Origin of the sequence: Nitrosomonas mobilis, from assembly GCF_900103035.1 — a bacterium.
Lineage (GTDB): Bacteria > Pseudomonadota > Gammaproteobacteria > Burkholderiales > Nitrosomonadaceae > Nitrosomonas > Nitrosomonas mobilis.
The window spans coordinates 1-57671 of the sequence record NZ_FMWO01000048.1 but is presented as its reverse complement, the minus strand read 5'-3'; the positions used below and the strand labels follow the sequence as shown (position 1 = coordinate 57671).

The 57671-nt window shown below is 47.8% G+C and carries 50 protein-coding genes and 1 pseudogene (1 of these 51 running past the window's edge); 15 read left to right on the top strand and 36 right to left on the bottom strand.

The features are described 5' to 3' along the window. The 9 genes from NSMM_RS06960 to map all read right to left on the bottom strand — a co-directional run. Positions 1-490: the start of an FAD-linked oxidase C-terminal domain-containing protein gene (locus NSMM_RS06960; RefSeq protein ID WP_090285991.1), read on the bottom strand. The gene continues 965 nt to the left of window position 1, outside the view; only the first 490 of its 1455 coding nucleotides appear in the window; its start codon is at positions 488-490; the stop codon falls past the left edge of the window. Further along, positions 477-1409 (bottom strand): NAD(P)-dependent oxidoreductase, encoded by a 933-nt coding sequence (locus NSMM_RS06955; protein ID WP_090285990.1) that lies wholly within the window; start codon positions 1407-1409, stop codon positions 477-479. Before NSMM_RS06955 ends, NSMM_RS06960 begins: the two co-directional genes overlap by 14 nt. 311 nt (positions 1410-1720) lie before the next feature. After that, complete coding sequence (locus NSMM_RS06950) at positions 1721-2551, bottom strand: ATP-grasp domain-containing protein (protein WP_090285988.1); 831 nt, start codon at positions 2549-2551, stop codon at positions 1721-1723. Next, complete coding sequence (locus NSMM_RS06945; protein WP_090285986.1) at positions 2532-2783, bottom strand: hypothetical protein; 252 nt, start codon at positions 2781-2783, stop codon at positions 2532-2534. The genes NSMM_RS06950 and NSMM_RS06945 overlap by 20 nt, the downstream gene beginning before the upstream one ends. Before the next feature lie 35 nt (positions 2784-2818). Beyond that, positions 2819-3190: a hypothetical protein gene (locus NSMM_RS06940; RefSeq protein WP_176753885.1), complete on the bottom strand. Its 372-nt coding sequence runs from the start codon at positions 3188-3190 to the stop codon at positions 2819-2821. 195 nt (positions 3191-3385) lie between these two features. Further along, positions 3386-4633: a radical SAM family heme chaperone HemW gene (gene hemW / locus NSMM_RS06935; protein WP_090285982.1), complete on the bottom strand. Its 1248-nt coding sequence runs from the start codon at positions 4631-4633 to the stop codon at positions 3386-3388. A 54-nt stretch (positions 4634-4687) separates the two neighbouring features. Continuing rightward, positions 4688-5308, bottom strand: coding sequence for an RdgB/HAM1 family non-canonical purine NTP pyrophosphatase (gene rdgB, locus NSMM_RS06930; protein ID WP_090285980.1), 621 nt, complete (start codon positions 5306-5308; stop codon positions 4688-4690). Next, on the bottom strand, positions 5305-6039 hold the full coding sequence (gene rph / locus NSMM_RS06925) for a ribonuclease PH (RefSeq protein ID WP_090285978.1): 735 nt from the start codon (positions 6037-6039) through the stop codon (positions 5305-5307). Before rph ends, rdgB begins: the two co-directional genes overlap by 4 nt. A 29-nt stretch (positions 6040-6068) precedes the next feature. Beyond that, on the bottom strand, positions 6069-6878 hold the full coding sequence (gene map / locus NSMM_RS06920; RefSeq protein ID WP_090285977.1) for a type I methionyl aminopeptidase: 810 nt from the start codon (positions 6876-6878) through the stop codon (positions 6069-6071). A gap of 375 nt (positions 6879-7253) precedes the next feature. Here map and NSMM_RS06915 point away from each other — a divergent pair, with 375 nt between their 5' ends. Next, positions 7254-7898 carry a c-type cytochrome gene (locus NSMM_RS06915; protein WP_245654716.1) on the top strand — a complete coding sequence of 215 codons (645 nt, stop codon included), beginning with the start codon at positions 7254-7256 and terminating at the stop codon, positions 7896-7898. A gap of 207 nt (positions 7899-8105) precedes the next feature. Here NSMM_RS06915 and NSMM_RS06910 read toward each other — a convergent pair whose 3' ends face one another. Next, the gene (locus NSMM_RS06910; RefSeq protein WP_090285975.1) at positions 8106-11528 is read right to left on the bottom strand and encodes a UvrD-helicase domain-containing protein; all 3423 of its coding nucleotides are present in this window, start codon (positions 11526-11528) and stop codon (positions 8106-8108) included. 191 nt (positions 11529-11719) lie between these two features. Beyond that, positions 11720-12220 (bottom strand): low molecular weight protein-tyrosine-phosphatase, encoded by a 501-nt coding sequence (locus NSMM_RS06900; protein WP_090285971.1) that lies wholly within the window; start codon positions 12218-12220, stop codon positions 11720-11722. 62 nt (positions 12221-12282) lie between these two features. Between NSMM_RS06900 and NSMM_RS06895 the strand changes: the two genes are divergently transcribed. Next, the gene (locus NSMM_RS06895) at positions 12283-14049 is read left to right on the top strand and encodes an ABC transporter transmembrane domain-containing protein (RefSeq protein WP_090285969.1); all 1767 of its coding nucleotides are present in this window, start codon (positions 12283-12285) and stop codon (positions 14047-14049) included. A gap of 461 nt (positions 14050-14510) precedes the next feature. On the opposite strand, the gene NSMM_RS15595 is transcribed toward NSMM_RS06895, so the two are convergent. After that, positions 14511-14657 (bottom strand): hypothetical protein, encoded by a 147-nt coding sequence (locus NSMM_RS15595; protein WP_176753884.1) that lies wholly within the window; start codon positions 14655-14657, stop codon positions 14511-14513. Between the two features lie 139 nt (positions 14658-14796). Here NSMM_RS15595 and rpe point away from each other — a divergent pair, with 139 nt between their 5' ends. Genes rpe through trpE form a run of 3 tightly spaced genes read left to right on the top strand, consistent with a single transcriptional unit; the run spans position 14797 to position 17758 of the window. Beyond that, positions 14797-15480: a ribulose-phosphate 3-epimerase gene (gene rpe / locus NSMM_RS06890; RefSeq protein WP_090285967.1), complete on the top strand. Its 684-nt coding sequence runs from the start codon at positions 14797-14799 to the stop codon at positions 15478-15480. Positions 15481-15499: 19 nt separating this feature from the next. Then, positions 15500-16216 (top strand): phosphoglycolate phosphatase, encoded by a 717-nt coding sequence (locus NSMM_RS06885; RefSeq protein WP_090285965.1) that lies wholly within the window; start codon positions 15500-15502, stop codon positions 16214-16216. A 57-nt stretch (positions 16217-16273) separates the two neighbouring features. Continuing rightward, positions 16274-17758, top strand: a complete 1485-nt coding sequence (trpE, locus tag NSMM_RS06880) for an anthranilate synthase component I (RefSeq protein WP_090285964.1) — start codon at positions 16274-16276, stop codon at positions 17756-17758. A 68-nt stretch (positions 17759-17826) separates the two neighbouring features. Here the strand turns inward: trpE and NSMM_RS06875 are convergent, their stop codons facing one another. From NSMM_RS06875 to NSMM_RS06840, 8 genes are all read right to left on the bottom strand, one after another. Beyond that, a complete protein-coding gene (locus NSMM_RS06875; RefSeq protein WP_143001884.1) occupies positions 17827-18618 on the bottom strand; it encodes a hypothetical protein in 792 nt (263 codons plus the stop codon). A gap of 221 nt (positions 18619-18839) precedes the next feature. Further along, positions 18840-22532 (bottom strand): PIG-L family deacetylase, encoded by a 3693-nt coding sequence (locus tag NSMM_RS06870; protein WP_176753883.1) that lies wholly within the window; start codon positions 22530-22532, stop codon positions 18840-18842. A 245-nt stretch (positions 22533-22777) separates the two neighbouring features. Beyond that, on the bottom strand, positions 22778-24616 hold the full coding sequence (locus tag NSMM_RS06865) for a bifunctional class I SAM-dependent methyltransferase/GNAT family N-acetyltransferase (protein WP_090285958.1): 1839 nt from the start codon (positions 24614-24616) through the stop codon (positions 22778-22780). Then, positions 24603-25850: an ABC transporter ATP-binding protein gene (locus NSMM_RS06860; protein WP_090285957.1), complete on the bottom strand. Its 1248-nt coding sequence runs from the start codon at positions 25848-25850 to the stop codon at positions 24603-24605. The genes NSMM_RS06865 and NSMM_RS06860 overlap by 14 nt, the downstream gene beginning before the upstream one ends. A 105-nt stretch (positions 25851-25955) precedes the next feature. Further along, positions 25956-26882, bottom strand: a complete 927-nt coding sequence (locus tag NSMM_RS06855) for a glycosyltransferase family 2 protein (protein ID WP_090285955.1) — start codon at positions 26880-26882, stop codon at positions 25956-25958. A gap of 324 nt (positions 26883-27206) precedes the next feature. After that, positions 27207-27881: a hypothetical protein gene (locus tag NSMM_RS06850; RefSeq protein ID WP_090285953.1), complete on the bottom strand. Its 675-nt coding sequence runs from the start codon at positions 27879-27881 to the stop codon at positions 27207-27209. Between the two features lie 24 nt (positions 27882-27905). Beyond that, a complete protein-coding gene (locus NSMM_RS06845) occupies positions 27906-30047 on the bottom strand; it encodes a RelA/SpoT family protein (RefSeq protein ID WP_090285951.1) in 2142 nt (713 codons plus the stop codon). Between the two features lie 123 nt (positions 30048-30170). Beyond that, positions 30171-31841, bottom strand: a complete 1671-nt coding sequence (locus NSMM_RS06840) for a glutamine--tRNA ligase/YqeY domain fusion protein (RefSeq protein WP_090285950.1) — start codon at positions 31839-31841, stop codon at positions 30171-30173. 138 nt (positions 31842-31979) lie between these two features. On the opposite strand from NSMM_RS06840, the gene lysS reads away from it, so the two are divergent. Beyond that, positions 31980-33488, top strand: a complete 1509-nt coding sequence (lysS, locus tag NSMM_RS06835; protein ID WP_090286308.1) for a lysine--tRNA ligase — start codon at positions 31980-31982, stop codon at positions 33486-33488. 136 nt (positions 33489-33624) lie between these two features. Here lysS and mpl read toward each other — a convergent pair whose 3' ends face one another. After that, complete coding sequence (gene mpl, locus NSMM_RS06830; RefSeq protein WP_090285948.1) at positions 33625-35001, bottom strand: UDP-N-acetylmuramate:L-alanyl-gamma-D-glutamyl-meso-diaminopimelate ligase; 1377 nt, start codon at positions 34999-35001, stop codon at positions 33625-33627. Positions 35002-35174: 173 nt separating this feature from the next. Between mpl and gpmA the strand changes: the two genes are divergently transcribed. The 5 genes and pseudogenes from gpmA to NSMM_RS17030 all read left to right on the top strand — a co-directional run. Continuing rightward, positions 35175-35918 (top strand): 2,3-diphosphoglycerate-dependent phosphoglycerate mutase, encoded by a 744-nt coding sequence (gene gpmA / locus NSMM_RS06825; protein WP_090285946.1) that lies wholly within the window; start codon positions 35175-35177, stop codon positions 35916-35918. Positions 35919-35977: 59 nt separating this feature from the next. Continuing rightward, the gene (locus NSMM_RS06820) at positions 35978-37210 is read left to right on the top strand and encodes a murein hydrolase activator EnvC family protein (protein WP_143001883.1); all 1233 of its coding nucleotides are present in this window, start codon (positions 35978-35980) and stop codon (positions 37208-37210) included. 59 nt (positions 37211-37269) lie between these two features. Further along, on the top strand, positions 37270-38688 hold the full coding sequence (locus tag NSMM_RS06815; RefSeq protein WP_090285943.1) for a S41 family peptidase: 1419 nt from the start codon (positions 37270-37272) through the stop codon (positions 38686-38688). Positions 38689-38722: 34 nt separating this feature from the next. After that, positions 38723-39469: a HesA/MoeB/ThiF family protein gene (locus NSMM_RS06810; RefSeq protein WP_090285941.1), complete on the top strand. Its 747-nt coding sequence runs from the start codon at positions 38723-38725 to the stop codon at positions 39467-39469. Positions 39470-39526: 57 nt separating this feature from the next. Then, a pseudogene (locus NSMM_RS17030) lies at positions 39527-39818 on the top strand (IS3 family transposase); the annotation flags it as partial. Between the two features lie 57 nt (positions 39819-39875). Here the strand turns inward: NSMM_RS17030 and NSMM_RS06805 are convergent. The 15 genes from NSMM_RS06805 to NSMM_RS06735 all read right to left on the bottom strand — a co-directional run bounded on the left by NSMM_RS06805 (position 39876) and on the right by NSMM_RS06735 (position 54141). Then, on the bottom strand, positions 39876-40586 hold the full coding sequence (locus NSMM_RS06805) for a hypothetical protein (protein ID WP_090285940.1): 711 nt from the start codon (positions 40584-40586) through the stop codon (positions 39876-39878). A gap of 376 nt (positions 40587-40962) precedes the next feature. Further along, on the bottom strand, positions 40963-41913 hold the full coding sequence (gene lipA / locus NSMM_RS06800; RefSeq protein WP_090285938.1) for a lipoyl synthase: 951 nt from the start codon (positions 41911-41913) through the stop codon (positions 40963-40965). Next, positions 41903-42592, bottom strand: a complete 690-nt coding sequence (gene lipB, locus NSMM_RS06795) for a lipoyl(octanoyl) transferase LipB (RefSeq protein WP_425412356.1) — start codon at positions 42590-42592, stop codon at positions 41903-41905. The genes lipA and lipB overlap by 11 nt, the downstream gene beginning before the upstream one ends. 11 nt (positions 42593-42603) lie before the next feature. Beyond that, entirely contained in the window at positions 42604-42870 is a 267-nt protein-coding gene (locus NSMM_RS06790; RefSeq protein WP_090285935.1) for an HP0495 family protein, read from the bottom strand. 26 nt (positions 42871-42896) lie between these two features. Continuing rightward, on the bottom strand, positions 42897-43745 hold the full coding sequence (locus tag NSMM_RS06785) for a D-amino acid aminotransferase (RefSeq protein ID WP_090285933.1): 849 nt from the start codon (positions 43743-43745) through the stop codon (positions 42897-42899). Between the two features lie 15 nt (positions 43746-43760). Beyond that, positions 43761-44846: a D-alanyl-D-alanine carboxypeptidase family protein gene (locus NSMM_RS06780; RefSeq protein ID WP_090286306.1), complete on the bottom strand. Its 1086-nt coding sequence runs from the start codon at positions 44844-44846 to the stop codon at positions 43761-43763. Positions 44847-45205: 359 nt separating this feature from the next. Then, a complete protein-coding gene (locus NSMM_RS06775; protein ID WP_090285931.1) occupies positions 45206-46432 on the bottom strand; it encodes a CAP domain-containing protein in 1227 nt (408 codons plus the stop codon). 81 nt (positions 46433-46513) lie between these two features. Next, on the bottom strand, positions 46514-47752 hold the full coding sequence (locus NSMM_RS06770) for an FAD:protein FMN transferase (protein WP_176753882.1): 1239 nt from the start codon (positions 47750-47752) through the stop codon (positions 46514-46516). Positions 47753-47754: 2 nt separating this feature from the next. Then, on the bottom strand, positions 47755-48975 hold the full coding sequence (nqrF, locus tag NSMM_RS06765; RefSeq protein WP_090285927.1) for an NADH:ubiquinone reductase (Na(+)-transporting) subunit F: 1221 nt from the start codon (positions 48973-48975) through the stop codon (positions 47755-47757). A 32-nt stretch (positions 48976-49007) separates the two neighbouring features. After that, entirely contained in the window at positions 49008-49616 is a 609-nt protein-coding gene (gene nqrE, locus NSMM_RS06760) for an NADH:ubiquinone reductase (Na(+)-transporting) subunit E (protein WP_090285925.1), read from the bottom strand. Continuing rightward, the gene (locus tag NSMM_RS06755; RefSeq protein WP_090285923.1) at positions 49613-50281 is read right to left on the bottom strand and encodes an NADH:ubiquinone reductase (Na(+)-transporting) subunit D; all 669 of its coding nucleotides are present in this window, start codon (positions 50279-50281) and stop codon (positions 49613-49615) included. The genes nqrE and NSMM_RS06755 overlap by 4 nt, the downstream gene beginning before the upstream one ends. Next, a complete protein-coding gene (locus tag NSMM_RS06750) occupies positions 50268-51092 on the bottom strand; it encodes a Na(+)-translocating NADH-quinone reductase subunit C (RefSeq protein WP_245654715.1) in 825 nt (274 codons plus the stop codon). The genes NSMM_RS06755 and NSMM_RS06750 overlap by 14 nt, the downstream gene beginning before the upstream one ends. After that, positions 51085-52281: an NADH:ubiquinone reductase (Na(+)-transporting) subunit B gene (locus NSMM_RS06745; RefSeq protein ID WP_090285922.1), complete on the bottom strand. Its 1197-nt coding sequence runs from the start codon at positions 52279-52281 to the stop codon at positions 51085-51087. The genes NSMM_RS06750 and NSMM_RS06745 overlap by 8 nt, the downstream gene beginning before the upstream one ends. Positions 52282-52287: 6 nt before the next feature. Next, positions 52288-53688: a Na(+)-translocating NADH-quinone reductase subunit A gene (locus NSMM_RS06740; RefSeq protein ID WP_245654714.1), complete on the bottom strand. Its 1401-nt coding sequence runs from the start codon at positions 53686-53688 to the stop codon at positions 52288-52290. Between the two features lie 12 nt (positions 53689-53700). Beyond that, complete coding sequence (locus NSMM_RS06735; RefSeq protein WP_090285920.1) at positions 53701-54141, bottom strand: CBS domain-containing protein; 441 nt, start codon at positions 54139-54141, stop codon at positions 53701-53703. Positions 54142-54393: 252 nt separating this feature from the next. Between NSMM_RS06735 and ispD the strand changes: the two genes are divergently transcribed. From ispD to NSMM_RS06715, 4 genes are all read left to right on the top strand, one after another. Continuing rightward, entirely contained in the window at positions 54394-55086 is a 693-nt protein-coding gene (gene ispD, locus NSMM_RS06730) for a 2-C-methyl-D-erythritol 4-phosphate cytidylyltransferase (protein WP_090285918.1), read from the top strand. 3 nt (positions 55087-55089) lie between these two features. Further along, positions 55090-55575, top strand: a complete 486-nt coding sequence (gene ispF, locus NSMM_RS06725; protein WP_090285916.1) for a 2-C-methyl-D-erythritol 2,4-cyclodiphosphate synthase — start codon at positions 55090-55092, stop codon at positions 55573-55575. Then, on the top strand, positions 55551-56132 hold the full coding sequence (gene thpR, locus NSMM_RS06720) for an RNA 2',3'-cyclic phosphodiesterase (protein ID WP_090285914.1): 582 nt from the start codon (positions 55551-55553) through the stop codon (positions 56130-56132). The genes ispF and thpR overlap by 25 nt, the downstream gene beginning before the upstream one ends. A 928-nt stretch (positions 56133-57060) precedes the next feature. Further along, positions 57061-57671: histidinol-phosphatase (locus NSMM_RS06715; protein WP_090286300.1), on the top strand; the 611-nt coding region annotated here is incomplete at its 3' end.

Below are 57671 nucleotides of genomic sequence, written 5' to 3'. Positions count from 1 at the left end.
TATTGTGTACGGTCAGGCCATATTTCAGGCAATGTACCCCCCCGGAATTTTCCGCAACATTGCCGCCGATGGTACAGGCAATTTGCGATGACGGATCTGGCGCATAATAGAGCCCATAAGAGCTGGCCGCCTGGCTGATGGCAAGATTGCGTACACCCGGTTGCACTCTGGCTTGACAGGCCAGGGGATCAATTTCATTGATCTGGTTGAGTCTTGCCAGAGAGAGCAGTATTCCCTGTGCATGCGGCAGTGCGCCACCCGACAATCCGGTCCCTGCACCGCGTGCAACCACCGGCACCCGTTCACGGTGACAGAGTTGCAAAATTTCGATGATTTCAGCTTCGGTACACGGCAATACCACCGCCAGCGGCAACTGACGGTAAACAGAAAGCGCGTCGCATTCATACGGGCGCAGATCCTCCGTTTCATACAGAACCGAATCCGGCGGCAGAATAGCCAGTAACTGCCTGATCAATTCACACCTCTGCATGTGTCTGCGTCGTAATTTCGTGATTGGAAATCTTTTCCAGAATACGCACAATCGCTGAATTGTCGAGCAGTTGATCACCCTGTGCGATACAAGCCTGATAGAGTGATTGCGTCAGCGCGGTGTTAGGTAGACTGACTCCCAGTTCAGCTGCACACGTCAATGCAATATCAAGATCCTTGACCTGCAGATCAATGCGAAACCCGGGCTCAAAATTACGATTGATCATACGCTCTCCATGCACATCGAGTATTCGGGACGCGGCAAATCCACCCATTAACGCCTGGCGGATATTTTTTACACAGATTCCAGCTTTCGAGCCAAATACCAGTGCTTCGGCCACAGCTGTCAGTGTGCCTGTCACTACAATCTGGTTGGCCATTTTACAGACCTGTCCGCTTCCCGGTTTACCGATGTGAGTGATGTGCTGCCCCATCCGCGTCAGTATAGGATAGATTTTTTCAAATACCGCTTGGGCGGCACCCACCATGATCGTCAATGTGCCCTGCTGTGCGCCGATCTGCCCACCGGAAACCGGCGCATCAGCATAATCATGCCCCAGTTCGGCTATGCAGCTGGCAAAATGACAGGTATCACTGGGGGAGATGGAACTCATATCCACAACGATTTTGCGAATTGATGATTCGGTTGATTGGGTAGCGGTCAGACCAACTGCTACCCCATTATCAGCAAACAGAACTTTTTCCACATCTGCCGTATCCGGTAACATCAAAATGACTATGTCCGCTTTTTCAGCAACCTCCACCGCAGAACAACAACCGTGCCCCCCTCCGGCGATCAACTCATCAGGCACACCGCTGCGGGAATAGAGAAAAACCGGATAATCACTCTGAATCAAGCGGCTTGCCATGGGTTTTCCCATAATCCCCAGACCAATAAAGCCAATTTTCTGAACATGCATAGTATTTATATAAACCAGTAATCCGGAAGCAATACTAACAGAGGCTATCTATGCTAACCCTCTACAGGTACGATAGAATTTGTTATTCTCACAATCATACAGCGAATATACGCAGTATAACAGGGCATCGAAAAAACTGTCATAAGCGGTTGGCAGGTGCGTTATGTTTGTAATTTCCTACTCCCCTAGTTAAAGGGATGGCATGTCAGCTCACCCGGAATATGCGTTTTTGCGCTTAATGCGACAGAACCACTTATCCTTAACATGCTCCCACAGCTTTCTATACTCACACTAAATTTGACTATAACTTCTCAATTTATATGCCTCACAAAGGAAAAAAGATAAGGACAGAGGCTTCCTCCGATCCTTGGGTTAATTTCAATAATAAAGGGATGATTATCGTAAACCTTGTAATTAAAACAGCATATTCCCTGAAATTTTATGGATACAAGAATGGATAGAAACAGATCAAGATGGGGACAATCACATACTTTCTTATAGATTGCGTTGTCTTTGCCCTTTATAGGCATATCAGTTTCAAAAGCATATTTGATATTTATTGAATGCACAATTTTTTGATCTTTAATTAGAATGTGTGTGGCATATTCGGTTGGCCCAGAAATCAACTCCTGAGTAAAATAATCCGGGTGGTTCAGAATATCGATTAGGTTCTGTTCTTGCTGTGCGTCCAAAATTATGTGGGTATTTGCTCCCCATTCATCAATTTTCTTTTTTAAGATATACGGGAAGGTTTGTGCGCCCCCCATATTTGGAACATAGCTCCCAAAATTGTTTGCAATAAGAAATTGATTAAGCAAGTATTTATTGTCACATAACAGAGTAGTTTTCGTGCTCGGAATTGGGATTAGATTATGCTTGATTAGATTGCTCGTCCCGTTTAAGTAATTCAAATCGTGAATGGTTAATGGCATAAAGAGATCAAAATCTTTGATATTTTCAGAGGAAAACTCGCCGAATTTGACTTCATGTGGCGTAAATTGAAATCCTTTTTTGATCGAGCGCTTCCAATCCTGCTTGTTGGAAAACAAAATTTTCATTTTTGGCCCGGGGAATAAGCGCGACAAAAATAATTGAAACACAAAAAATACCGCGTTGTTTATTTTAGCGGTTAAACGCTTCAATATGTTCAACTGTACTTTCATGCACCATCCCCAAGATTGTTTGGTTAAATTGTGACAGCTCAGCATGAGGCAGGTTGATTGCCGGGATTTGTTTGATGCGCCCACGCCGCGCCCCTTCTCGTTTCGCCTCTGGATTGATTGCGTTACATTCGTCCAGGACGGTATGGTAGCGCGCAAAAATCTGCTGTGTCTGTTCTTGAGTCAGCGCGGATGTGACAGGTCGTGCTGCCACGCAGGCGCCACGAGCCTAGATTAACATGATGTTGATCATGCGCTGCGGCCAAGTCTGGCCGATGCTCTCGTGCAGCTTGCAGCATCCGCATTGCGGTCGCAGGGTGCAATGTTCAATCGCTTCGTAATGTACCACTGGTAGTCGAACGTTTGCCGTCGTTCCGCAATCTGTGCGCAGGGCAGAGGCAGTATCTCTCCACATCCATCGCTACGCTCCGGTAAACCATGCTCAATCACCTTGTCCGGTTCCCGCACACGCTTGAGCGTCGTTCCTTTGTGTCTGATCTGACCACCGGACTTGGCACCTGAGAGGCTACGGGGTGAGCGTGTCTTCTTCAGCCCATCGAAGGGCGGTAGCATGCTCGAATTGTGGCTGTCCTTGGATAAATGAGCTTCTGATTCTGACACGCGCGCAGTCAAAATCCGAACCTGTTCGGATAACAGGCGAATCAAATCATCCTTTTGATCCGAGGTCAGGAAGCTCGAGTTCGCGCATGACTCGTAGTACGACAAATAACTGACTGTTCTGCAAGGCTATGCTGAATAGTCACGAAAGGAGATTTGGTACACAAAAGAGATACCCCCAATTTCAAATCGTATTGTTCACATTTGATCAGTAGTCAATTGAGTGCGCGAAGGTATGTCTTCAGACATAAAAATTCCCAGCAAATCGTTCAGATAGCGTCTACCACGACAAGTAGACTGAATCCTGTCATGTGTCCAGGTGATCAGCCTCTGCTGTTCTGCAACTTCGAGCTGTTTCTGGATAGCAGAAAGCGCCAAACCAGTATGACTCTGAAATAGCGCCGGTACGAACCCTTCTGTGAGACGCAGAGCGTTCATCACGAATTCGAATGCCCGATCGCCCGCAGCCACTTCATGCTCCAGCACGATGAATGCCGTTGCATCTTTTTGAATACTTGCCGATTGTTCGAGATATTGCCGTGGGTGCTTGTGGCGCACTTGGCGCACGATCTTCTCGCGAAAACTGATCTTGCTATGCGCACCTGCGCCAATACCCAGATAGTCGCCATATTGCCAGTAATTGAGGTTATGGTGACATTCCTGTCCTGGTTTCGCAAATGCAGAAATTTCGTAATTCCCGTAACCTTCTTCGGCCAGAAACTGTTCAATCATTTCCTGCATGTCGGCACTCTGGTCTTCGTCCGGCAGGTTTGGAGGGTGCTGATAGAACCAGGTATTGGGCTCGAGCGTCAGGTGGTATACCGATAAGTGCGGTACATTACAGGCACGGGCATGTTCAATGTCCTGTCGCACTTCTGCCAGGGTTTGTTCAGGCAGGGCATACATCAGATCCAGATTAACGTTATCAAAATAGCGGCAAGCGATTTCCACTGCCCGCTGCGCTTCGAGATCGTCATGTATCCTCCCCAGTGCCTGCAAATGCTTACGATTAAAGCTCTGGATACCAATTGATAAGCGGTTGATACCTGCTGCACGAAAATCCGCGAATTTTGGTGCCTCAAACGTACCGGGATTGGCTTCCAGCGTAATTTCGGCAGATGGTATAAACGGCAATAGCATTCTGGCATGCGACAGAATTGCGTCAATTGCTTTGGCACTGAACAGACTGGGTGTCCCTCCCCCAAAAAATACGCTGATAACCGGTCGCCCCCAGATGGCAGGTAACGCCATTTCAAGATCCTGTTTCAGCGCTTCAACATACGCCTCTTCAGGCAAGCCAGCTTGTTTGTCCATTGCATGCGAATTGAAATCGCAATACGGACATTTTCTGATGCACCAAGGTAGATGAATATAGAGGCTCAGTGGAGGCAACTCTGTCAATCTGGGGGAAAGAGGCGACGGAGAAAGATGGTCAATAGTTGTCATTTATCGGCTTGACACTGTGATAGAAGAGATAATCAGTCAACAGGTGCCCAACAATCAATTTTGATGCTCAGCCAATAAATCTGCCAGCTTGTACAAAGCCTGGCCACGATGACTCAGCTGATTTTTTTGTTCGGGACTCAGTTCGGCTGATGTCTTTCCGAGATTCGGTAGAAAGAAATGCGGGTCATAGCCAAATCCATTAACACCACGAGGCTGCGCAATGATCTGCCCATACCAACAACCATCCGCAATAATCGGCTGGGGATCGGCGGCATGCCGCACCAACACCAGCACGCAATAGAAATACGCGCTGCGGTCGGATTCATCTGCCAGCGCCTGTACCAATATCTGGTTGTTGCGCACATCCGACTTCGGCTCTCCCGCATAACGTGCCGAGCGCACGCCAGGCTCACCATGCAACGCATTGACACAGATACCGGAATCATCCGCAAGCGCGGGTAGACTACTCAGCCGGCTTGCGTGACGCGCCTTAAGTAAGGCGTTCTCCAGGAAAGTATCGAATGGTTCGTCGATTTCGGGCACCATAAAAGCTGACTGTGCGATAGTTTCGATACCGAGTGGTGAAAGTATTTGCTGAATTTCAGCCAATTTACCGACATTACCGCTGGCCAGCACAATTCTTTCAAAACAATGGTGCACAGCAAGATTGCTCATTGCCCGGCAGCAAGAACTTGCCTTTGCAGATTGATCAATTCCCCAATCCCCTGGTGAGCAAGATCAAGCATTGCATCAAGCTGTTGACGGCTAAAAGCCTGGCCTTCGGCAGTACCCTGAATCTCAATCAGGCCGCCCGTGCCGGTCATCACGACGTTCATGTCGGTATCACAGCTTGAATCCTCAGCATAATCCAGATCCAGCAACGGGCAACCATTCACCAAGCCAACTGAAGTCGCAGCAACGTAATCCAGAACCGGATTGGACTGAATGGCCCCTTGCGTCAGCAGCAGCTGCACCGCGTCACACAATGCGACGAACGCGCCGGTAATACTCGCAGTACGCGTACCGCCGTCAGCCTGGATAACATCACAATCGATCTGCAGGGTACGCTCGCCGAGCTTACCGAGATCTACTACCGCGCGTAACGCGCGACCGATCAAGCGCTGGATTTCCATGGTACGTCCAGACTGATTACCTTTTACCGCCTCACGTTGCATGCGCTCTCCTGTCGAGCACGGCAGCATGCCATATTCCGCCGTCAGCCACCCCTGTTCTTTATCTTTAAGAAAAGATGGTATTTTTTCAAGGATACTCGCCTGACACAGTACCTTGGTTTCACCATATTCGATCAACACCGAGCCCGCCGCATAACGAGTGTAGCCACGTGTCAGTTTGACGGGGCGAAGCTGGGCGGGAGCACGATCATTACAACGCGATATGGTATTCATTATGTTCAGTGATATTGAGAGATTGGGAATTATCTGGCCACGACACGACAGGCTGGTTTGACTGGCGTACCGGCGGAGACTGTCAATACCTCATACCCGTTCTCCGTCACCAGTACGGTATGTTCCCATTGTGCCGACAGACTTCTGTCCTTGGTAATGATCGTCCAGCCATCCGGCAGCGATTTGATCGCTGCCTTCCCGGCATTGATCATGGGTTCAACCGTAATCACCATGCCCGGTTTCAACTCCATGCCGGTACCGGGACGTCCATAGTGCAGCACCTGAGGATCTTCATGAAATTGTGCCCCCACCCCATGCCCGCAAAACTCTTTAACGACGCTATAACCAGCATGTTCAGCCAGTTGCTGAATGGCATGGCCAATATCGCCAAGCCGGCTTCCGGCACGGATGGTTTCAATTCCGCGCCACATAGCTTCAAAAGTTAGATTACAGAGTCTTTTTGCCTGAATGGACGGTTGACCCACAAGAAACATGCGGCTGGTATCCCCGTGATAACCTTCGTAAATCACCGTCACATCGATATTGACGATATCTCCATCCTTGAGTCGTTTCTCTCCCGGGATACCATGACAGATCTGATGATTCACCGAGGTACAGATCGATTTTGGAAATGGACTATAACCCGGCGGTGCGTAATTCAGCGGTGCCGGGATAGTTTTTTGCACATCCACCATGTAACGATGACACCGCTCGTCGAGCTCACTGGTGGTTACGCCAGGTTGAACAAATGGTTGAATATAGTCGAGCACCTCGGCTGCCAGCCTGCCAGCCACCCGCATAGTTTCAATTTCTTCCTTCGTTTTTATTTTGACCGCCACACCCACTCCTGTTAAAACTGCATAATGCGTGTATAAGAAAATCAATTGATATTATCTGACATCAGGGCGCTTCTAAAAACTCATATTTCGTCATTTACAAAAAATATTTCCTTGCCCATCATTCTTATTATTCTTTGTTTGGCAACAGAATAATTTTTTCCGGATGCAGCAGCGGTATAGCAGCTTCTTCGTGCTCATTCGTGAAAAAGTAAAAATAACAGGCAGTGCTGATATTGGCGATGATCAAAAATATGAGCAAGGTCTTCATGTCGCATATTATGCACAGAGTTGCTGACCTATTTACTGAATTCTGCAAAACTTGCTAAAATGCTTGGCAGTTCTCGTTTCTCAATTACAACCTTAAACAAGTCAATCATGAAAATATCTGAAATTATTGTGGCAGTTTTGATGCTCATTTTATCTTGTCTTGCATTTGCCAATCCTGTTGTTCCCGATGGTGACACAGAAAAAGGTAAAGAAATCGCAGCAGGGATTTGCGCGGGTTGTCATAACTCGGACGGTAACAGCATTATCCCCAACAACCCGATCCTGGCTGGCCAATATGCCGAATATACCGCCAAACAACTCAGAGAGTTCAGAGCAGACAATAAAAAATCAGCAAAAAGGGACAACCCTACCATGGCCTCGATGGTTGCCAACCTTAGTGACGATGACATGAAAAATCTTGCCGCTTATTACGCACAACAGCAACCTCAGACAGGTGTCAATAATACCAATGATGAGTCTGTGCTGGAATTGGGTGAAAAAATCTATCTAGGCGGTAATCTGGACAGCGCGGTTCCGGCTTGTTCCAGCTGCCATTCGGTTACCGGTCAGGGAATTCCGCCACATTACCCAAGACTGAGCGGCCAACATGCTACCTATATTTTTTCACAGTTACAGGCATTTCGCCATGGAACGCGCAAGAATGATGTAAATCACTCTATGCAAACGGTTGTCTCGCGCATGAGCGTCAAGGAAATGAAAGCCGTATCGGAGTTTATATCGTTATTGAAATGATTTTATATGGGTACTTCTAAGAATTCATAATTTAGTCAAAATATCTCGTGCCCACAAAAAATGTTTCCTTACATATCAATCGTATGCTGTGTCAACATTTTTTACTCGCGCCTGGTCTTAATTTAGAACTCTGAATTTTTAGAAATACCCTGTGGTGTCGTGACTAGCCGGAAACCTTAGACACAGTTGCTGACCCGCACTATACGGCTAATACTTCCATTCGCGCCATGCGCCTAATAATGGGAAATAGAGACCAAGGAAAATCCGCCGGTTTTCCATTGTTTGTAATATGTTGGCATAGCGCGTGAGCTGAGGTGAATAGCGTTGCTGTTCCTGATCAAGGAATGCATCTACGTCGCCTCCTGCATGGACGCCAGTTTTGTAGTCAATAATCCAGCGTATTCCGGTTGTATCGATAAAAGTACGGTCTATCATGATGAGCAAGGTATTCTCGCCATGGGTCGCTGCCGATAATGCCCATTCACAGCGAGCTTGTGTATGCTGATTGCTCAGTATCCAGCGACCACGCGCATCAGCACACATATTTTCAAGTGCAGTTTTGACTTGCTGCGAAGCGGTTTCGAGATGCTGCGGGGCGATGCCAAGCTGTCGTAGCAAATTCGGTGCTTGTTGCGCTACTCTTCCCAGACCATGCTGATCAAATTTTTCTATTCCAATCTGCCCAATATATTGCAGCAGACGATGCAAGGTCACGCCAATCAGTCGGGCGGTCTCGCCTGCCCAACTAAAATCGATCGACTCAGTTGTTGGTGGCGTCTGAGTCTTGGCTGCGGGGAGTGATGGCGCCTCGGGTGGTGGCGTTTGCCAGTCTGCGACCAAGCGTACGCGACTGGCTGGCAAAAATACTTGCAGTGGGATGGCAAACTGGCTGTGTTGGGATATGCTATTACTGTCAGCAGATAGTTTCGCCAGGAAATGTTTTTCTACTGTCGACCATAGCTTTGCCAGTAACGTATTGGCAGGTGGTGATGGGATCTCCGTTTTAGAGCGATCTGTATCAAATGCGATCTGTCCGAGCAGATACAGATTTTTTCTGGCTCGGGTTACCGCAACATACAATAATCGCGCATTCTCCAGTGATGCTTTTTCCTGTTCGATTGCCATCAGGTACGCAGAGACAGGATTTTTGTCATTGCCCGGTGCGCTGATCGGAGCACACACTAGATCCGCCACCCCTGATTCGTTGGGAAATTCCATCCAATTGAGCAGCTTCTCCTGATTGGGTCGGGCAGCTTTACCGAGTCCTGGCAGGATGACGGTATCGAATTCGAGTCCCTTGGCTTTGTGCATGGTCATGATCTGCAGGCCGTCATCTGCCGCGGTGTCAGGGGATGCAAACAGTTGTGCAAGCATATCATCCAGTGTTTGCACGTCCGGATGCATTCCGGTTTCCTCCAGTTTCTGCAACAATTCAAAATAGACCTCGGCATTTGCCAGATCAGTGCTATCGGTTACGCATGCCGGACCACCCAGTAGCAGCCATACACCCTCAACGATTGCTCGCAATGAAATCCGGTCGCTCAGGGATAATGCCTCCATCAGCACTGGCTGTATCCGTTTGCATCGTTGCCGTCCATCTTCACTCAGATTGGCCAGTACTGCAGATGCAGACAAGCAATCCACTACAGTCATGTTCAGGTCGGTATGTACGAGAGCATGCAGATCGCCAAGTGCGAAACCGCAAAAAGGTGCTCGCAGCAACGCAAGCCAGGCAATCCGATCGGCAGCATGCAGCAGCGCGCGCGTTAGTACGCTCAAGTCCTGAATAATCGGCTGGCGCCCGAGGGATTCGATTTCCACTGCCTGAAAGCGCAGTTTTGCCTGACGCAGGCTGGCAATGATGGCAGGCAGATGCGAGCGATTACGTACCAGTATCGCGATTTTCTCCTGAGGAAACTCTCGCTGAATCTGCTGGATGATCTTTGTGATCTCATCCGCCTCTGCCCGATCATCTTTTTGCAGACCGGCAGAAACATTTACTGCTTCTCCAGCTACTACCGGATGAAAAGTTGTTGCAGCAGCATAAGTGACTGCACCAGTTGTCACCTCACTTTTTTCTGGAAAAATATGCAGGAAATGCTGATTAATCCAGTTCACAATGCCTGCCTGGGAACGGAAATTGACGGTTAGACGCAAAAAGTGCATCGGAATCTGGCCAAAACAGCTACGTTCGCAGATGTCGAGAAACAGCCCTACTTCCGCCTGTCGAAAACGGTAAATAGACTGCATCGGATCGCCTACCAGAAAAAGTGTCCTGCCATCTCCCACCTGCCAGCCTGCGGTCAATCCACGCAGCAGTTGTGCCTGGTTGAATGAGGTATCCTGAAATTCATCCACCAGCAGATGGCTGATGCGGTAATCAAGTGCCAGCGCCAGGTCTGTCGGCTCCTCCGCTGTTCCCAGCGCCCGAATCGCTGCCAGCGTGATTTCGCAAAAATCGATCGTGCCAGTCTGCTGAAATACCAGCATCAGATTGGCAGTTGCGAGCTTCAGTAAAGTGAATAAAGCCTGCAGGGTTTCCCACTCATCCTCCTCATATTGCACGGGCGGCAGAAGCCTCAACTGCATGAGGTGCTGACGAAATGACTCATTTTGCTGCAAATCCGTCAGCAATACCTGCATGCGCTGCTTGGTCCGCATGTATCTTTCCTTCAGTTCACGGTTTTTTTCCGATCCAGGCGGCGGGAAACCCTGTTTGATAGTGACCTGTTTGCGCCATTCGCCATTTTGTGTCAGCAACAGCTCCGCAATACCCTCCCACAGCGGCCGGTCGCATAATTCGCTGCCTGGCCAGCAAGACAGCATATGGCAATGACTGATGCTGCTTTTGTCTGACTGACCCTGTAACCGGGCTGCAGCAAAGCATGCCAATTCGATGATCTCATGCTGCTGGCCAACCGGTACTGCATTGACCAGCGTCCGCAGCACACCGGTTATCTGTCTTGCCAGCGCCTGTTCCAAATGGTTGCGGATTTTGTCTGCATGGTCACTTATCATGACATGCCGTAACCACTGATCGCGGTGTGCCAGCATGTCGGCGATCAGGCGCTGCAACCGGTCAAGGCGGTTGTCCAGATGGCGGATGAGGTGGGCAATGGCGGGCGACCATTCGCTGTCTTCTTCCAGAGAGAGCAGGGTCAGGTGCGCCGCTTCCAGATACAGTTCATCTGCGTTTTCAGTGATGGTTGACAACACTCCTTTTCCTGAAATCACTGGCATCTGCCCGACCAGCCATGCACACAGTGAATCGATTGTTTGAATACGCAGTCGGGCAGGATTATCAAGCAATTGCCAGCTGCGCACCTGATCACGCACCAGGACATCACGGGCAAGCTGACGGGTTTGTTGCGTAAAGTTATCTACTGTCGGCAGTCCTGCGACGGCTTCATGCAGTGCCTCCAGGATGCGCTGCCGCATTTCAGCTGCCGCCTTACGTGTAAAAGTAATTGCAATGATTTCTTCCGGCTCATCGGCCCGAGCAAGCAGCGCCAGAAAGCGCTGTGTCAGCAAACCGGTCTTGCCAGAGCCTGCTGGCGCCTGTACGATGAAGGAACGCGACGGATCAAGCGCCTGCAGACGTTGCGACTGATCACTAATAACGGTTTGCATGGATTACGGGAAAATAAATGGACTCACCTGCAGAGCGGCATACAAAACACAACAGGAAATTTTGTTTGATATACGGAAAATAGCGCTTGCCGGGTATTATATGGAATGGATAATTGCGGCAGTTACTCGTTCGCATGACGGTTCATTCCTGAACAGGAAGTCACATGGTAAATCAGCCAAATCCTGGTAAATTACCGCTCAATTCTGTCAACAATATGCCTTAGCAGCCCTTCGCTTGCGCTTTCTACCAGATCCAGCACGATCTCGAACCCCTGCTTGCCGCCATAATAAGGGTCGGGCACTTCCTGGCAGGTTTCCCAGTGTTCGCTGTATTGCAGTAATAGACTGAGTTTATCGAGGTGATCCGGTGGGCAGTCGCGCTGCATGTCGCTCAGGTTGTTACGATCCATTGCCAGAATATAATCAAACCGGGCAAAATCCGAAATCTCGACACATCTGGCCTGTAAACCTTGCATACTATAGCCGCGTTTTAGCGCCGCCTGTTGCGCCCGCCGGTCTGGTGGTTCACCGCTGTGGTAGGCATGGGTTCCAGCTGAATCGATCCGGATGAGATGATCCAGACTGGCTGCACGGACGTGATGTCGAAAAATGGCATCCGCTGTCGGAGAGCGGCAGATATTACCCATGCACACAAATAATACATTGATTCTGGTTTCGTTATGATGATTCATCTTGATATGCCGTATGTTGCGTGGTTCGTTACTAATCAGCGCGTGATTATAGCGCCGATGCCGTGAATTTACCGAACGTCAAAAATCGCTGGCATGCCATTCGCGCAGTCGCCTCCTTTGTTACACCCTACAAAGCAGCCTTGTTTATCGGCCTGCTGGCGCTGATGCTAACCGCTGGTATTACTCTCTCAATCGGACAGGGAATACGACTACTGATTGACCGGGGGTTTACCGCGCAATCGCCAGAGCTGTTGACACAATATGTTTTGCTGTTTCTGCTTCTGGTAGGATTGCTCGCGGCCGGCACCTTTATCCGTTATTACTGGGTAACCTGGCTCGGAGAACGCGTAATTGCTGATATCCGCCGCAAGGTATTTTCGCATTTGATCGAGCTGCATCCAGGATTTTTTGAAACCAACCGCAGTCTGGAAATCCAGTCACGCTTGACAGCGGACATGACGCTGCTGCAGTCGGTGGTTGGGTCTTCGGTTTCGGTGGCGCTGCGCAGTCTGATTATGCTGATCGGCAGCTTCATCTGGCTGTTCATTACCAACGTCAAACTAACGCTGATTGCGATGCTTGGCATACCACTGGCGATCGTACCAATTTTAATTTTTGGGAGACGGGTACGCGCACTGTCGCGTAAAAGCCAGGATAAGGTGGCCGCAGTGGGCGCTTATGTCGGCGAAGTACTTGGACAGATCAAAATCGTGCAGGCATACAATCATCAGAGTGTGGACCGACGGTATTTTGATGAGTTTGTCGAAGATGCTTTCTTGCTCGCGCGGCAACGAACGCTCCAGCGTGCCTGGCTGATTGCCGTGGTGATCGTGCTGGTATTTGGCGCAATTGGCGTAATGCTGTGGGTAGGCGGCATGGATATCATTGCCGGTAGAATCACCGGTGGCGAGCTCGCAGCCTTCGTGTTCTACAGCATCATCGCCGGTTCGGCGGTCGGATCAATTTCGGAGGTGCTCGGTGAACTGCAACGCGCCGCTGGCGCGGCCGAGCGCACCATCGAATTATTGTACGCTCCCAACGACATTCAATCGCCATCTCAGCCCATTTCTCTGCCACCAGTTCATGGCAATATTGTGTTTGAGCAGATCTGTTTTGCTTATTCCTCACGCCCGGAAACGCTTGCCATTGACCACCTGTCTCTGGTGGTGCGACCCGGTGAAACGCTTGCACTGGTTGGACCTTCCGGGGCAGGAAAATCGACGCTGTTCGATCTGCTGTTGCGTTTCTATGATATTCAATCGGGCAGTATCCGGCTCGAAGGGATCAACATCCGGCAATTTGATTTGAGTCAGTTCCGGCGTAGCTTTGCGCTGGTTTCGCAACATCCAGCGCTATTCCATGGCACAGTGGCGGAGAATCTGCGCTACGCACGCATTGAAGCAACTGATAACGAAGTTGAATTGGCTGCAAAAGCCGCATTTGCCCACGATTTCATCCTGGCTCTTCCGCAGGGATATCAGACTGCTTTGGGAGATGCCGGACTGGGTTTATCCGGCGGGCAAAAACAGCGCCTTGCGATCGCCCGCGCCATTCTGGCGGACGCGCCGATTCTGCTGCTTGACGAGGCCACCAGCGCGCTCGATGCGGAAAGCGAGCACGCTGTCCAGCAGGCATTAACAAGACTGCGAGCTAATCGCACCTCAATCGTCATCGCCCACCGTCTAAGCACCGTCATCTCTGCTGACCGCATCGCGCTTATTAATCAGGGCCGCCTGTTAGCATTGGGCACACATCAGGAACTGCTCGTTTCCAGTGAACTATATGCCCGGCTCGCGGCGCTGCAGTTTCAGAATACCGATCAATGGTAATACCGGTTCACACAGGAGCGCATACTTGTCACATTTGTTTTGGCGACTTTCAGTATCCTGTACCGCTCCTCAAAATTCCCTACTAAAAATTACTATTGCAACCATTTTGTCTACCTTCTCCAGAACGAACGAGTAGTACTGGTTACAGGCGTGGGTGCCGTATGATCATGCCCTGAAACACCTAGAGTTTTCATCATGGGTGCTGCTTTCCTGAGACCAATCAATATCCCTTGGTGAAACATCACTACGTTGCATGGCGAACATGGTTTAGTTTGTCGAGGCGCACAATCATCATCTTGCGTTCCGCCGCGCTTAATGATCTAGCTTTTTGACTAAAAAATCGCGTTCTACCGTCAGCTACCCGATAGCGCGGTGTAAATTATCTGTGGCTTGTCCGTTCTCTTTGCTGACACTGGTATTTCTGGAAAACAACTCGTCCGCCTAGCCTATTCAATGAACTGTCATGAATTGTCGTTTCCAGCTATTAATCTGTAAGTAATGTATTCCATATCGCGCTGCCGCTGGGGAGTGGCTTCATCTTTCTGTATCGCAGCCAGCGCTACCTTTTCCTTGAATTCTCCGGAGTGTTTTCTACGTTTCTTGCTCATGATTATGATCCTCTATAGCGCCCATAGCAGAGCTTAACAAGCTGTCCAGTTTTTAGATACCACTTCAGTACCTGCTTGTTATTACCGCCACCGACAAAATTACAGTTAAAATAGACGCTTTTTACTTGAGGCAAAAATCATGTTTCAAATCGCACCCAGCATTCTGTCTGCCAATTTCGCCAAACTGGGGGAAGAGATTACCCAGGTACTTGATGCTGGCGCCGACATCATTCATTTTGATGTGATGGATAACCATTATGTACCTAACCTAACTATCGGACCACTAGTTTGCGAGGCTATCCGCCCGCTGACCAAGGCGGTCATCGATGTACATCTGATGGTTGAACCGGTTGACCGGATCATTCCGGATTTTGCCAAGGCGGGTGCCAATATCATTTCTTTTCATCCAGAAGCTTCTCGCCATATTGACCGCACGATTGGGCTGATCAAGGAGCAAGGGTGCAAGGCAGGACTGGTGTTTAATCCGGCTACGCCGCTTTCGTATCTTGATCACGTGCTGGATAAGCTTGATCTGGTGCTGATCATGTCGGTCAACCCCGGTTTTGGCGGACAATCCTTCATTCCGGAAGCGCTGAATAAATTGCGTCTCGCCCGAGAACGTATCGATGCCAGTGGTCGCAACATCCTGCTGGAGATCGATGGTGGCGTGAAGGTAGATAATATTGCGCAGATTGCGCGTGCCGGCGCAGACACATTTGTTGCGGGCTCCGCCATTTTTGGCGCAAGCAAGGATAGTGATCCGCACCGCTACGATAGCGTCATTGCCGCCCTGCGTGCGGAACTGGCCAAAGTGGCTCCATAATTTTTTTGAACCCATGCACATGAATACACAAAATGGTTCTACAACAGACGCGCTACAGTTTCCGATAGCGGTGCAGATCGTTATTATCGACCTGGACGGCACGCTGCTTGATACCGCAGAAGATCTGGCGGAAGCGGCCAATGAGATGTTACGCGAGCTGCAGCAGGAAACGCTGCCGCTATCGACTATCAAACATTTCATCGGCAAAGGAGTGCCCCGGCTGGTCAAACGGACATTGACCAACAGTCTGGATGGTGAACCTGATTCGGAACTGTTCGCGCAGGCACTACCCATTTATGAGCGCTGTTATGCCAGGCATCTGCATGTCCATACGCGCCCCTATGCTGATGTTGTCACCGGGCTTGATCGGCTTAAACAGAATAACTTTCATCTGATCTGCGTCACCAATAAAGCAGAAGCTTTTACCTTGCCGCTATTGCGTGCAACCGGCCTGCTGGATTATTTTGAGCTGGTTCTGTCTGGTGACAGTCTGCCACGCTGCAAACCTGACCCTCTGCCACTGCTGCATGCCTGTGAGCAGTTTGGTGTTTCGCCCGAATCTGCGCTGCTAATCGGCGATTCGCTGAATGATGCCATCGCCGCGAGAGCGGCTGGCTGTCATGTTTTTTGTGTACCCTATGGTTACAATGAAGGACGCGATGTACACGAGCTGAATTGTGATGCTGTCGTCGGATCCATTCTCGAAGCAGCCGGACGTATTACTCGTTCCAGTTGAAATATCGGCAAATAAACGGATGCTAGCCATCACCGCATCAAACCATAATCACCATTCATGAACCAATGTTTGACTGAAAACGAGTTCAAGGCACTGGCGTTGCAGGGTTACAACCGGATTCCACTGGTGCTGCAAACCTTTGCCGATCTTGATACCCCGCTTTCTGTCTATCTCAAGCTCGCCAATCAGCCTTACTCCTACCTGCTGGAATCGGTGGTGGGTGGTGAGCGTTTTGGACGCTACTCGGTAATTGGCTTATCGGCCAGCACCCGTATCGAAGCTTATGATAATCTTGTGCAAACGGTTTCAGATAACGTAACCAGCAAGTTCGACACTGATAATGCGCTCGATTACATCGAAACGTTCCTTGCAAAATTCAAGGTTGCGCCCAATGCCGAACTACCGCGATTTGGTGGTGGCCTGGCCGGTTACTTTGGCTACGACAGTGTACGCTACATTGAGCCCCGCCTGACAGGGCAAGCGCGGCCTGACACACTGCACACCCCAGACATTTTACTGCTGCTGTCGGAAGAAGTGGTAGTGGTGGACAACCTCTCCGGCAAGCTCTACCTCATCATCTACGTTGATCCGGCACAACAAGATGCCTATCAGCATGGCATCAGCCGCCTAAAGGAGCTGCTCGCCAAATTACGCCAGGCGCTTCCGATTCCCGATGAAAAACCGAGCGATTCCCAGCCCGCCAGCTGTGAATTTCACGAACAGGATTTTCTCGCCGCGGTGGAGAAAGCCAAGCAGTACATCCTCGCAGGTGACATCATGCAGGTGGTCCTTTCGCAACGAACCAGCAAACCCTATTCAGCATCTCCGCTGGCGTTGTACCGGGCGCTACGTAGCCTCAATCCTTCTCCGTACATGTTTTATTATCATCTGAGAGATTTTCATATCGTCGGCGCCTCGCCTGAAATCTTGGTCAGATTGGAAAACGATACCGTCACCGTTCGCCCCATTGCTGGAACCCGGCCACGTGGTCAAAATGCGGAGCAGGATCAAGCACTGGCAGCAGAACTGCTGGCTGATCCGAAAGAACGTGCGGAACACGTCATGCTAATGGATCTCGGGCGCAATGATATCGGGCGTGTGGCACAGACCGGCACGGTCAAGGTGACCGAGAACATGCAAATCGAGCATTATTCACACGTCATGCATATCGTTTCCAATGTGGAAGGCAAGCTCAAACCAGGTTTGAACGCCATCGACGTATTGCGCGCCACTTTCCCTGCAGGTACCGTCAGCGGCGCGCCAAAGGTACGCGCTATGCAGATCATCGATGAGCTGGAAATTTCTAAGCGCGGCATTTATGCCGGTGCGGTTGGTTGCCTTGGCTTCAACGGTGATCTAGATCTAGCGATTGCGATACGTACCGGCGTGATCAAGGATGGCTGGCTGCACATTCAGGCCGGTGCAGGCATTGTAGCGGACTCTATTCCTCAAAATGAATGGATCGAAACACAGAACAAGGCCAAAGCGCTATTACGCGCGACAGAAATCGCCGAGCATGGACTTGACAGCAAAATTGACTAGATTTATGTAAGCCTGTCAACACAAAATAAAAATGTCCGCCTGATGTATCAACGCTTTTTCGGAGTCTTTTATTTGAATTGTGAGAAAAATGATTTGAAACGTCTTGGAAAACGCTTAATCGCACCAGAAATGCTCATCGCTTTGTTACTATTCAGATTTGCGGGTATGTTGTACGTAAACTTTTTTTCCAATTCATTGGCCCTCCCACCAATAAAAGAGCAACTCCCGGCAACGGCTATAGAAGGATATTTTTCTGCCAGATAGCGCAGTCCTGCATGGTATCTTTCCGTCACTTTTCCATGTGAATAATGCTGAAACCCAAGCGGAAATACTTTCACATCGATTCCATACCATTCCTGGGCGTTAATACAAAAATCTTCTGCATACAGGTCAAATGTCAGTTTCTCATCAAAACGCAGAAGTGAATATTGAGAGAGTAGCGACGTGTGGACCAAAATGCTCTGGGAATCGAGGGTTTGCACTTTGACTGTATCCAGTACTTCTTTTCCAGCTTCTACAGCGCAAGTCCCGTCCTTATTGCTACACACATGTCTTCCATACGCAACGGGTATGCCATTTTCGGAATTCACGCCGAAAGTGCCATAAACGAACCCGCGATCCAAACCATTGACGACATTCATGTCACACTTAATTTCGAAATCCTCGTGAACAAAAAAAAGCCAACAATCACCATCGATGTGATTCTCAATTGTTTCGTTATAAATTACGGGCAAACCACGATTAAGTTGCCTGTTATCGATGCCAATTAACTCATAGCGATTTACATTGGGATTAGATGTAAAAAAACTGCCGTACATTTCAGGATTAATAAAAGCCGTCACCAATTTCACATCGTGCATACCATACATACCCTTTTAATAAATGCTAGAATGGAAAATGCTGCCCAGTAATGATCCGCCGGCAAAGCCCAAGTGTTTCCAGTGTTGCTTAAAATCTTTTAGCTGAAAGACCCGGTTGAATGAGCGTGCAATTTTAAGTTGTCAACAACCAATGTAATCAAGTGTCCAATGATCCATAACATGCAATATGAGTACGGATGATTGGTCGGAAGTTTCTGCGTTCAAGACTTCGTTAAAACATATTGTTCATAGTTGTTACCAAGCATCGCCGCATGCCTAAGTTGCCCTAGCTGAAAAACATCCTCTTCGGAAGCGTGCTCTTGTAACGACACAAACAATGCTTTGAAATCTTCTGCCCGAATGAAATCTAAATTGTCGATGCCCCGCTTCTTTATCAAGTGTGCAAAATCGAGTATGCCTTTCTGAATCTCCGCTGCAACAAGTTGCCTTTGTTTTTCATGCTCGCTAATTGCTCCGGTTACAGGGATAAAATTGCCGTTAACATGAGCAATACGAACCACGCCATTTTGGGGAGACGAAGTTATGAGTTCGATCAAATTAAGGTATTCGACGAACTGCAATTGATCTCCATTAAACAGAAAACCTGTCTTGGCCTGCTTGTTTTTCGCGTGATCATTTACCCCAAGATAAATACCATGTATGCGATACTTCTCGTAACCGCCAAGCTCTAGCAACTTATCGAGCGCGTTTTGTATGGTCCCGCCCCAACCCACATCGACGATAACAATATCATCTTGATCGAAAAATCCCATCTCTGTGAGATAGTCAAGAATTACACCACGCTCTGCCACCACTTTTTCCATGATCGATTTCTTATTTCGCAAAATGCAAGCGAGTATGTCTCGATCAGTCCATGCCGGTGGATCCGAAGCTATCTTGACTAGATCCGCTTCCAGATTATACAGATCGGTATAGCAAAATCTTTCCAAAACATCCTTCGCTCCGGCAACACCAATCGAGGTCGTGAACAGCCTAAGCGTGTCTTCATCGTCAGATTGTGTCAAACTTTTGATCGATGGAAAACTCATGCAGCGGCGAGAGGCCATTAAATATACGGCTTGTACGTCGTCATAAAGCAATTGGTACACTTGACTCATGATGTCGCCATCACGCGCGAGAAAGAAGATTTTATCGCACGATAATTTTTTTCTCGAAAGCTGTTCATGGATAAAGCTGCAGAAAGCAGATATCAGCGCACCGCCGTACAAAAAACCGAACTGCCTCCAATAATCAGGCGGTTGATCGTGAAAGCCTGATTTCCAGTACCGGAAAGTAGAAAGTAAAAAAGACAGGCCCAAGCTGCGTTTTGAATTAAGAAATTCTATTTTGGAATATAGGAATGAATCCTGCTGGTAGTAAGCACTACTCTCCATAAAATGGAATGCATCAAATCCATGGGCCTGCGGCTGTAAAAAATCGGAAATGCGATTGTCTCCAATGTGAATTGTAGAACCTACGCTTTCAGGAATATTCTTTTTCAGCCATTCAAATCTGCTTCCGTCACCCTTCAAGAGGTCATCTTCCGATGAAACATACATATCTTCATAAGTGCAAAATCTATTTTCACTCAGAATCCTGGAGATAGTCTCTCTGTCCAGGTACATATCCGAGACAAAATATATTTTCTTCCCTGCATTCAGTAGCTTTGAATAAAAATCATATACTTCCGGATTGGCCACACAGAATTTGAGTTCTGCTGCAATTTCCTCTTCAATGGAATCACTTGCCAAGTTGTTATAAATCTCAAAGATGCTTATTTCTTTGCGATCCTTATACTGCTCCCGGGTTTCTGCTTCCTGCTGGACGCGCCTAAGATGAAAATCAGGATCTTGTGTTTTAAACGAGATATATTCAAATAAATCAATTGGTTTTTTAAAAAGACGGATAATCGCTGTGTCAAATACGTCGAAGAAGAAAAAGTCGTATTTCGTGATGTCAATGGTCGAAAGCGGCAGGTAATTGTGTTTTTCTAATCTTGCTGCTGGTTTAGCCTTTAATCCGGTAGCTATTGTCCCATGGTTCTTTTGAAGTGCCCTCAAACGCCACTTTATTCCATTTAGGCCCTCGTTACGTAGGATGCTAAAAGTACGTCGCAGGAGTTTATAACCTGATTCGCGGCGATAGTATTGAAGGGTTAAATGGGAAACAGGTTTTCCATTTTGCAAAATTTTTCGTGTTGTTCGGCTAAAAAAACGAATAGGTGCTGTCAGCTTCCAACTTCTTGAATCAAAAATTTCTATAATAGTGGATCTCAGTTGCATAATCTGCTCATTGCGCTCGGACGCCGTTTGGTTAAGCGTAGCGATTCGCTCTTCGTGCTCGGCTTGTAATCGTTCCTTTTCTTCGAGCAAGCGCCGCAATTCATTTTCGGAATGGACGGAACTTCCCAACTGCTGCTGCAGCAAGACGAGTTGTTGGTGAAAATCTGTTACAAGGCAATCAAAATCTTCGATTGTCCATTTGTGCCACCATTTCTTCCATACTTTCAGCCGAGATAAGCGCTGCAGCTGTAAATTATGCGCTAAGGGCTGCGACATGCCCGAGTTACCCAGTTGCGCACGGTAGACAGCACTTACCTTTGCCGTATGGGCAAAGTCAGTTTGACGGGCAACTTGAAGCCAGAAATCCCAATCCTCATAGCTGTCAAAATTCTCATCGAATCTACAGCCTTGTGCAACAAGATCGCGCTTAAAGAGCACGGCATGGATGGGAATAAAATTTCCAGCCATAAAGCGGGCTGCTGCAAAGGTTTGGTTGTAGATTCCGGAAATTACTCCCGTCTCGCCTTCGACCCGCACTCCTGCATAAGCAACTGAGCAACTCTTTGAGTTTTTTAAGGTTTCGACCAGATTGGCAATATGGTCTGGATCGAAAAGATCGTCGTCATCCAGAAAAATAAAGTATTCGCCACTGGCAGAGTCCAGGCCGAAGTTTGCCGCAAGGCTGCGCTTTAATCGTCTGCCAGTACTGAATATCCGAAGCGGAAATCTGCCGCACCATTCTCCAAATTCACGATGATCTCCTCCCTTCGCGTTTACTATTACTACCTCAATATTTGGATAAGTCTGCAGAGCAACTGAGTCTAATGCATCAGATAATGTCGGGCGATCCATACTGCGAATAATGACGCTGACGAGCGGTAGATCGCTACTGTCCATAACCAGCCCCAAAGCTTTCTGACGAGCATGTTCCGACTGATAAAGTTTGATCGGATCATGGGATAACTCTTCAGCAGGGATCAGGATATAGGCTTCTGCTGCTGTTACGCTGGCGGACAAGGTATAAGTACGATAACGATTGAGTGCGGCGATATGCAGGTCATAACGTTGTTTTGCATTTTGAGACACAAAACATTCCATAGCAGCCGTTTTACGTGTGACCAGATCACTGATATCAAGCAATCGATTGGGACGAAGAGGCATACCTACTTCATACAGTGCGACACATACTGTCTTGCCTATTCTCCTGATTGCTTCGATAACGGCCATTCCCAGTGCTCGATGATCCGGGTGCATCTCAAAAATCGATGGCGCGTAAACCAGATCAGCACCCGTTTCACGAATGGCTTTTGAAATTTTCCATATCAGTTTTTCGCTATAACAGACTTGCCGGTCCTGGTAATGCCAGAAAATAGGAGTGCCATAGCCAAGGATACGAGCGGCGGCGATGCTTTCATTCTGGCGTTGCAGGGTATACTCAGTTATATCCTCTTCACTTACGCCATGCGTACCATCGGATACCAGAATGACGCGAACAGGAACACCTTGTTCAACGTGACGCATAATGGCCCCGCCGCAACCGAATACCTCATCATCTGGATGAGGGGCAAATACGAGAGCGTATGTGCAAGGAATATGAGCAATAGCCTGAAAAGGAACGAGTGTATCTTCCAAAATAATCTCAATTATGGATCGGTTTTGCTTTACTTTATAATCAGACACTTACATAATAAACTTGCCAACAGTATCAAAAATTCTGCCCGTAACAATTTCACTTGTATCGTTTCAACATTAATCACGTGACGCTCAATTACCCAGCTACAATCGAATACTTCATCGCCAGGATGAAGAGTCTGCACCAATACATGTCCTTCGCAATCACTTGATAAGGGTTGGCAAGACGATATCGATTTTGATTTTTATCTAAAGTCCATATCGCCACCCGTTAACCACCAAAGGTCCCGTAATTTTTCCGAAGACAAGCCATGACTCCAGGTCGGCGCGGGAATAGGAATTTCCTGCCCGATCCTACTACCCCCTGTTTTGGTAAAATGTGGTGCAAAATTTTTGGGAATACGGATAAATAAGCGCCTTTTTTGATGAACGCCAGCTATTCTCCTGGCATGCGCGATCATCAGCGGTATCGCCCGTAACGGGCCAATCAAATCCATGATTTCGGTTTCATTCGAATCATGTCGCAATACGATCAGGCCACGGGCCTGCCGGTCGATACGGCCAATGACCAGCAATAGCTGGTAATCATGGTGGGGGTGGTCCAGATAACGGCAACGCAAGTAGGCGCTGTCCCGCACACCAATGATTGCGTCTTTAAATTCAGCCGCCATTTTCTGCCAGAGATCGTCAACCACTGTCGTTTGCCAGATAGCGTGTTGTGCGTCGATTTCATTAATCTGTGTTAACAAGTGGGGTGTTTCTGGTTTTGGTCGCCATTCAATTTCCACCATACTGCCAACCCTGGAATAAAGCCCGAGGCGTTCGGCAACGCGCATGGCGCGATCGTTTGGAAAACCGTAACCCGTCAAAATTGGCTTGCCGAAGCCCACATAATTTTCCTGAAAGGTCGCCGCCATGAGAAAAAAAGGGCCTCTTCGAGTCAGAATGCCTCGTTCATTTGAATCAACCATGACATCACCAATCTGAACAGCGGTTATGATTTGCCCAAATAGTAAAACAACACGAAGCATGCCTCCATAATGTGCGATCAAGCGGTCATTCCGCCAAACCCCCAGCGCCCGGTTGCCATTCTGCCCATACTTCCAGTGCCACATCTGGAGAGACATGTCATGACCGAAAGTTCCACTGAACAATTGCTGCATTTCCGGAGTGTGCCTGTCATTCAGTATTCCCACGCGCCATTTGGGAATCAAGGTTTTTTTGAATTTGAGCAAGACGTAGCCGAACAAACCATCAGCATATTTACGTTGATAATTTTTGTTGGATTCATCCAGTTTTTCCAATGATTCGCTATCCAGCGATAGCTCTGACACTAGGGAATCCCTGAACTTTGCGGTCAATCGTAGCAGGTGCGCCAAGGTCGGTGCAGCCATAGTAGACAAATCTATCTGCTCTGTCAGCTTGAAACCCATTCTTTCAGCCAACCGGATCATATCGTGCAGTGAGTGTAGTCCTTCACTACCCGTTTCTTCACGACGCAATGAAAACTCATCCATGATCAGGATATCGCCGCCAATCGGCAGTAAATCCAATGCTTGATTGAAAATTTCCAATGGCTCAATGTACTGTGCAGACTCCTGAAACAGCATGAGATCAAAACTCTCCGGACTGGCTTTGAAGTCTTCGAGACGCTGGCAATCAACGGACAGGTCCTCACCAAACCGCTTGTTCAAGATGGCTATTTGTGCAGAATCAGGCGTGATGCCATGTATTTGATGGCCTCGCAACTTCAACTTAACAAACGTTGTTCCCAGTCCCACGCCAACCTCTAAAATCCGTTTTGTTGCATCAGGAATATGTGACAATAGCAAGTTCGTTGCATAATGTTGTGCTTGCGGAATAGTAGCTTCACTATTCTCGAAAAGACCATAGTGCAAAGCATCTACCTGTCCGGTTTCCAGCAGCAACACATGAGCGTATACATTTAATGGGAATACTAGGTTTTTGCTATTCACCAGTTCGATATCTGGTGAGTTCATCGTATGGAAACTCGCCACAGAATAAGCATTCGGTGTTGCCTGATATGAACTCTGCTCAAATTTGAGCACATTATATTTCATCATTTAAAATCCATTGGTGTGCAAGCGCAAAGTATCCCTGTAATCGACCTCGTTGCTGGACGCGTATCGTGGCGATACTCAAGGCCGAATCATATAAATGAATGCCACGCTCACAAAGCAAAAAGGCACTAATCATATATTTCCCCTTCAGAAGCGGCAACTTATTAATAACCAAAGAAACCAGGCCGCTACCGTTAGCTGTACGCGATAAAACAATCTTGTCATCGAAAGTTCCCGCACTGGTTAGCACCCTGCCGTCCATTGAGTGAAGCGTGACCCCCACGGTTGGGCAGGGGATATCGGGGTCAGAAACAAAACTGACTGAAACTGAAAGCGTAGATTGTCCGCTACTGACGATAGCATGGCTACAACATTCGCCGTCAACTGTCACCTCTACACTCTTAAGGTGCGCGTGACCAGACATGGCATTATCTGAAGTGGACATTGTCGGCTTATTTTCTGCTGATAACTCCGAAACACCAGTCACATCTTCTTTTGTGTATTCTTTGTCCAGAAAAGATTGGTAAGCCGTTACTACTGACTTAACTTCTCCCTCGGCCATCAATTTTCCCCGATCTAACCAAATAGCACGATTACATAATGATTCAACCTGAAACAAGGAATGAGAACAAAATAAAATTGTTTTACCCATGTCGCGCAATTGCATGATGCGTTCAAAGGATTTTCTGGCAAATGACCCATCACCAACGGATAGGGCTTCGTCAATAACCAGAATATCCGGGGCCGTGTTGATGGCAATGGAGAAAGCAAGCCGTACATACATACCACTTGAATAGGTCTTGACTGGTTGATCTATAAAATCTCCGATCCCAGAAAAGCTGATCATCGATTCTATTCGTTCACCGATTTCCTGCTGGGTAAGTCCAATAATGGTTGCGTTCATCCAGATATTTTCACGACCGGTAAAATCAGGGTTGAAACCTGCTCCCAGCTCAAGCAAGGCTGCCAGCCTGCCATTAATGGTTATTTCCCCACAGGTTGGCGTCAACGTCCCACAGATGAGCTGCAACAGTGTGGATTTTCCGGATCCATTGCGACCAACGATCCCAACCACTTCTCCTGGCGCAACCAATAGATCCAATTTTTGTAATGCCCATAATTCCCTGAAAAAATTCCGCTTACCTCGCCAGAAAAATTGCTTCAAACGATCCCTGGGTTGCGCATACAGGTGGTAGCATTTGCCAAGCTCGGTAGCGCGAATGACATGTGCGCTCATGGTAACAACAGAAAGTAGATTTGATTTTCCAAATTTAATCTATTCATAAAAAAGAACACACCACAGTAGACCCACAGGGAATTCGGGCTATCTAAATATAGCGAATCAAAGTTTGCCGGAACGGTTATTGAGCCCGTCCCATAGGCCTTTAATCATCATGCGTAAGTTAGCAATGCGGTTAGAGGAAAATAGTGTAAAGAAGAGCAGAATATACAAGATACGCAGCATGTCGGCTTGTTTCCAGGCGACAGGCATGTAGGTACGTTGCCAGAGTAATGAGCTATTTCTAAAAATATAGTAATACCGGAAAGGTTGATGGAACGGAATATTCCGCCAGCGCCCCCACCAAATACGAATTTGTTTGTCACCCAAGGTATGCTGCATGAAAGCGTTACATACCCCGTATAAAGAAAAACCGCTGGATTGTGCCCGATAACACCATTCAGTATCGATATGATCGATAAAAAGCTTTGCATCCATATCGCCCACTTTGTCTAATGTTCGAATAGCAATGAGCATTCCGGAGGAAATTAGGAAATCCGCACGTGGATAGTCGGTTCTGTCTTCGTGACATAATACCTGTGTCAGTCTGAATCGATTAGCGCGCACAAAATGTGAAAGCTGTCCCGATACCGGGTTTCGATAGCGCGGTCCGACAGCAGCAACTGAGATACCCTGGTTTTCCAGATGAAAATATGCATCATGTAACTTTTTGACCATATCTGATTCTGGAATACTATCCTGATCCATTAGCAACACAAAGGCAGCGTTGAGTTTGTGTGCCGAGGCTATGCCGATATTGAAGGCACTGCTTAAACCGTCGTTGTGTTGCAACTTAATCAGGTTGATTCTATCGTGTTGCTTTTTATCAAGGTGCCCGATGATATCAGCGACATCACAAGTTGAATCATTATCTACAATAACAACGTACTGAACCTGAGAGAGCAATGCAGTAAGATTTGCAGTCAATGTGGGTTCAGCAGGGTTATACGTGACGACTACCGGCACAATTTCTGTGAGTAAATGTTTCAACCGAAGAGATTAATAGAAATATTCAGTTGCTCCTGAAAAATCCAATTCCTGGAAACTGGACTCAATTTCAGGCAGTGGGGAATGCAAATTAAAACCTGGAAATAATTTGTGCTCTCGACTACCCTGGCATCAATTCAGGCAGCTTCTACCCTCATCTTATATTCCGAATTCCAAATAAAAACCGGCAAATTCTTCATCAACGCTTTTCTGACAGAATGATTTTTTTACATTGCCGATTTTACACGATCACCTTGATATTCCAAGGTGCATATTGCTTGCGTAACTAGCCTACCGCTAATTTAGCCTTAATTCAAGCAGATAAAACTATTCCCAGGAGGGAGGGGAAATGCCGAAGCGGATTGCAAACTTGATTGCTCGATCCTCAAATATTTCCTTGTTATTGCAAAAACGGTCATAAGCGAATAAAACTTCCCACATCGCCCGGGTGCCCTGGCTGCTGGTCGCGCTTTTCTCCATACTCGTGATAAAACGTGCCGCTCCCTTGATATCTGGAGAAACACCTGCACAGGATAACGTAGTAAAAAACTGTGCCAGTACTGCCAGTCCATCGCTATTGATTTCTCTGACCCCGGAAAAATCCAGTTCGGCACCGGCCGGTGATTGACAGGCATCCTGAATAATCGATATGTCCGGCAAGGATTGTGCAGTAATTTTCTCTGGTATTTTCAGGCAAAGCGGATTTTTAATGCTGCACCATTGCGGTATTTGCTGCCCAAAATCCATAAATAGCGAAGAGCCAAATACTTTATGATACTGCTCATCAATTTTGTTTAGATCGTCGGTGCGATCATTCACCACATAAAACATCGCCAGTAATTTCCAGCCGACCGGATCTTGCACCAACTCGTTTTCAAGCAATTTTTCAAGAACTTGCATTGTTGTTGTTGTTTCTCCCATGATTCGCTTAATCACGTCGGACGGATCTGGGGGGATCGCGCCAGGCGACGTAAAATCCAGTGCTTGACTATTTACATTCATTTGCGACACACCCTGAGTAATCGGTTACGAATTTTTACTGCGACTAATCTTGACCACTTCATTGATATGCTTCAATTCACGAAAAATATGGGCAAGGTGCTTGCGGTCTCTGGTTTGGATGACAAAATGCATCACGGTATAATCATCATCGCTCTCCAGACGGATATCGTCAATATTAGATCCGGCTTTAGCAATTTCAGTGGTAACCCGCGCCAGTACTCCACTACGATTGACCACGGCCATATTGATACTTACCGGAAATACCCGTTCAATTTCCGGACCCCACTCAACATCGAGCTGATTGTCCTGCTTACTGTTTTGCGCAACGGTCGGGCAGTCCTGCGTATGAATAATCAAACCCTGATCTTTTTTGATTAATCCCACGATACCATCCCCAGGGATGGGGAAACAGCACTTAGCAAATTTGACAGCCATACCCTCGGTTCCGAGAATGGTGATAGAGGATTTACCTTGTGTTCTTGCAATCGATTCTTCAGGCATTAACAGGCGCTTGGCAATAACCGTACCAAGCTGTTTGCCAAGTGCAATATCCGCCAGCAGATCCTGCTTCGACTTTACCCCGCTATCTCGTAATAACTTTTCCCAATACGCCTCATTGACTGTCTCTGGATCAGCACCAAAGCTTCTTAACGCCTGATTCAACAGGCGTTCTCCAAGCTTGATGGATTCATCAAATTGAATGGTACGCAAGAAATGGCGAATACTGGAACGCGCCCGACCAGTAGCAACGTAAGATAACCATGAGGGATTCGGTTTGGCTGTATTGGCCGTGACAATCTCGACACGATCACCACTTTTTAAATGAGTTCGTAGCGGTACACTCTCGCCATTAATTTTAGCAGCCACACAACGGTTACCAACATCAGTATGAACAGCATAGGCAAAATCGACAGTTGTTACGCCTCTGGGCAAAGCAAGAATCTTGCCTTGCGGCGTAAAAACATAAATCTCGCTTGGAAACAGATCTACTTTGAGGTGTTCGAGAAATTCCAAAGAATTGGAGGATTCGCTCAAGGTTTCCAGCAAGCTTTTCATCCACTGATTTGCCTTCAGATGTAGATCATTGACACCACTTTCATTCGCCTTGTAAAGCCAATGCGAAGCGACACCAATTTCCGCAATATGGTGCATTTCATGTGTGCGTATCTGTATTTCTATCGGCAAGCCATAAGGACCCAGTAACGTGCTGTGCAATGACTGATACCCATTTGCTTTCGGGATAGCAATGTAGTCCTTGAATTTTCCGGGAATTGGTTTATACAATCCATGCAGCACGCCCAGCGCAACATAGCAATCTGAAACTCGCTTGACGAGCACACGGAAACCGTAAATATCGAGTACGTCAGAAAAACTGAGCTGCTTTTCCACCATTTTCTTATAGATACTGTACAAATGCTTTTCCCGGCCACTGACCACCGCCCCCACCCCATCTTCCTCAAGGCGCTGATTGATGGCGTCCAGAATTTTGCCAACCACTTCACGACGATTGCCGCGCGCAGCCCTGGTTGCTTTTTCTAATACCTTGTAGCGATTCGGGTAAGAAAAACGAAAACTCAGCTCTTGTAATTCCTGGTGCATATTCTCCAGGCCGAGTCGATGTGCGATGGGCGCATATATTTCCAGGGTTTCCTGCGCGATATCCTGCTGTTTCTCCGAGCTCATGACTTCCAGTGTGCGCATATTGTGCAGACGATCTGCCAGTTTGATCAGAATCACACGCACATCCTGTGCCATCGCCAACAGCATTTTGCGAAAATTTTCCGCTTGCATATCAGCCTGAGTCTCAAACTCAATTTTTTCAAGCTTGGAAACTCCATCCACCAGCTCGGCAACGGGTGCGCCGAAACGCTCGCTTATTTCTTCCTTGGCTATGCCGGTATCTTCAACCACATCGTGCAGCAGTGCGGCAGCTAAGGTTACTGCGTCAAGATGCAATTCGCAGAGTATGCCAGCCACCGCGACCGGATGAGATATATAAGGCTCGCCGGATTTTCTGAATTGGCCGGAATGCGCGCTTTGACTGAATAGATACGCATTACGCAACAACACCATATCGTTTGATTTGAAGTATTTGGATACTTCATAAAAAAGAATTTCTGCTCCAGGCGTTGTATTTTCGCTATTTATCAATGAAAAATCCGACATAGTATTTGTTCTCCCATCAACCTTTGTACACATATTCAAATTTGTCGTGCAGTTAACAACAAGGGAAGTTAAGACATGCAGTCTGGTAAAATATTCTGATCTGACGGATTTTCTGCTAGCTAACTATTTTGCCCAGGTATTGCGCAATGAAACCGCCCGATTAAAAATTGGTTTTCCCGGAGTTGACTCGATGCGATCGGCGACAAAATAACCGTTACGCTCAAACTGGAAGCATTGTTCCGGCAGCGTATCCAACAGGGCGGGTTCAACAAAACCGGTAATAATCTGCTTTGAATACGGATTGAGCGTTTTTTTATAATCCTTCTGTTCAGTATCGGGATGCGGGTCGCTGAATAGCCGGTCGTACAGTCTGATCTGCACCGGATGCGCGTGTTTGGCCGATAACCAGTGAATGTTGCCTTTGACCTTTCTGCTGTCGGCTCCTGTTGTACCGCTTTTGGTATTGGGATCATAGACGCAGTGAATGGATTTGATTTCGCCTTTTTCATTATGGACAACATCGGTACATTTGATGATGTAGCCATAACGTAACCTCACTTCCTTGCCCGGGGTAAGTCGAAAAAAACCTTTACTCGGAATTTCCATGAAATCTTCACGCTCGATATAGAGCTCTTTTGTAAGAAAGAGTGTACGCTCGCCGAGTTCCGGCTTTTGAGGATGATTGGGTGCGCGGCAGCTTTCTTCCAGAATTTCTGGGAAATTGTCAATGACGAGCCGTACTGGATCGAGAATCGCGACCCGGCGTAGTGCACGCTCATTGAGATCTTCACGCAGACAATCCTCCAGCAAAGTCATGTCAATCCAGGAATCGGCCTTGCTGATACCGATACGCTCGGCAAAAAGACGGATGGCGGAAGGAGTATAGCCGCGACGGCGCAATCCGGCTAATGTGTTCATGCGCGGATCATCCCAGCCACTGACCAATCCATTCTCGACCAAATCGATCATTTTGCGTTTACTCATGATGCTGTAAGTCAAATTGAGGCGGGCAAACTCGATCTGCTGCGGATGGCAGGGAACTTTATCTGTCAGCTGATCCAGCACCCAGTCATACAAGGGTCGATGATCCTCGAATTCCAGTGTGCACAGGGAATGCGTAATCCGTTCCAGCGCATCCGAAATACAATGCGTAAAATCGTACATCGGATAGATGCACCACCTGTTGCCAGTGCGCTGATGATGAACATGACGGATACGGTAAATGACTGGGTCACGTAGATTGATATTGGGAGAAGCCATATCAATTTTTGCACGCAGCACATGCGCCCCATCCGGAAACTCACCGGCACGCATACGCTGAAACAGATCAATGTTTTCTGTAACTGAACGTCCCCGGTATGGACTATTGATACCAGGTTCGGTCAATGTGCCGCGCAGACGGCGGATTTCTTCCGATGGCAGGCTTTCGACATAGGCTTTTCCCTGCTGAATCAGATATTCGGCAAATTCATATAGCTTGTCGAAGTAGTCGGAAGCATGATAAAGATGTTCACCCCAGTCGAATCCCAGCCAGCGAATGGATTCCATAATTGCCTCGACATATTCCTGCGCTTCTTTTTCCGGATTGGTATCGTCAAAGCGTAAGTGACAGACACCGTCATACTCGATAGCAAGTCCGAAATTCAAGCAGATACTTTTCGCGTGGCCAATATGTAGATAGCCATTTGGTTCCGGGGGAAAGCGCGTTTCGACACGCCCATTCCATTTTCTACTACGGTTGTCCTCATCGATGATGTTTTTGATGAAATGGGTAGGAGTTGAGCTCGTATTCACTATGTATTTTCTCGACTGATTGTTAGATGAACAATGCAACTATAATACACGCTGCCGCCAAGTCTGGTAACAAGGCCGGAGTGTATGCGCCTTGCGTATTTAGGCGAATTTTTTATATCAATAACAAACCCGATTAACATGACACCAGAAAATCAAACCAGCACTATCCATAATGAAAATCACCTCATCCAGGAAAGACGCGCTAAACTTGCCGCCTTGCGCGCACAAGGAAACGCCTTTCCGAATGATTACCGACGGGACAGTCTTGCAAGCGCACTCCATGAAAAATATGATCATTCCTCCAAGGAAGCCCTGGAAGAAACTCCCGTAAAGGTCAAGGTTGCCGGGCGGATGTTGTTCAAGCGGGTGATGGGCAAGGCCAGCTTTGCCATAATTCAGGACATGAGCGGGCAGATTCAGCTGTATGTGTCGAATGATCATACCGGCGAAATGACACATGAGGCCTTCAAGCATTTCGATCTCGGCGACATTCTCGGCGCAGAAGGAACATTATTCAAAACCAAAACCAACGAACTATCCGTTCGGGTGACCAATCTTCGCTTGTTGACCAAATCACTGCGCCCGCTTCCGGAGAAATTCCACGGATTGACAGATCAGGAAAGTAAATACCGGCAGCGCTATCTAGATTTGATCAGCAGTGAAGAAACACGCAAGGTATTTACTATCCGCTCAAAAATTATCCAGGCCACCCGTCAGTTTTTTGTTGAACGCGGTTATCTGGAAGTGGAAACACCAATGATGCACCCCATTCCAGGAGGTGCCAGCGCGCGACCATTCATCACACATCACAACGCGCTGGACATGGCGCTTTATCTGCGTATCGCCCCCGAGCTGTATCTGAAACGCCTGGTAGTGGGAGGCATGGAAAAGGTGTTTGAAATTAACCGCAATTTCCGCAACGAAGGTATCTCGACCCGGCATAACCCGGAGTTCACAATGCTGGAATTCTACGAAGCCTACCAGGACCACCATTATCTAATGGATCTAACCGAGCTGCTGCTGCGGCAAGTTACACAAAAAGTACTCGGAGTCAACCAAGTTACCTATCAGGGAACAACCATTGACATGGCCGCACCATTCGATCGCCTGACCGTCATTGAGGCTATCCTGAAGCATCATCCGCAGTTTTCCGAAACACAACTCAATGATCGGGATTTTCTGATTCAAACGCTGCAGGCAGGCGGTGTCACTATTCGTACGGAAGATGGCATTGGTGGATTGCAGTTATCGTTGTTTGATGAAACCACTGAACATTTATTGTTTGCGCCAACATTCATTATTGACTATCCCGCCGAGGTTTCGCCGCTGGCACGCCGCAGCGATGCCAATCCCGCCATCACCGACCGGTTCGAGCTTTATATTGCCGGACGTGAAATTGCCAATGGATTTTCCGAGCTGAATGACCCGGAAGATCAGGCAGCACGTTTTCAGGAGCAGGTAAAAGCAAAGGATGCAGGTGATGCCGAAGCCATGCACTATGATAACGATTATATCCAGGCACTTGAATACGGTCTACCGCCGACTGCGGGAGAAGGTATCGGTATCGACCGGCTGGTAATGCTACTCACCGACGCCCCCAGTATTCGCGATGTTATTTTGTTTCCGCAGTTGCGCAAGGAAGAGTAGCCGCAAATGGACCAGATCCATGTCAAATTATTTTCCGGGTAGCTCCAAACAGGATAATGGCGGTTATATAGCCAAATAAAACAATAGACTGACAACTATATTATCATCAATATCCAAAGAATATTTTCGACTACACTTATGCCATGGCGTGCCGTCCGAGACTAACAAGTAATTTGTCATGCAACCCCCCAAAGCTGCCATTGCTCATGACAACAATATGATCACCCGCACGCGTCATGGAGACGATTGAATCGATCATCTGCTGCAGATGATCATGTGTGCTGACCTTCTCACCCAGAGTTGCCAACGCACTATGCACATCCCACCCGAGCTGGTTGGTATAGCAGAAAACCCTGTCAGCCTGTATCAGGCTTTTTGCCAGACTATCCTGCCAAACGCCGGATTTCATGGTGTTGGATCGTGGCTCCAGTACGGCAATAATACGTGATACTCCGACCTTTTCACGCAAGCCTGCCAAAGTAGTCTGAATAGCGGTGGGATGGTGTGCAAAATCGTCGTAAACTTGAATACCGTTAACAGTGCCACGATATTCCATACGGCGCTTGACATTCTTGAAATTTGTCAACGCTTCAATTCCAACAGCCGCAGGGATGCCGGCGTGACGCGCAGCGGCAAGTGCTGCGAGTGCGTTCAAGCGGTTATGCTTCCCTAATAAATCCCAGTTCAGCGTACCTTGCAATTGGTCCTGAAAAATAATCTGTATCGATCGATCTATGCCTGTCAACACTTGCCAACCTTGAGGGGAATCAAATAACTCCACTGCTGTCCAACAGCCCTGCGTCAATACGCGTTGCAAGGCGACATCCCGCCCATTAGCGACAATCAGGCCATTTGATGGTATCGTCCGCACAAAATGATGAAATTGACGCTCGATCGCAGCCAGATCTGGAAAAATATCCGCATGATCGTATTCAAGATTATTTAGAACTACAGTTTTGGACTGATAATGAATGAATTTGGAACGCTTGTCGAAGAAAGCAGTATCGTACTCATCTGCCTCGATAACAAAAAATGGAGAATCTCGTAACTCACCCCGCGTATTGCCAAGGCGTGCAGACCATCCAAAGTTTTCCGGCACCCCCCCAATAAGATATCCTGGTGCAAGCCCTGCATATTCAAGTATCCATGCCAACATAGAGCTGGTCGTAGTTTTTCCGTGCGTTCCCGCAACTGCCAACACCCATTTCCCCTCTAAGATATGCTGCGCAAGCCATTGCGGTCCAGAAATGTAAGGCAGATGATTGTTCAGAATCGCCTCCATCAGAAGATTACCGCGCATGACAACGTTACCAATCACGAACAAATCCGGTTTCAGCTCGACTTGTGCTGCATCGTAGCCTTCAATCAGGTGTATACCTTGATCGGCAAGCTGAGTACTCATTGGTGGATACACGTTAGCGTCACAGCCACTGACGGTATGGCCAGCCGTGCGCGCCAGCAGAGCCAGCCCTCCCATGAAGGTGCCACAAATTCCTAAGATATGGATATGCATGAATTATTGAATGAACATGAAGATTGAGAATGGGTGAAGAATATTATAGATTTAGACTATGTAGCCGTTAATTGAATTGTTAAACACTGTTACGCTGCTTTAAGCATCAAATTATTATAAAATGACGACTTGGTAAATTTATCTTTTAAGCGCACCGTTTTTCTAGGGTTGACATGAAAAAACTTGTTCTCCTGCGTCATGGAGAAAGCACCTGGAATCAGGAAAATCGTTTCACGGGATGGACTGACGTTGATTTGACAGTAAAAGGTATTGGCGAAGCTAAAGCAGCTGGCCAGCTACTGCGTAGCAATGGTTTTAACTTTGATCTGGCCTATACGTCCGTTCTAAAGCGTGCCATTCGAACATTGTGGCTTACTTTAGATGAAATGGACAGAATGTGGACACCTATCAAACTTAACTGGCGACTTAATGAACGTCATTATGGGGCGCTGCAAGGACTGAACAAGGCAGAGACCGCTCGGCAATACGGTGACGAACAGGTGCTGATCTGGCGGCGGAGCTACGATACGCGGCCACCCGAAATCACTACGGAAGATGAGCGTTACCCCGGTTTTGATCCGCGATATAGCAAAATGGCCAGAAATGAAATACCACTGGCTGAAAGTCTCAAAGACACGGTTGAACGTTTTTTACCATATTGGAATGAAATCATTGCTCCCCAAATTAGAGGGGGGAGCAATGTGATCATTGTCGCACATGGAAATTCCTTACGCGCATTAGTCAAACATCTGGATCAAATATCAGATCAGGATATTCTGAATTACAATATCCCTACAGGAGTTCCGCTCATTTACGAACTTGAGGAAAATCTTAAACCAATCAGAAATTATTATCTTGGTAATGCTGAGCAGATAGAGGAAGCGATGCATGCGGTGGCCAGTCAGGCGAAAGCCTGACGTCAGACCGGAGCCTATTCAGCTTTGGGCACGGTAAAAAGTTTTTGACACCCGACCAGATGGCACTGATAACACGGAAATTACTTAAGGTGATTATCTCGCTGCAGTTAATCATCTGGCTTCCCGCCCCCACTCGGCTGTATGCTGAAAGCAAGACTGTCCAAGGTAATCAGAAGCAATTGCAGGATGTACAAACGCATATAAAAAGTTTGCAGAAAGAATTAACTGACAAAGAAGCTACCAAAAGCAAGACTGCAAACACCTTGCGTGATATTGAACACCTAATTAGTAGCATTCAACACAAGATTCTGCATTTGAAACAACAGCAATCCGAAATTAGCAATGAGTCTGCCAGGCTGCAACGGTCTTCCGAACTGCTTCGCAGCGAAATGCTGGCCAAGCAAATACAGTTGGGGAAATTGCTTTACTTCCAGAACCTGATTAGCAAATCGGATTACTTATCATTATTCCTCAAGCAGAGAAACCCTGACGAAATTACACGCAAACTCTACTATTATCGTTATTTAGCACAGTCTCGTTCTGCACATATTGACGAATTGCGTAATTTACACGAACAACTGGCCAATTTAATTCTAAATCAAGCCAGTCAACGTGATAACTTCCAACGATCGCAGCAGGAATATTTTGAACAAATGCAATTACTGGCAACGGAAAAAGCAAAGCATGCAGATTTATTGACAACACTGTCACGTGAAACCGATCAGAAACATAAAACATTATCCAGGCTTAAGCAGGATGAACAGCACTTAGCAGACCTCATCAAAAGACTTAACCGTCAACTGGTTCAAAAAAAAACAGTTGTTCCGGAAAAATCTTCTGGAACAGTCATACTGCATAACAGCCAGCTGCCGTCAGCTACTGCTCGGAATAATTCATTTGCTTCCCTGAAAGGAAAACTGCGCTTGCCGGTGCGAGGGGAACTTATCAACCGTTTCGGCAGTCCACGTGAAGGTGGGGGGATTAAGTGGAATGGGCTGTTTATTCGAGCAGCCGATGGTAATGAGGTCAAGGCAATTGCTGGTGGACAGGTCGTCTTCGCAGAGTGGATACGCGGTTTTGGAAATTTCATTATTCTCGATCATGGCAACGATTATATGAGTCTATATGGACACAATGATACATTGACCAAGCGCGCAGGAGAGAAAGTCAGAGGTGGCGATACGATTGCCGTAGTTGGTAATAGCGGCGGAAACAGTCAATCAGGTTTATACTTTGAACTCAGACACAAGGGCAAGCCATTTGATCCATTGACTTGGATCAGTATTAAGTAGTGGAACAAGTTTAACCATCTGGTATTTTTACCAAACAAACAAGCGTGGAGCTTAATATAATGCGCAATTTCGCAACGAAAACCGGATTGATTCTTATTGGAATTATTGCCGGTATCCTGGTTAGTCTCAATTTTTCAGCCATTGCCGACAAACAAACTGATCATACACTGCAGTCCCTTCCTATTGAGGAATTGAGGGCTTTTTCCCAGGTTTTTGGTCGGATCAAAAGCGACTATGTAGAGCCTGTCGAAGACAAAAAACTTATTACTGAAGCAATAAATGGCATGCTGGTTGGTCTGGATCCACATTCGGCCTTTCTGGATGCCGAAGAATACAAAGAGCTTCAAATTGGCACACAAGGTGAATTTGGCGGGCTAGGTATCCAGGTCACTATGGAAGATGGACTTGTCAAGGTAATTTCACCGATTGAAGATACACCTGCTTTTTTTGCTGGCGTCAAGGCGGGTGACTTGATTATCAAAATTGACGATACCGCTGTCAAGGGGATGACACTCAATGATGCCATCAAAAAAATGAGAGGCAAACCAAATAGTGAAGTTGAACTGACAATTGCCCGCGAAGGTGAAACCGAACCTTTGACATTCAACTTAGTGCGTGCAATCATCAAAATCGAGAGTGTCAAATCGAAACTGATTGAACCAGGATATGCCTATATCCGGATCACCCAGTTTCAGGAACGTACCGGAAAAAATCTTGCTGAGGCGATTAATAAACTTTACAGCGAAAGTAAAGTACCGATGAAAGGGCTAATACTCGACTTACGTAACGACCCCGGCGGGTTATTGAACAGTGCAGTTGCAGTATCAGCAGCATTTCTGCCGCGCAATGCTCTGGTTGTTTATACCGATGGCCGTACCGAAGATGCAAAAATGAAGCTACTTGCCAGTCCGGAATTTTATCTGCGCAGATCAGGTAAGGATTTTCTCGCTACTCTGCCAGAAAATATCAAAACTTTGCCGATGATCACACTGGTGAATGGCGGTTCTGCTTCGGCTTCAGAAATTGTGGCAGGCGCACTGCAGGATCACAAGCGTTCCATTGTAATGGGTTCGCAAACCTTTGGTAAGGGCTCGGTACAAACCATTTTGCCATTAAGTAACAGCACCGCGATCAAACTCACTACCGCCCGTTACTATACGCCTAATGGCCAGTCAATTCAGGCAAAAGGCATTACACCGGATATTCTCGACGATGAAGCTGGCGATAATCCTCGCTTGCTGCGTGAAGCTGACCTCAATCGCCATTTAAGTAATGGTCTCGGCACAGCCGCCAATGAAAAAGCAACTGCCAAAAAAAATGACACGTCGTCCAAAAAGATCAAAAATGCTAAAAACAAGGATAAAGATAAAAACGAACCTACCGAGTTTGGCTCCAGTGATGACGCATTATTAACCAAAGCGGTCGCACATTTAAAATTAATGGTGCGCTCACCACAACAGAAAACCTCTAAGTTATAAGAATAAGCGCGCTCTTCTTTACGCCGGTTATAACGTGAATGATCAACAGCTTTTGCGTTATAGCCGACATCTGTTATTACCCGAAATAGATATTACCGGTCAGGAAAAACTGGCGCGATCCAGAGTTTTAGTCATTGGAGCAGGCGGGCTGGGCTCACCCGCTGCACTCTATCTAGCCGCCAGCGGAGTTGGCGAGCTGCTGATTTGTGACCACGACAAAGTAGATCTGACCAACCTGCAGCGACAGATCCTTTACGACGCAGCTGCGATCGGTAAACTCAAGGCTGAATCCGCAAAAAAAACCTTGCAACGCATCAACCCGGACATCCAAATTATTCCACTTGCCGAGTATGCTACCGAAGCACTACTTGATCAACATCTGGCAGCAGTTGATGCAGTAGTCGATGCCAGTGATAATTTTGCAACACGCCACATCATCAACCAGATCTGTCTCAAATATCAGAAACCATTGATATCTGGTGCAGTAGTTCGCTTTGACGGACAAATTGCACTATTTGATTTACGTGATACAACAAGCCCTTGCTACCACTGCTTGTTTCCAATAACCGGTGATAGTGATGATCCCAATTGTGCGATTATGGGTGTATTTTCTCCGCTTGTCGGCATTATTGGCTGCATGCAGGCAGCGGAAACGATCAAAGTGTTGCTGGATATTGGTGAAACACTCAATGGCCGATTGCTACTGATTAATGGACTAACCATGCGAATAAACTCGCTCAATTTAACCAGAGATCCTCTGTGTCCTGCCTGTGGAAAATAGCAAGCAGGTAAAATTTATCAGTGATTTTTGCTAACGGATATCTGTGGCGATAGATGTACAATTCGCAACACGGAACGCCAGACAGAAGCTAATATTGAAGCTTCAGTTGGCAGTATCGGTAATTCTTATGAACAATGTGTTTGGCTGAAGCGATTAATGGATTACACAAGATAGAAGTCTCTCTACATCGGTCCCTAGCGCAAAATTGATGAAGTGCAATTTGCTACCTTGCAGAGTGGGTTGACTGGTTCAACAATCGCCGGTTACTGGAACCGATTGGAAAAACCCATCAGCTGAATTTGAAATGGTATATTACCGCCAACTGGGGAAGTCAGCTGATGCAGCCTGACTCAGGCTAAAAAGTTGCCGGAAAAAATGTGGCGATTCATCTCTCCGATTCAGGAGGCTATTTAATAAAAAGCGTTGGAAATACATTCCGATTTGTACTTATGGTCACATATGGCCTGAAGTGAACACTGAAGGATAATTGATAGTTACCTATTGTAACGAATACCAGTGAGCCTATTATTTTGCTGCCAAGCCTTTCATGCGCCTGGAGCGAGGAAATGTTGTAAAAATTGATTCTGCTATACACATACAGAATGCCGCGCTGATGCATTGCAGCATTGACGACATCCCATAGCTTCGCAAAAGTGTACGTCAATCGAAACTGAGGAACCACAAACACATCATAATCCCACGCTGCCTGACCATGAGGTAGCAACGAGTATGTGCATCTAACTTCATCCTCTTGATACTGGTCAAAATTTAACCATAAATTACCGGCAAACTTCCCTTTCTTTATTGCAGCAAAACAATGCCCTCCTTGCCTGAAACGCGCCTGCAAATTGCCAAGTGGCCTATCCATATGCAGGAGTAACGAATCATTCACCTCAATCTGATTTATCTCAATATCAAGCGCTTTATTAAAAGGTACAAGCTTTTCTTTTGAAACAGGTTGTCGAGTTATGTAATATTTATGAAGCTTTATTTTCTTAAAGCTTATTCTGTAGAGCGATTTATTAAATAAATACAGCAATGTATTAGCCAATCCCAACTGATTTACATTTTGTCTGATTTTCTGAAGCATATTTTTTAGAAGCACCTCCAATTCCATCTATACTCACTACACTTCAAATTTCGGCACTCGAACGTCGTGGATTGCGTATTAATCGTGTCGTCATAACGAACGATTGAGCACAGCCCCCGGACAATCGATGGCGCTGTTGATGTTGATGCGCTGCCGGCCTGTGTTGCTGGGGATTTCATGATCCGACCACGTTTGATCCATCCATATCCAACGACTGGTTTGTTCTGCGGATGTGTGGCGTCCCGAACTAAACAACCACCGGCTTTAGCCGGTAGTTGTTTAGTTGCTCTCGATCCCAGAAATGTCGGTCCAAGCTATGCAAGGTACTACTTCATTTAAGCATGATAGTTATGCGCAGAAAGTACAAAATCGATGCATCCCTGGTCATATTCCGTGCAACCAGTCAGATTTCAGATAATCCAGCCAGATGCGCCTGCTCATCGGCATGGTAGCTGGAACGCACCATGGGTCCGCAAGCGGCGTGGCTGAAGCCGAAGTTACGGGCGATGCGCTCGAAAGTCTTGAAATCTTCCGGTGAAACATAGCGCGCAACCGGGTGGTGGCCGGTACTGGGCTGTAGATATTGACCGATAGTCAACATATCCACTTGATGTTCGCGTAGGTCGCGCATGACTTCAATGATTTCCTCGTCACTTTCTCCCAGCCCAAGCATCAGCCCGGATTTGGTCGGAATATGCGGATGTGCCTGTTTGAATTGTTTGAGGAGCGTCAGTGAGTGGGCATAATCTGCGCCCGGGCGACATTGTTTGTATAGGCGGGGAACGGTTTCGAGATTGTGATTCATGACATCCGGCAAACCAGCGGCCAGCTTTTCCAATGCGGCATCGAGACGACCACGGAAATCAGGAACCAGGATTTCAATACGGGTATGAGGAGATTGTTTACGTATCGCTTGAATACAGTCTGCGAAATGCTGCGCACCGCCATCGCGCAAATCATCACGATCCACACTGGTGATCACGACGTAATTCAGTTTGAGAATGGCGATCGAACATGCGAGGTGCATCGGTTCTTCAGGATCGGGGGCCTGCGGGCGGCCGTGAGCAACATCGCAGAAAGGGCAACGACGGGTGCAGAGATCACCCAGTATCATGAACGTAGCAGTGCCGTTGCCAAAACATTCCCCAATATTGGGACAGGATGCTTCTTCGCATACTGTATGCAGGCGGTTTTCGCGAATCAGACGTTTGACTTCATGGTATTTCTGACTGTTAGATGAGCGCACCCTTATCCAGGAAGGCTTGCGCAGCAGCTGATCGGTCTGTTGGGGCTCAATTTTGACGGGGTTACGCGCGGTTTTAGCTGCGCCACGTTGATGGGATTCAGCTGTCATGTAAGTTTTTTCTCCTGGTTGGTAACACATTCAATTGCATCAGAAAATTTTCCACTAGCTTTTCCTCCAGCTTGTCAATGGAATCAGCAATGCCAAGCTCGCTCGTCTGGGTGATGCGCAGTCCCGGAAAACCACATGGGTTAATGGCGGCAAAAGGTGATAGATCCATTGCCACGTTCAATGCGATACCATGATAACAGGCGCCACGCCGAATTCTTAAGCCAAGCGAAGCGATTTTGGCATCATTTACATATACTCCAGGCGCGTCCATCCGGCTTTTTGCGTGAATCATATAACCTTGCAGCAGATTGATCACGCTATTCTCCATTTTTCTGACCAGTTCTCTGACGCCCAGTTGCCAGCGGCGCAAGTCAAGCAACAGATAGGCAATGAGTTGCCCAGGACCATGGTAGGTGATCTGGCCGCCGCGATCGGTCCGGATTACCGAAATATTGCCGGGTGTCAGCAAATGCTCGGCCTTGCCTGCTATTCCCTGCGTATAAACTGGTGGATGTTGCAGCAACCAGATTTCATCAGCTGTCTCACAAGTGCGTTGCTGCGTGAAATCACGCATTGCTCGCCAAGTATCAGCGTAATCCACTAGTCCCAGTTGCCGAATGATCACTGGCGGTACGTTACAGGTCAATGGATGGGTTGCTGCCTGAAGGATACTGGGCACGATGAAAGCATCTATAACAGCATGGACACCATTGGATGGTCGTGTAGCGACTGATAGAGTGAGTCGAGTTGCGTGCGGGATTGTGCCCGTATCGTGCAGGTCAGGCTCAAATAGGCACCGTTTTTGCTGGCCCTGGCTTCCAGGGTAGTCTCATTAAAATCGGGAGCGTGCGTTTTAACAATTACCAGCATGGCCTGCGTAAAACCCGGTTGTGCCTTACCCATGATCTTGATTGGGAAATCACATGGATACTGAATCAGGGAGGTTTGCTCTGTCATAGTCGATAAAAATCAGGATAAAAAGCTCACTTGCCACGCATGACGGTTGCTTTATAATTCTGATAAAGCTCGTTTAATTGCCGGAAAACTGCTCCTGGAAGCGCACTGCCAACGGGCTGTCCATCCAATCGAACAATAGGCAGAATTTCCTTGGTCGAGGATGTCAGCATGATTTCTTTTGCAGTGCGCAATTCATATTCGGAAATATCGCGGATTTCATGAGTTATCGCATTCGCTGCAGCTAGCTCCAGAATCAGATCATAGGTAATACCCGGTAACATACGATGATCTTTGGGGGGAGCCAACAGTACATCATTCCTGACGATAAAAATATTGCTGGCCGCACCTTCGGTCAGTAATCCGTCACGCAGCAGAATGGTTTCCATGGTGCACGCATCTACTGCCAGCTGACGCAACAGTACGTTTGGCAGCAGAGAAATTGCCTTGATGTCACATCGGCCCCAACGATTGTCCTGCGCAGTGATCGCAGCCACACCAGTAGTCAGCAATTCCTGGCCGGGAATGGCTAACGGAGTACTCATCATGAAAACGGTCGGCTCTACCCCGGCAGGAAAGGCATGATCCCGCCTGGCGGTGCCACGGGTTATGTGTAGATAAAGATACTGGTCTCCCCCCTCATTTTGTGCAACGAGAGATTCGATCAGGCTGCGCCAGTGCGATACGGTGTAGGGGTTAGCCAGGCGAATACCATCCAGACTATGCTGCAGACGTGCCAGATGTTCGTCGAGACGGAATGGCAGACACGAATAAACCGGAATGACCTCGTATACGCCATCGCCAAAAATGAATCCTCTGTCCAGTACCGGAATATAGGCCTGTTCGATTGGAAGAAATTTGCCATTAAGATAAATCATGCTGGTATTCGCTCGTCAGTTAAGCAACATTTTCAGATTATCCCACGCGCGCCCGGCAAAGTTGGCGGCATCGACCTTCTCAAGCGCAATTAATGGGTAGACAGCAATTTCCTGGCCATCAAGCACAAATTTTACCTGGCCAATTTGCTGCCCTCTGGCAACTGGCGCAACCAGGGGTTGCTTGTATTCCATTCTTGCCTTGAGCTTATCCGCCTGCCCTCTGGGAAGAGAAAAATTGATGTCCCGGTCAAATCCAGCCTTGATTTTATCTTGTGCACCTTTCCAGATACGAAGATCAGCTGCAGTCTGATATTTTTTATAAGGGCGCGCCGTATCAAAAAATTGAAACCCGTAATTGAGCAAACGCTGACTTTCGGTGCTGCGCGCATTTGGTGAAGCGGTTCCCATGACCACCGAAATCAAGCGCCGGTCATCACGCTTGGCAGAGGTGATCAGGCAATAACCGGCCGCCTTGGTCCAGCCTGTTTTTACGCCATCCACGTTGGGATCGAGCCACAAGAGACGGTTACGGTTCGGCTGGGTAATGCCATTGTAGGTATATTCGCGCTGTGAATATAGTGGATAGTATTGCGGAAAATCGCGAATGATTGCAGTTGCCAGCAAATTCAGGTCATACGCTGTACTGTAATGATCAGAGTGGGTCAGACCAGTAGTATTGGTAAAATGTGTATTGTGCATTCCTAAACGTTTGGCCTGCTCATTCATCAAGTGCACAAAAACATCTTCTCCTCCGGAGATGAGTTCAGCCAGAGCAACGCACGCATCATTACCTGACTGGATAATCATACCGTGGATCAACTCATTCACGGTAACAGGCTTGTTAGGTTCAATAAACATGCGTGAACCTTCCATACGCCAGGATTTTTCGGATACTGGCACAACCTGATCCAGTGCGATCCGCTCCTGCTTCAACGCAAAAAATACGATATAAGCTGTCATTAATTTGGTCAGTGAAGCAGGATCCAGCCGCTCATGGGGATTGTGGCTGGCGAGCAGCTGACCACTATGGAAATCACTCAGCACATATGATCTGGCCGCTACTGTCAGTTCCGGTTGCTGTGCGACAGCAGGGGTTATCATGATCAGAAATAACAGAAAAGTGAAGATATGCCGGATCACCACCACTAGGCCTTGCCTTGATTTCGGCTCTTCAGACTGTAAAGGGAAACAGGTAAATTCCATATGTATCATGATGCTGAAATGGGTAAAAAGAAAGGAGTAATCAGTTATCTAAAAAACGCGGAGCATAGCGAAGATTATACAGGGCGCTTCCAAAAAATCAGAGGTTGATACAGGAAGAGAGGCAAATAAAAAATGTTGATGCAATATGCAACTGATAGATAAGGAACGCTTTATGGATGACGAATAGGCGAAGCATACGGGCAATTCCTGAAAGAGACGCCCGCAAACAAAAGCGGTATGTCAAGCAGACCATCTGCCTAGAATATATAAAAATCTGTATGAGTCAACGCGAGACCGCCGGTTAGCTGGGCGAATTGCTGGGTACTTGTTCCACCGGTTCCATCCGCATCATACGAAAGCACGCCTGTTTGAGCATTGTAGATGATGCGATCCGTTGTATCGTGTGCGGCTGTACCAATGTGAAAAGCAGCAGCATTTAGCTTTCCTTTAGGCAAGCTGGTAAAAATCGCTCTGTCCAATTGAATGGTGTCGTCAATTGGGGAGAAGTCAGTAATGATATCGATTGCTCCGATAAAGGATGCATCAAAAACGAAAATATCTTTACCCGTCCCACCTGTCAGAATATCTGTACCTGTGTTACCCGCAAGCTTGTCGGCACCTGCACCACCCTCGATTCTGTCGTTGCCGGCATTCCCCCGAATAATATCCCGGCCAGTCAGTCCTATAATGACATTATTTTCAGCGGTACCATTGATGGTGTCTGCGCCTGTTGTCCCCATGATCGTACCAAAAGGAAATGAGGGCGTGCTGGTTGCCGGATCGATCAAATCAAGTTTGATATTCTTGCTGCTAATGTTGACTTGCATCGACGCTGTGCTGAATCCGTTGCTGGCAAAGCTGATGGTATATCCCCCCGGAGCCAGTTCCATTTCATAACCGCCAGCCAGACCTGTTTTTGTCGTTGTGATTGCAGCAGTCGCATTGTTTTTCGCATTGACCGTAAAGTTACTCAACCCTTCATTGATATCATAATGCTTGTCACCATCAAGATCATCAAACGCAACACCCGTCAGAAATGCGTTAGACGCCGTGCGCGCAAAATTCTGGGTAACAAAGGCACCTTCGTAATTTCCGTACTGCCCAGCTTCAAAACCAATACCGGCTTCACGGAAAGTGCCATTCAAGATATTGGATTTGTGCCCAGCTGAATTCATCAGCAAACTGTGTAATTGTGTCATTTCATCCTGAAAACCAGCCGGTGTCCGCGTGCTCATCCAGGCAATATTTTCAGCCCATGCCCAAGAGCCGGTAAACACGTAACCTGCTGTTGTCATACGCTGCCCAGGATTGGATCCACCCGCACCGGTATGGGAAAAGGTGTCGGTAGCGATCATCCAGCTGCTATGATTTTCAGCCGATTCATTCAGATCACCATCGAAAGCAAGTGGCTGAGTGCCCGTCTTTGCACGTTCAGCATTGATCAGTTCCAGCATATATTGCTCATAGATATTGGCTTGAGACATAAGAGTGACTCCTTTAATCCAATTTAGAAATTGATGAAAAGATTTTTATCATTACAGATTCTGGTTTTTGAGAAAGGATTGCTATTTTGAGTGTTTCTGGTTGGCGCAAGATCGGGTACAGCCAGCGTCGCAACCGAGTCCCAGGCGACCGAGTCCACCGCAACTGCCGGCTAAAGGTGAGCGTTTATTCAGTACACCGATCGCCATAGCGAGAATCGCCAGTCCCATGATCAGGAAGGTAGCGATAAAAATCTGCATATTATTGCCTCTTTCTTTCAGTGGATAGTGGCTGCTGGTAAATTCCTGAATATTGCCACCCTGATTGACCAGAAATAATACTGGCAATCCCATTTTCTCGGCGAGTTTCAACCCACGTTTATGGCCCAGCACGACGAGTGCCGTTGCCCAGGCATCGGCCAACATACATTGTTCTGCGAGCACAGTAACAGAAACCAGGCGGTTCTCAATAGGCCAGCCAGTGGCCGGATCAATCAGGTGGCTTAAGTGTTTCCCACCAAACTCAAAAAAATTCCGATAATCTCCCGAAGTGGCAAGTGCGATATTATTAATCTTCAGAATTTTATAAAGCGCTTGAGCGTATGGCTGAGGCTTTTCGATACCAATACGCCATGCTGAACCTTGTGCGTTGTTACCTTGCGCACGAATCTCACCACCGATTTCGATCATGAAATGTTCAATTCCACTAGAGATAAAAAACTGGGCAAGCTGGTCAACAGCATATCCCTTGGCGATTGCCGATAGATCGATAGTCAGGTCGGGGTAAAGTTTGCGAATTGTTCTGTTGGTGGGATCAAGCAGTAATTTGTCCTGACCGGTTTGCTTGCGTAGGCGGTTAATTTCCTCGTCACCTGGGATCTGGTCACTGCGAAATTCAGGGCCGAATCCCCATAAGTTGACCAAGGGTCCTATTGTAGTATCGAATGCCCCTTCACTTTTTTGTCCGATTTCCAGCGCGGCATCCAGCACCGTCAACAATTCGGCTGAAACCAGAATCCAGTCGGTTGTCTGCTGCTGATTAAACCGGGAAAGTTCTGATGCAGGGTCATAGGTAGACATACTGCGGTTGATTCCACCCAAAATGGAATCAACTTTTTCCTGCATTATCAAGGCCATTTCCTCACCATGAAAATGACGGAGCTTGATGCTGTACTGGGTACCCATGGTTTGGCCCTGCAGATGGATCAACGGTAGTGATGGCGTGAGCAGCAATCGACCCAGCAGCAGGCCAGTCACAGCCAAGATCAGTAGCAAAATGATACGGTTGCGATGGGTAACCAGGTATTTTCGCAGGACAGACATGGTCATCCCCCAAAATCGTCAAACAGAATGTTTTCTGTTTCCACGCCAAGGTCGATCAGCATGCGGATGACGGCCTGACTCATCATCGGTGGGCCGCAAAGGTAATACTCACAATCTTCTGGAGCAAGGTGATTTTTCAGATAGTTGTCATACAGTACCTGATGAATGAAGCCGGTATCGCCCTGCCAATCATCTTCAGGCAACGGATCGGACAAGGCCACATGCCATGTAAAGTTGTCGTGCTCCATGGCAAGCCGCTCAAAATCCTCGATATAGAACATCTCGTTTTTTGAGCGGGCGCCATACCAGTAGGAAATCTTGCGATGTGACCCGAGTCGGCGCAACTGGTCGAAAATATGGGAACGCAGGGGTGCCATGCCCGCTCCGCCGCCGACATAAATCATTTCATTATCCGTTTCGCGCGCATAAAAATCACCGAATGGGCCCATGATGGTGACCGGATCTCCAGGCCGGAGAGAAAAAATATAGGACGAAACAATCCCTGGTGAAATATCAGTGGTCTTGGGCGGTGGAGTGGCGATTCGTACATTCAGCATGATGATACCGCGCTCTTCCGGGTAATTGGCCATTGAATAGGCGCGAACCACCGATTCGTCTGATTGTGAAGTGTAACGCCATAAATCATAGCGATCCCAATCCTGCCGGAAACGTTCTTCAATCTCAAAATCCTGATATTTAATGTTGTGTGCAGGGCACTCAATCTGGATATAGCCTCCGGCCCGAAACTCGAGTGGCGTATCGTCAGGAAGCTCAAGTACCAGTTCCTTAATAAAAGTGGCAACATTATGATTTGAACGGACGATGCACTGGATTTTTCTCGCGCCAAATACTTCATGTGGTACTGCAATTTTTAAATCCTGCTTGACGGTCACCTGACAGGACAGACGATATCCAGCTTGCGCATCATGTTTGTTGATATGCGATTTTTCAGTTGGCAGGATCACCCCTCCCCCTTCAAAAACCTGAACGCGGCATTGGCCGCAAGTACCGCTGCCGCCACAGGGTGAGCTGACAAAAATTTCAGCTGCCGCCAGCGTACCGAGTAGTTTTTCACCGCTAGGTGCTTCAATCGTACGCTCGTTATTAATCTCGATTTTTATCCGGCCCTGCGGAATCAGTCTGGCACGTGCGCTCAGAATGATCAACACCAGCAGGATAATGATGGCCGAGAAGAAAAAAACACCAAGCGATATTTCCAGCATGTAGCGGTCCCGAGTGATCAGTACTATCTATATCAGAGACGCATACCGGAGAATGCCATGAAACCCATTGCCATCAGTCCAGCACTGATGAATGTGATCCCAAGCCCCTGCAATCCATCTGGCACATCGGCATATTTCAGTTTTTCACGAATACCGGCCAGTGCTGTAATCGCCAATGCCCAGCCTATGCCCGAACCCAGGCCATACGTGACACTTTCGGTAAAGTTGTAATCACGCTCCACCATGAAAAGCGATCCACCGAGAATGGCACAGTTGACGGTAATCAGCGGCAGATAAATACCCAGCGCGTGATAGAGAGCAGGAAAAAACCGGTCAAGCAGCATTTCCAGGATCTGTACCAGCGCCGCAATGACGCCGATATAGCTGACAAAACCCAGAAAAGAGAGATCAATGTCAGACAGCCCCAGCCAGACAAGCGCACCATCTCGCAACAGATACTGGTAAATCAGATTGTTGATTGGAACCGTCAATGTTTGTACGACGATAACAGCAACTCCTAAGCCGAACGCTGTTTCTATTTTCTTGGAAATAGCCAGAAACGTACACATGCCCAGAAAAAAAGCCAATGCAAGATTTTCAACAAAGACGGCAGTAATGAACAAACTGGCAAGGCTGCTCATCGGCCGACCTCGGTCAGGTTATGCGCAGGCTGGATACGAAATTCCGGCGCTTCCACCTGGGCTGGTTTCCATGAACGCACTACCCAGATAATGAGGCCAATCAGGAAAAACGCGCTTGGAGGCAACAACATCAGCCCATTGGGCTCGTACCAGCCGCCATTTCGCGTCAGTGGCAGGATGACATGGCCAAGCAATGTGCCGGAGCCCAGCAGCTCACGTATCGTTCCCACAATAATGAGTATCACACTGAATCCAGCCCCATTTCCCAGTCCATCGAGAAAGCTTGGCCAAGGCGGATTCTTCATGGCAAAAGCTTCGGCTCGCCCCATGACGATACAGTTGGTGATAATCAATCCGACGAACACCGACAGTTCACGGCTAATTTCGTAGGCAAAAGCCCGCAGTAACTGGTCAACGACAATCACCAGCGAAGAAATGATTGTCATCTGCACGATGATACGGATATGGGTCGGAATGTGATGACGGATCAGACTGATCAGGGTATTGGAGCACGCCAGCACCAAGGTCAGCGCAATACACATGGTCAACGCGGTGGATAATTTAGTGGTAACGGCCAGTGCCGAACAGATACCCAGTACCTGTAAAATGATCGGATTATTATCCACGATGGGCGCAAGCAGAATTTTGCTGTTAACTCGTTTCATTATTTCCTCCTTTATTACTGTGCTGTTGGCGTAATCGAAGCAGGTAGGGTCCAAAACCGGTATCACCCAACCAGTATTTCAACAGGTCATTGATCCCCCGTGTCGTCATGGTGGCGCCAGATAAACCGTCCACTTTATACTGATGATCGGGCATATCGTCACTGACGTTGCCTTTGACGAGTTCGATGCGCGGTTGCCAGTTGTCATCGAATACTACTTTACCGCGCCAGCGGGCAAGCCAACCGAGATTGTCGACTTCCCCACCCAGTCCGGGTGTTTCACCATGCTCATAAAAACGAATACCTTTTACAGTGCGCAAATCTCCATCCAACGCGATAAAGCCATACAGCGTTGACCACAACCCATAGCCAAAGACCGGCAAAATTAGAGTCCCCAATGAGCCATCCCGGTTTCTGAGCTGATAGACCGGCAAATATTTCGGTTTGCGCCGGATATTGGCCGGATCATCGGTACGTGCCAAAGGACTCGACCATTCTTCCTTTCTAAGCGCCTGCTTGAGGTCAAAGTTTTCAGCGCTGAGGCCCTGCCTGGTCTCACCGCTGTCAAGCTCGACCATATAAACGTCGAATTGCCGGTAAGCCGCTTCAATGGAACTATCAGGCAGATTCAATCCGGCAAGTTCAACCAGTACCCGCTGGCGTGCTGCGAGCTGATTGGCGGTCTGCAGCGGTTTTAGAGTAACTGCGGCCGTTGCCACGATTAGCGAACAAACCAGACACACTGCCAATGCGATGCCCAGTATTTTGCGATTACTGACTGAATGATTCATTGTCTGCGGGGATTCAATCATGGCGCTGTAACCGGCGACGAATATTCAACTGGATGACGACATAGTCGATCAGCGGCGCGAAAATGTTGGCAAACAGAATGGCGAGCATGATCCCCTCGGGAAAGGCGGGGTTCATGACACGGATCAACACTGTCATGAAGCCAATCAATAGGCCAAAAACCCAGCGGCCAGCATTGGTCATGGCGGCCGAAACCGGGTCGGTCGCCATGAAAACCATACCAAAAGCAAAGCCGCCGAGAACCAGATGCCAGTGCCACGGCATGGCCATCATCGGATTACTGTCTGGCAGCATGTTGAAGAGCTGTACTGTCAGCAGCATGCCGAGGAATACACCCAAAATGATACGCCACGAGGCAACCTTGGTGTAGATCAAAAAGACCGCGCCCAGCAGGCACGCAAGCGTCGAGGTTTCTCCGAGAGAGCCAGGAATCAGGCCAATGAAAGCGTGCCACCAGGTGTAATCATCAGCCCCAATCGCATCCAGCCCCCCCAATGCGCCCAACCCCAGCGGAGTGGCGCGTGAGTAGCCATCTACAGCCACCCAGACTGAATCGCCCGATATTTCGACCGGATAGGCGAAATACAGAAAAGCTCGTCCAACCAGCGCCGGATTGAGAAAATTCTTGCCAGTACCACCAAAAATTTCCTTACCGATCACCACCCCAAAGCTGATACCGAGTGCAACCATCCATAACGGCATATCCGGCGGCAGCGTCAATGCAAACAGCATGGAGGTGACCAAAAAGCCCTCGTTGACTTCGTGCTTGCGTACCAGCGCAAACAATACTTCCCAACACCCGCCAACGGCAAGTGTCGTCAGATAAATTGGCAGGAAATAAAGCAGGCCATGTAATGAGCAGGCAGGAATATTGTCCGGATCGAAACCAAAGCCTAGCCAGAGCAACAGGTCGCTGCGCCACCCCTGTGGGGTGATGCCGGATGCTTGTAGTGCTAGATTGGCCTGATAGCCGGTGTTATACCAGCTCCATAGGATGCATGGAATCAACGCAACGACTACATAGCCCATCAGACGCTTGAGATCAATTGCATCACGTACATGCGGCGCAGAGCGAGTGGTATCCGCTGGAGTGTACAAAAAAGTGTCGACCATTTCGTAGAGGGCGTGATAGTTGGCAAGACGCCCCTCTTTATCGAAATGTGGCTTGATTTTGTCGAGCAGGCGACGCATGGAAAGTTATCCTTCTTTTTCGATCAGGCGTAAATTGTCGCGTAACACGGCGCCATAGTCGTGCTTTCCGACACAAACGAATGAGCAGAGTGCCAGGTCCTCTTCATCCAGCTCCAGACAACCGAGTTTTTGTGCCATGTCGGTATCTGCGACCAGCAATGCCCGCAAAAGTTGGGCCGGCAAAATGTCGAGCGGCATCACTTCCTCAAAGGTATTGATCGGAATCATCGCCCGTGGACTGCCGTGCTGGCTGGCGGAAAACTCAAAGGCTTTCCGTTTGCGCAGCAAACTGGACAGGAACACGTTCATGCTGGAGAACTTGTTTCCTCCCGGTCGCAGCCAGCCAAGAAATTCCCTGGGTTGAGTTTCGCGAATGATACTGACCTGCAGGTGATGACGACCGAGATAAGCAAGTTCATCAACTGCATGACGACCGGACCAGACCGACCCTGAAATAATACGGTTTTCGTTGTCATCGATATCCTCATCTGCAAGCAACTCCCGGATCGATGCGCCCACTCGGGTACGCAGCAGCCTGGGTCGTGCAACCTGCGGCCCGCCCAGCGCCACGATACGGTCAACCGCCAATCGGCCAGTCGTAAACAGCTTGCCAATGGCAATGACATCCTGGTAATTCAGATACCAGACGATCGTTTTCAGATTGACTGGGTGCAGAAAATGAATATGGGTACCCGGCAGTCCGGCCGGATGCGGGCCGCTGAAAGCTGCCAGCCGTAATGACGGAATCGATAGTGTCGATTCCGCAAGCGGCAGAGTAAACTGCACATCATGACACAACCACAGCGGACCATCCGTCAGCCGTGCGAGCACTTGTAACCCATGACCAAAGGCAGCACCTTCAGCTGCAATAATGGATGCGGGGTCGGCTGTCAATGGATTACTGTCCATGGCCGTGATGAAAAGTGCAGCAGGACGGGTAGCCGGATCCGGCAGCTTGCTGAACGGACGCGTCCGTAGCGCTGTCCATAGGCCGGACGCCAGCAGATTAACCTTGACCTCGTCAGTAGTCAGGGTGCGGATCGCCTCTGGCGTATACTGCGCAAACGTTTCTTCTGCTTCCTGCTCGTCAAGCCTGATGACGACTGACAGCAGTTTGCGCCGTGTGCCACGATGAATCGCCTCGATTTTCCCCGCTCCGGGAGACGTAAAAATCACATCCGGCAGTTTCTTGTGCGAGAACAGTGCCTGCCCAAGCCTAACGTGATCACCTTCCACCACCCGCATGTCAGGTTTGAGATCGACAAAATCGATTCCCATGACAGCTATATGACTAACAGAAGGTGCATCATCCACTTGCTGCGCTGGCGTACCTTCAATCGGCAGATCCAAGCCCTTGCGCAGTTTAATGTGCAGGCTTTTCCCGGATTGGTTGGGCAGGTTTTCCATCTAGATGCGAAATCAGATACCAGGTGTGCTGTAGATGTACCGCTCCAGCTGCGCAATGACGAACTGATGTTGCGAAATGGCGTCTTTTACCAGATCCCCAATTGACAGGATGCCAATCACCTTGTCATCTTCCAGAACGGGGAGGTGGCGAATGCGCATTTCCGTCACCAGTGCCATGCAGTCTTCATTGGTCTCGTCTGGTGTGACATAAGCAACTTGATGGGTCATGATTTCCTTGACCTGAGTGTCTTTAACCAGCTTGTCCAATAAATAGGACTTTCTGGAAAAATCACGTTCGGTAATGATACCCACTGGTTTACCATTTTTCATGACCAGCAGCGCGCCAATATTGTTCGCAGCCATTTTCTGCATGGCATCGAATACCGAATTTTCTGGCCCGATCGTATGGATGGTATCGCCTTTTTCGTGTAACAGCTGTTTGACTGTTTTCATGATTGCTCCCTTTGCTGATTAATAGTGATATAGACCGATTCGCAAGACTACTGGTTTATATGGTAGCGCTTTGCCATGACAAAGCAAGCTTAAAGCGCAATCTGCTGAACTTTATCAAGTGGTAATAATCCGCCCGAAGAAATGTTCACTTTTGTAAGACAACGCGACAAGCCTCGTCGGATATAATCACCTGTCTATGAACAAAATGCTGATGATCTATTTTAACTACCCAATGTTACATATGGTTTGCAGATGGCTAATTTTATCGCGTTGATACCTGCCGCCGGCACAGGCTCGCGCATTGGTGAAGCAGTCCCAAAACAGTATTTATCTTTAGTCGGCAAACCAATGATTTATCATGCGTTGCATGCGCTCTATCATACGGTACGCATTACCAGAATAGGTGTGGTACTCGCGCCAGATGATGCTGACTGGGAACGCTACGACTGGTCCCGTTTTGATGATAAATTAATGGTTATGCGCTGTGGTGGCGCCACGCGTGCCGAAAGTGTGACCAACGGCCTTCGGTCCTTACGGGTATCTGGCAGCATCCATGATCAGGACTGGATACTGGTGCACGATGCTGCCCGGCCGGGATTGAGTGTTACGCTAATCGAACGGCTACTCGATCAGCTGGCCGAGGATGAGGTAGGCGGATTGCTCGCCATTCCGCTTGCGGACACACTCAAGCGTGCAAACAGTGATAACCGTGTGGCACGTACCGAGCCTCGCGAAAGGTTATGGCAGGCACAAACGCCTCAGATGTTTCGCGCTGCCCTATTACTTAATGCATTGCAAAATGCACCAGAGGGCATTACCGATGATGCGAGTGCGGTCGAGGCCACCGGACGTTTACCCAGGCTTGTGATGGGGGACGCCTACAATTTCAAAGTGACCTATCCTCAGGATATGGCGCTAGCAGCATTAGTGCTACAGGAAAAATAAGACATGAACCATATCAGAATCGGTCAGGGATTTGATGTACATCCATTGGTAACTGGACGCGCATTGATCATTGGCGGGGTCACCATTCCTTTTGAAAAAGGATTGCAGGGGCATTCCGATGCAGATGTACTGTTACACGCGCTCTGCGATGCGCTACTCGGAGCAGCAGCACTGGGAGATATCGGCACTCATTTTGCCGATACCGACGATCGCTTTAAAGGAATCGACAGCCGCAAATTACTGCGGGAAGTGATGCGGTTGCTTGCACAAAAGCAGTATCACGTCATCAATATTGATGCCACCATCATCGCTCAGGCACCGAAAATGGCACCACATATTCCACAAATGATTGCACATATCGCGCAGGACCTTGATCTGCCAGCCAGCACCATCAATATCAAGGCAAAAACAGCAGAGAAACTCGGCTTCATCGGCAGAGGTGAAGGTATTGTCGCCGAGGTTGTCTGCCTGATTGCCGAAAAAGGATAATCACCATTTCCATATCCTCGCACGATCCCACTGCCAGGATTTTTATCGCATTATGGCCGGAAGGCGCTGCACGGCGGCAACTCGCTCATCTCGCTAGATCGCTAGTAGTAAAGGTCGGTGGCAAGGCAATCTGTGCTGAAAATCTTCATCTGACACTGGTTTATATCGGCAGAACGGATGCCGCTACTCTAGCGAAGCTGCATGATTTGATCACGACGCTTAGACAACCGGCATTCAACTTGCAGCTGGATGAGGTGGGTTTCTGGAAACGCAGCAAAATCATGGTTGCTACAGCACGAAATTACCCGGCACAATTGGTTTCACTTGCGCAGAATCTACGACAGATACTGACTGATGTCAGCATCATATATGATCAGCATACGTTCAAACCCCACGTTACCCTCATCAGACGCGTCAAATCAGCAGGGAGTTTACCAGAATTGGCTACCCAGATCGCCTGGACGGCAGCCAGATTGTCGCTGGTGCAATCCCTGCAAACGCCCAAAGGCAGCATCTATCGAACGCTTGCTGATTGCCGGTTTATTGGCACCAGATAATCGCAGGTAATGTACAAAACAAGAAAGACAGATGGTCAAATCTTGGCTGATAAGGCTTCTTGTATAAATAGTATTTTTGAGCAAGACTAATTGATATTTGTTTGATCAAGATCAAAAAAATTAACTCGGATTAGCATCATAATTCCCACTCAACTGTTAAGTATAGTGGAGGTAGTTATGAAAATGTTGGAAAGAGAAGATTCTGAAACATTTAAAAATCTAGGTTACAACTTCGCAGTCATCATCGGTGTAGCGTTCGCATTAATCGCTTTATCAATGTATTTTTCGTGAAACTTGATACAAGTCGCTCATTTAGTTAATTATTCGAACTAAATCTGATGGCCAAGCATTATCGGGCAGTCAGTGCTTTTAAGCATAGTGTCCGGTAATGCTTGCACGCCGCCAAGCAAAATCCAGAAAACCCCTGCAAAGCAATTGCATTTTATTCATTTCAAGTAGAAATACCTACCTTCTCCGTTTCCCCTTTGCCATAAAGTAGCATGCGCCCTATCCCTATCGTGGTCGGACTTGCCGACAGACATTCTTCCAAGAATGACATAGTACGGGCTTGTGCCCGTACTATGTTGGGCCATCATTTTATCTATTTATTCTTGAACGGTATTTTGTCCCGTTAATCACAGTCCCTTACCGGTAGCGGCAATCTGTGGCGGTCTATTTTCCAGGTTAACAAAGAACGCTCTTAATAGCATCTGGCAGCATTTCTGCCGCCTGAGCCAACAGAATGACCGCTTTAGAGGTGCCTTAATATATTTTAAAATCGACTAATACGTGTGGTCATAGATTTTGCCGGCAGCAATTCCTTGTGATAAGGTTGCATCCAAAAAATTTCCGGCAACTTTCTGTACGCATTCAAGCATTGACATAAGGCCTTCTCGTTTTGCCCGCTACCTAATGGAAATTCAATATCATGAAACTGGCTTTATTTGATCTGGATAATACGCTTCTCGCAGGAGACAGCGATTTTCAATGGGCGCAATTTCTCATTGAACAAAAAGTGCTTGATCAGGAAGTATATGCAGCAAAAAATATTGAATTTTATGAACAATATAAAAATGGCACGCTTGATATTCACGAATTCCTGGACTTTCAGCTTAAGCCACTTGCACGTCATCCGCGCAAACAATTGAATGAGTGGCGCAGGCAGTTTGTTGCAGAAAAAATTCTGCCATTGATTACACCTGGTGCGCGTGAGTTGGTTAGCCGCCATCAGACTGAACGGAATTTATGCATCATCATTACCGCGACCAACAGTTTTGTGACGGCACCGATTGCGCAGGCGTTAGGTATCGAACATTTGATTGCGACTGAACCCGAACAGATCGACGGGCAGTTTACCGGCCGGGTAGCTGGAGTACCTTGTTTTCAGAAAGGCAAGATTACACGGCTGGAACAATGGCTGGACAAACAAAATCTTACCTGGCTGTCATTTCTGCAAAGCTGGTTTTATAGTGATTCACTCAATGATCTGCCGTTGCTCGGCAAAGTCACGCATCCGGTTGCAGTCGATCCTGACGACAC

Coding starts and splice junctions, on each gene's coding strand:
- NSMM_RS06885 (WP_090285965.1), top strand. CDS start 15,500: ATGAATACACAAAATGGTTCTACAACAGACGCGCTACAGTTTCCGATA.
- trpE (WP_090285964.1), top strand. CDS start 16,274: ATGAACCAATGTTTGACTGAAAACGAGTTCAAGGCACTGGCGTTGCAG.
- NSMM_RS06740 (WP_245654714.1), bottom strand. CDS start 53,688: ATGGAAAACCTGCCCAACCAATCCGGGAAAAGCCTGCACATTAAACTG.
- NSMM_RS06875 (WP_143001884.1), bottom strand. CDS start 18,618: ATGCACGATGTGAAATTGGTGACGGCTTTTATTAATCCTGAAATGTAC.
- NSMM_RS06900 (WP_090285971.1), bottom strand. CDS start 12,220: ATGAATCATCATAACGAAACCAGAATCAATGTATTATTTGTGTGCATG.
- hemW (WP_090285982.1), bottom strand. CDS start 4,633: ATGACAACTATTGACCATCTTTCTCCGTCGCCTCTTTCCCCCAGATTG.
- nqrF (WP_090285927.1), bottom strand. CDS start 48,975: ATGCTGGAAATATCGCTTGGTGTTTTTTTCTTCTCGGCCATCATTATC.
- NSMM_RS06745 (WP_090285922.1), bottom strand. CDS start 52,281: ATGCGTCGCCTGCTCGACAAAATCAAGCCACATTTCGATAAAGAGGGG.
- NSMM_RS06770 (WP_176753882.1), bottom strand. CDS start 47,752: ATGTCTGTCCTGCGAAAATACCTGGTTACCCATCGCAACCGTATCATT.
- NSMM_RS15595 (WP_176753884.1), bottom strand. CDS start 14,657: ATGAGCAAGAAACGTAGAAAACACTCCGGAGAATTCAAGGAAAAGGTA.
- NSMM_RS06955 (WP_090285990.1), bottom strand. CDS start 1,409: ATGCATGTTCAGAAAATTGGCTTTATTGGTCTGGGGATTATGGGAAAA.
- NSMM_RS06845 (WP_090285951.1), bottom strand. CDS start 30,047: ATGTCGGATTTTTCATTGATAAATAGCGAAAATACAACGCCTGGAGCA.
- NSMM_RS06850 (WP_090285953.1), bottom strand. CDS start 27,881: ATGAATGTAAATAGTCAAGCACTGGATTTTACGTCGCCTGGCGCGATC.
- lysS (WP_090286308.1), top strand. CDS start 31,980: ATGACACCAGAAAATCAAACCAGCACTATCCATAATGAAAATCACCTC.
- NSMM_RS06775 (WP_090285931.1), bottom strand. CDS start 46,432: ATGTCTCAAGCCAATATCTATGAGCAATATATGCTGGAACTGATCAAT.
- ispD (WP_090285918.1), top strand. CDS start 54,394: ATGGCTAATTTTATCGCGTTGATACCTGCCGCCGGCACAGGCTCGCGC.
- NSMM_RS06785 (WP_090285933.1), bottom strand. CDS start 43,745: ATGATTTATCTTAATGGCAAATTTCTTCCAATCGAACAGGCCTATATT.
- NSMM_RS06780 (WP_090286306.1), bottom strand. CDS start 44,846: ATGATAACCCCTGCTGTCGCACAGCAACCGGAACTGACAGTAGCGGCC.
- NSMM_RS06820 (WP_143001883.1), top strand. CDS start 35,978: ATGGCACTGATAACACGGAAATTACTTAAGGTGATTATCTCGCTGCAG.
- NSMM_RS06915 (WP_245654716.1), top strand. CDS start 7,254: ATGAAAATATCTGAAATTATTGTGGCAGTTTTGATGCTCATTTTATCT.
- NSMM_RS06750 (WP_245654715.1), bottom strand. CDS start 51,092: ATGATTGAATCCCCGCAGACAATGAATCATTCAGTCAGTAATCGCAAA.
- NSMM_RS06735 (WP_090285920.1), bottom strand. CDS start 54,141: ATGAAAACAGTCAAACAGCTGTTACACGAAAAAGGCGATACCATCCAT.
- NSMM_RS06865 (WP_090285958.1), bottom strand. CDS start 24,616: ATGATGAAATATAATGTGCTCAAATTTGAGCAGAGTTCATATCAGGCA.
- mpl (WP_090285948.1), bottom strand. CDS start 35,001: ATGCATATCCATATCTTAGGAATTTGTGGCACCTTCATGGGAGGGCTG.
- ispF (WP_090285916.1), top strand. CDS start 55,090: ATGAACCATATCAGAATCGGTCAGGGATTTGATGTACATCCATTGGTA.
- rpe (WP_090285967.1), top strand. CDS start 14,797: ATGTTTCAAATCGCACCCAGCATTCTGTCTGCCAATTTCGCCAAACTG.
- NSMM_RS06805 (WP_090285940.1), bottom strand. CDS start 40,586: ATGGAATTGGAGGTGCTTCTAAAAAATATGCTTCAGAAAATCAGACAA.
- rph (WP_090285978.1), bottom strand. CDS start 6,039: ATGAATACCATATCGCGTTGTAATGATCGTGCTCCCGCCCAGCTTCGC.
- NSMM_RS06755 (WP_090285923.1), bottom strand. CDS start 50,281: ATGAAACGAGTTAACAGCAAAATTCTGCTTGCGCCCATCGTGGATAAT.
- nqrE (WP_090285925.1), bottom strand. CDS start 49,616: ATGAGCAGCCTTGCCAGTTTGTTCATTACTGCCGTCTTTGTTGAAAAT.
- NSMM_RS06860 (WP_090285957.1), bottom strand. CDS start 25,850: ATGAGCGCACATGTCATTCGCGCTACCGAGCTTGGCAAATGCTACCAC.
- rdgB (WP_090285980.1), bottom strand. CDS start 5,308: ATGAGCAATCTTGCTGTGCACCATTGTTTTGAAAGAATTGTGCTGGCC.
- NSMM_RS06910 (WP_090285975.1), bottom strand. CDS start 11,528: ATGCAAACCGTTATTAGTGATCAGTCGCAACGTCTGCAGGCGCTTGAT.
- gpmA (WP_090285946.1), top strand. CDS start 35,175: ATGAAAAAACTTGTTCTCCTGCGTCATGGAGAAAGCACCTGGAATCAG.
- NSMM_RS06790 (WP_090285935.1), bottom strand. CDS start 42,870: ATGACAGAGCAAACCTCCCTGATTCAGTATCCATGTGATTTCCCAATC.
- lipA (WP_090285938.1), bottom strand. CDS start 41,913: ATGACAGCTGAATCCCATCAACGTGGCGCAGCTAAAACCGCGCGTAAC.
- NSMM_RS06815 (WP_090285943.1), top strand. CDS start 37,270: ATGCGCAATTTCGCAACGAAAACCGGATTGATTCTTATTGGAATTATT.